Source organism: Enterobacter sichuanensis (genome assembly GCF_009036245.1).
GTDB lineage: Bacteria > Pseudomonadota > Gammaproteobacteria > Enterobacterales > Enterobacteriaceae > Enterobacter > Enterobacter sichuanensis.
Map to the genome: position 1 here is coordinate 402,864 of NZ_CP027986.1, position 55,498 is coordinate 458,361.

Sequence of the window (55,498 nt, forward strand, 5' to 3'; positions counted from 1 at the left end):
GAGCTGTCGGCAGCGGGCCAGGGTGTTCGCTTTGTAGAAGATAAGCCGGGCAACGAATGCCAGCTGTTAGGCACGGCAACCGGTGAGCAAAGTAACTGGATGTCAGGCCAGCATGGCGAAGAGGGCGGTTCAATGCGCGGTGCGGCGAATGCCCTGCGTAATCAGGCTGCGGCAATGGGCGGTAACGTGATTTACGGCGTGAGCAGCCCAACGCAGGGAATGCTGTCCAGCTTCGTGCCCACGGCCAGCCAGATGAGCGGCCAGGTCTACAAGTGCCCGAACTGATCGCCTTCTACTCTCTCCCTTAGCACCTGTAGGGCAGGTAAGCGTAGCGCCCCTGCCTTTTTAGCTCTGCCTTAGCTGCAAATCCAGCGGCGTCTTGCTCGGCTCACCGCCAATCTCACGTGCCAGCTTCGGCACCATATAGCCTGACACCAGCGTTAGCAGTTCACGCACGATCTGCCGGGCCTCTTCATCCGTCACCATGAAATGGGCTGCGCCCTGAACGCGATCAAGCACGTGCAGGTAATAGGGCAACACGCCTGCATCAAACAGGGCATTGCTCAGGTCAGCCAGCACGCGGGCGCTATCATTCACGCCACGCAGCAGAACGCTCTGGTTCAACAGCGTTACCCCCGCCTTACGCAGACGCGACATCGCCGCGCGAAATGCATCGTCAATTTCATTGGCGTGGTTAATATGATTTACCAGCAGCACCTGCAACCGGGACTGCTCCAGTCGCGCCACCAGAGCGTCAGTGACACGTGCCGGAATGACAATCGGTAAACGGCTGTGAATGCGCAGACGCTTAATGTGCGGGATGGCTTCAAGCTGAGTCAGTAGCCAGTCCAGCTCATGATCTTTCGCCATCAGCGGGTCGCCACCGGAAAAAATAATCTCATCCAGCTCCGGATGGGCGGTGATATAGTCCAGCGCGACCTGCCAGTTGCGTTTATTGCCCTGGTTTTCGGCATACGGGAAGTGCCGACGGAAGCAATAACGACAATTTACCGCACAGCCGCCTTTTACCAGCAGCAGGGCGCGGTTGAGGTATTTGTGCAATAAACCTGGCACCACGCTGTTCTGTTCTTCCAGCGGATCGGTACTGTAGCCCGGCGCGGTAATGAACTCATCCTGAGAAGTAAGCGTCTGTTTTAACAAAGGATCGTCTGGGTTGCCTTTCTCCATTCTGGCAACAAACGCGCGGGGAACGCGCAGGGCAAAGAGGCGCTTAGCCTCCCGGCCTGCAAGCAACTCTGGGTGCTGATCGAGGTCTAAAAGACGCAGCAATTCATCAGGACTGGTGATTACATCGGCAAGTTGCGATAACCAATCTTCTCTGGACGGGGTGTTTAGGGTTACAATATGCGCCATTTTGTGGCTTAGCTACCAGTTAACAAATTTAGAGGGCCTTATGGCAACGTACTATAGCAACGATTTTCGTGCTGGTCTTAAAATCATGATGGACGGCGAACCGTACGCGGTTGAAGCCAGCGAATTCGTTAAACCAGGTAAAGGCCAGGCATTCGCACGCGTTAAGCTGCGCCGCCTGCTGACCGGTACCCGTGTTGAGAAAACCTTCAAGTCTACTGACTCCGCAGAAGGCGCTGATGTTGTTGATATGAACCTGACTTACCTGTACAACGACGGTGAGTTCTGGCACTTCATGAACAACGAAACCTTCGAGCAGCTGTCTGCTGACGCGAAAGCCATTGGCGACAATGCCAAATGGCTGCTGGATCAGGCTGAGTGCATCGTTACCCTGTGGAACGGCCAGCCTATCGCAGTGACTCCACCTAACTTTGTTGAGCTGGAAATCGTTGAAACCGATCCAGGCCTGAAAGGTGACACCGCAGGTACCGGCGGTAAACCAGCAACGCTGTCTACCGGCGCTGTGGTTAAGGTTCCTCTGTTCGTACAGACTGGCGAAGTGATCAAAGTGGATACCCGCTCCGGCGAATACGTATCACGCGTGAAGTAATCATAAGGGCGCAGCGCCCGCTGCGCCTGTTTTTTGCAGGCAGGGATGATGAAACGTACCGTTAAAATTCTGCTTCTGTTAGCGCTCTCCGCTGTATTGCTTTCCGGCTGCAACACCACGCGTGGCATGGGACAAGACATCCAGGATCTCGGTCATATCATTTCGCACGCCGCCAGCTAAGTTCGTCTAATTTTCCTAAAAATGCTTCCTTTTCCGTCAAGTGGCGGGATCTTGTCTATTCTTAAGTTGCTATACACAAAACAACTTTGGCTATAAAAGGAAGATATTATGGTTAAGAAGACAATTGCAGCGATCTTTTCAGTCCTGGTACTTTCTTCAGTATTAACAGCCTGTAATACCACGCGCGGCGTCGGTCAGGATATTTCTGAAGGTGGTAGCGCAATCTCTGGTGCGGCAACAAAAGCTCAGCAGTAATGCATAAACGGTACGGGACCACACGGGTTTCGTACCGTCAGCTTTCCGATTCCTGCAGGGATAAAAACGGTGAAAAACGCGTATCCATATGCAACTTCATACGAATATTGCGTTTATAGGTATAGACCGTTTTGCCGTTGATACTCAGGTGAGCGGCAATCTTCTGATTGCTGGCGCCATCCATCCATAATGTCAGTACTTTCTCTTCCTGTCGGGTCAGCAAGGGCGCCGCCATCGTTGGTCTTTCGGCGCTTGCGCGCGAGATTAATGCATCGTTGATGGCCGTAGCCACTTCTTCGAGACTGGCATTTTTCAGCAACGACGACCATACCGGGAACTGCCCGAGCCAGTCTGTCATGCCGCTGTCCTCGCCCGATTGCAGCAAAATAAACGGTAACCGTTCGCTGGCGTTAAGCAAAGAAGAGAGCTGCTGAAAATGGTGAATCTCCTGCCGGAAGCCGTACAGATCAGCGATAACCAGCGTGGGTTTCCATTGCAGAATATGCTCCCTGGCCAGGAAAAGATTATTCAGGCCGGTCACAACATAGTGTCCCGGGAACAAACCGGAATGATTGAGCCATGCTTCAAACCCCGCGCGGGTGAAGTGACAACGGTCAATCAAAAGAATTTTGAACATATTTAATTCGCAGTCGGCTAGTGGTTTGGCTTCCTGCCATCAGAAAGCATATCATCATAGAGAAGTCGGATGAGTGCTAAATGCCGGAACTACGCGCCATACTGCGGCTATTTCTTGCCTTAACGTGTTCAGCAAAAAGGGATTGAAAAAAAATCGCTCGCTAACCACAATAGGGGGCGTAATCTCTGCCTTACGGGACGACCCGTAAGCGTTTCTTTCACCGGGGACGGCCCCAACTTGCATTAAGTTAAGGAGCCTGAAATGTCCTGGATCATTCTTTTCATTGCCGGTCTGCTCGAAGTGGTATGGGCGATTGGCCTCAAATACACCCACGGCTTTACCCGCCTGACGCCCAGCGTCATTACCGTGACCGCGATGATAGTGAGCATTGTATTGTTGTCCTGGGCGATGCGATCGCTTCCTGTGGGGACCGCGTATGCCGTCTGGACGGGCATTGGTGCGGTGGGCGCTGCCATCACGGGGATCCTGCTGCTCGGTGAGTCAGCGAGTCTGGCACGCATTGCCAGCCTCGCGCTGATTGTTGCCGGGATCATTGGGCTGAAACTCAGCACCCATTAATGGGGTTGTTTTACCCAGATGAGTTTTGACACATCAAACCCTTGCCGGGTCGCGACGTCCAGCATCTGCTGTTTCATCTCCGATGAAAGCGTTGGCGTGCGGGAGAGTATCCACAGGTAGTTGCGATCCGGCCCGCAGACCAGGGCATGGCGATACTCTCTGTCGAGGGCGATCACGTTATACCCGCCATAGAAGGGGCCAAAGAACGAGACTTTGAGCGCGGCTCTTCGCGGGTCGCCGGTGAAGTACGCTTTCCCAACCGACTGTTGCCAAATTTCCCTGTCGGGATTATATCCACGGTTGATCACCTGAATACCGCCATCATCCAGCGGGCTGTAATGCGCCGTAACCTTCTCTAAGCCCTGCTCAAACCGATGGTCGAGACGCGCGATTTCATACCATGTTCCGAGGAAGCGTTGCGCATCAAAAGGCGTGACGACGGTTACGCCAGGCGGTGGGGTAGGGGAACTGCAGGCAACCACTAAAAACGCGGCTGTCACCGCGGCGATAACAGGCAGAATGCGCATAGGAGTTTCCTTACTGTTTTTTGTTAAGTGTAGATGACAGCAGGAAAAATGCGGCGGATTGTGCGGTGTGTTTCACCGGGTGGCGAAGCCGCCACCCGGCAATGTTTTACTGCAGCGCGTCGAGGATACGGTATGCTGTCTCAACGCGTGCCGGATTCGGATAGCTTTTATTCGCCAGCATCACAATGCCGAGCTGTTTTTCAGGAATAAATGCCACGTAGCTCCCAAACCCACCGGTTGAACCCGTTTTGTGTACCCAGGAGGCCTTAACCGGCGGTACCGGGGGATTGACTTCTCTGGCAGGCAACGGTGCCAGCGCCACCTTATTGTCGCTGCCCCCGACCACGGTTTTGGCATCGACCGGCCAGTTCAGCATTTCCCAGCCTAACCCCTGATACATGGCACCCACGCGCCAGTAGCGGGACTGTGCCAGGGTAATCCCTTGTTTGAGAGAGCTATCCTGAAGGGCGTCGGGGGCCATGTTTGCCATCACCCAGCTCGCCATATCTTTCACGTTGGTTTTAATGCCATAGGCTTCAGCGTCCAGCATCCCCGGTGAAACGTGTACTGCTTTACCGTCACGGTAACCCCAGGCGTAATGCGCCTCTTCCGCTTTTGGTACGTTAATCCACGTATGGTCGAGCCTGAGCGGCTTAAAGACCCGCTTCGTCATGGCCTCTTCAAAACTCATGCCGGAGGGTTTAACCGCGAGGGCACCAAAAAGACCGATGCTGGCGTTGGCATAAAGACGCGTGGTGCCCGGCTTCCACTGCGGCTGCCAGTTTTGATAAAAGCGCAGCAGAGAGGCGTTATCAGTGACGTCATCCGGTACCTGTAACGGCAACCCCCCTGCGGTATAGGTTGCCAGATCCAGCATGCGAATGTCCTGCCACTGTTTTCCTGTCAGCTCAGGCCAGTATCTTGTCACTGGATCGCCCAGTGAGATTTCATCGCGGGCAATCGCATCGCCACCCAATACGCCGGTGAAGGTTTTACTTATAGAGCCCAGCTCGAACAAGGTTAGAGGCGTAACAGGTTTATTCGCCGCGACATCCGCTTTACCAAAGGTAAAGTAGTGCGGCTGACCCTGATAAATTACCGCCACCGCCATACCCGGAATAGCCTGCGCGTTCATCAGCGGCGTAACGGCACGCTCCACCACTTTAGCCAGCTGTTTTTCTGTCATGGGGGCGGCGAAGGCAGAGCAGGCAACGCTGAGCAGCAGGGCACAACTTAGGGATTTTTTCATCATCAGTTATCTTCCATAATCGCAGTTCAGGGGAGTGTCCGGGCCCGTCAGACCACTGTAGTCTGTTGGATTTGACTGTGGCTGACAAACGGTTAAATTTAGCATTAGCTGTTAATTTATCTAACGGACGAGACCATGACACGCAGCTATCTTCCCCTTAATTCGCTTCGGGCGTTCGAAGCTGCCGCCAGGCACCTTAGTTTTACGCATGCCGCTATCGAACTGAATGTCACCCATTCCGCGATCAGCCAGCATGTGAAGGCGCTGGAGCAGCACCTGAACTGCCAGCTGTTTGTCCGCGTGTCGCGCGGGCTGATGTTGACCACAGAAGGCGAGAACCTGCTGCCGGTACTGAATGATTCGTTCGACCGCATCGCCGGTATGCTGGATCGTTTTGCCAGCCATCGGGCGCAGGAGAAGCTGAAAATTGGCGTGGTGGGGACGTTTGCCACCGGAATGTTATTGTCGCAGCTGGATGATTTTCGCCGCTGCTATCCACATATTGATCTTCAACTTTCGACTCACAATAATCGCGTCGATCCGGCCGCCGAAGGGCTTGATTACACCATCCGTTATGGCGGGGGAGCGTGGCACGGTACGGAAGCGACGTTTCTTTGTTCTGCGCCGCTGGCGCCGCTTTGCACGCCTGACATCGCTGCCGCGTTGCAGACCCCGGCCGATATCCTGAAGTTTACCCTGCTGCGCTCTTACCGGCGCGATGAGTGGAGCGCCTGGATGCAGGCGGCAGGAGAAAACGCTCCTTCACCAACGCACCGTGTAATGGTATTTGATTCGTCTGTGACCATGCTGGAAGCCGCGCAGGCAGGCACCGGTATTGCTATCGCCCCCGTTAATATGTTTACCCATCTGCTGAACAGCGAGCGCATTGTGCAACCTTTTACGACGCAGATTGACCTCGGCAGTTACTGGCTCACGAGACTACAGTCACGAGCCGAAACCCCGGCAATGTGTGAGTTTACCCAGTGGCTGGTGGGGAAAATGCAGAAATAACAGGCCCGCCGGACGGCGGGCCAGAGGAGTCAGATCGTGACCACGGCAATCAGCGTCACCACGGTCAGGATGGTCGCCAGACCGTAGAACACCCATTTGCCGCTCGGGACATGGATTTTCAGGTCATGCATCGCATGGTGAATACGGTGCAGTCCACACCACAGCGGCAGGACGATCATCAGGAAGATGAACACGCGACCGATAAAGCTGCTCGCGAACGCCAGGACGCGTTCGTAGCTCAGCGCATCGCCCGGAAACAGCCCCAGTGGCAGCATAATGCCCACCAGCAGGATGATGACGGGAGCGATGATGGCACTCCACATGCCGCCTGCGCCAAACAGACCCCAGAAAACCGGCTCGTCAGAACGTTTTGGATTTGGATTGATCACAGTAGTCTCCTTACCAGAACAGTGCGACAAACAGAATGACCACAGTGACGAGAACGGTCACTGCCCAGAGCCCTTTAATGACGGGTTCTGGCCCCATTTTCTCGTCTTTAATGATGATATTCGCCGCTTTTGGCGCCAGTTCAAACCAGGTTTTGGTATGAAGCAGCGCAGCCGCGAGCACAATCAGGTTCAGCACGACAATGATTGGGTTTTGCAGGAAGCCAACAAAATTCGCCCAGGCTTCCGGGCCATGCTTGAGGGCAAATACCCCATACATCAGCTCCAGGCTGAACCAGACCGCCGGTACTGCCGTGCCTTCACGCAGCATGTAGAAGCGATAAAACGGCAGGTTTTTCCACCAGGTGGACGGCACTGGCCGCACATAGGCTTTGCGTTTAGTCGTCATCATGCACTCCTTAGCGTGGTTTCAGGGTAGCGATAAGAAAGTCTTTCGAGCTTTCCACTTTACCCTGCTGAATGGCGGCGGCCGGGTCGACATGCTTCGGACAGACTTCGGAGCAATAACCCACAAATGTACAGCTCCAGACACCGTTCTGGCTGTTAAGCTGCGCCATACGTTCTTTTTTGCCGTGGTCGCGGCTGTCTTCGTTATAGCGGTGCGCCAGGGTAATGGCGGCCGGGCCGATGAACTCAGGGTTCAGGCCAAACTGTGGACAGGCGGCGTAGCACAGACCGCAGTTGATGCAGCCGGAGAACTGATGGTATTTCGCCATCTGGGCCGGCGTCTGGGTGTTGGGACCCTGATCCGGCGTGCGCGGATTGCCAATAATGTACGGCTTGATGGCTTCCAGACTTTCGATAAAGTGGGTCATATCGACCACCAGATCGCGCTCAATCGGGAAGTTGCCCAGCGCTTCCACCTTGATGCCTTTGGTATAGTCACGCAGGAAGGTCTTACACGCCAGCTTCGGCACTTTGTTGACCATCATGCCGCAGGAGCCGCAGATTGCCATGCGGCAGGACCAGCGGTAGCTCAGGTCCGGCGCCAGGTTATCTTTGATATAGCCGAGCGCATCCAGCAGGGAGGTTTGCTCGTCATAAGGCACTTCGTAGAAAGCGCTATGCGGCGCGGTGTCCACCTCCGGGTTGTAGCGCACCACTTCAACTTTCAGTTTTTGCATCTCAGCCATTCGCCTTCTCCTTCTTCTCGGCGGCTTCTGCTTCTGCACCGTACACGCGTTTTGCCGGTGGCAGCGTGGTGATTTTCACGTCGCTGTAGTCCAGACGTGTGGTGCCATCTGCATCGCGCCAGGCGAGCGTGTGTTTCAGGAAATTGACGTCGTCACGTTCGGTACAGCCTTCATCGAGACGCTGGTGTGCCCCGCGTGACTCTTTACGCGCCAGTGCAGAGTGCGCCATACATTCCGCCACGTTCAGGCCGTGACCTAACTCGATGGTATAGAGCAGGTCGGTGTTGAAGACGCTGGAGGTATCGGTGATGCGAACGCGCTTGAAGCGCTCCTGCAGTTCCGCCAGCTTATCGACGGTTTTTTGCATCAGCTCAGGGGTACGGTAGATACCGCAGCCCTCTTCCATCGACAGACCCATTTCATCACGAATTTTAGACCAGTTTTCGTTACCCTCCTGGTTCACCAGGTCTTTCAGCCGTTTTTCAACGTCGGCGACCTGCGCGTCCAGCGCGGCACTGTTGGCTTCGCCTGCGGTAGCCGCTCGCTCCATCGCGCGCTCACCCGCCATGCGGCCAAAGACGACCAGCTCCGCCAGCGAGTTAGAGCCAAGGCGGTTGGCGCCGTGCAGACCCACAGAGGAACACTCGCCCACGGCGAACAGACCTTTGATGCGGGTTTCACACTGCTGGTCGGTTTCGATCCCGCCCATGGTGTAGTGCGCCGTTGGGCGGACCGGAATCGGCTCTTTCACCGGGTCGACACCCACGTAGGCTTTCGCCAGCTCACAGATGAACGGCAGACGTTCCAGCAGTTTCTTCTCGCCGAGGTGGCGCAGGTCAAGATGGACCACATCGCCGCGCGGCGTGGAGATGGTGTTGCCTTTACGCCACTCGTGCCAGAAGGCCTGAGAAACTTTGTCGCGTGGACCGAGCTCCATGTATTTGTTCTTCGGCTCACCGAGGGGCGTTTCCGGACCCATACCGTAATCCTGCAGATAGCGGTAGCCGTTTTTGTTGACCAGGATACCGCCTTCACCGCGGCAGCCTTCCGTCATCAGAATGCCGGAGCCGGGCAGACCGGTAGGGTGATACTGCACAAACTCCATATCGCGCAGCGGTACGCCGTGGCTGAGCGCCATGCCCATGCCGTCGCCGGTGACGATGCCGCCGTTGGTGTTATAACGATAGACGCGTCCCGCACCGCCCGTTGCCATTACCACCGCATTGGCGCGGATCTGGACGAGCGTGCCTTCCATCATGTTCATCGCTACCAGGCCGCGCGCATGGCCGTCATCGACCAGAATGTCGAGGACGAAATGTTCGTCAAAGCGCTGAATTTGTGGGAACTGAAGAGAAGTCTGGAACAGGGTGTGCAGCATGTGGAAGCCGGTTTTATCGGCGGCGAACCAGGTGCGTTCTATCTTCATACCGCCGAAGCGGCGAACGTTGACGCTGCCGTCCGGACGGCGGCTCCACGGGCATCCCCACTGCTCAAGCTGGGTCATCTCCGTTGGACAGTGATGGACAAAGTAGTCAACGACATCCTGTTCGCAAAGCCAGTCGCCCCCTGCAACCGTGTCGTGGAAATGGTATTCAAAGCTGTCATGATCCTGCGCAACGGCGGCGGACCCTCCTTCTGCGGCCACCGTGTGGCTGCGCATAGGGTAGACTTTAGAAATCAATGCGATTTTAGCGTTGGGATTAGCCTGCGCTGCAGCAATCGCAGCACGTAATCCAGCCCCGCCAGCGCCTATTACGGCAAGATCGGCCTGAAAAGTTTGCACGACATTCCTCCAGATTTTTGTTATTTCGCAACGCGACAAACTAAAGGTAGTTCACCCGTCCAAATGGACGATTGCGAAAGCGTTTCCACTGCTCCTTTATGGGTAAAACAGTATAACCGCGTAGATGTCAGGGAAATTTGACGTGTTCGATTTTTTTGCTGTTCTCTTCGGTGATTTATCATGGAGATTGATGAATTGCGTCACGCAATTGCTCACGTAAATGAAATCCGCTTTTTTACTGCGCAAAATTTGTCTCTGTCCCTGCTAACGAGTAGACTTCGTGCCCTTGTCTGAAATCGGAGAAATATCCATGAGCGAAACGGCCACCTGGCAGCCGAGCGCATCCATCCCTAATCTGCTAAAACGCGCTGCAATTATGACGGAGATCCGCCGTTTCTTTGCCGACCGTGGAGTCCTTGAGGTGGAAACGCCGTGCATGAGTCAGGCAACGGTAACGGATATTCATCTGGTCCCGTTTGAAACCCGTTTTGTTGGTCCTGGCCACTCTCAGGGCATGAATTTGTATCTGATGACCAGCCCGGAGTATCACATGAAGCGCCTGCTGGCGGCAGGATGTGGTCCGGTGTATCAGCTGTGCCGCAGCTTCCGTAATGAAGAGATGGGGCGCCACCACAATCCGGAATTCACCATGCTGGAGTGGTACCGCCCGCATTATGATATGTACCGCCTGATGAACGAGGTGGACGATCTGCTGCAGCAGGTGCTGGACTGTTCCGAGGCGGAAACGCTCTCTTATCAGCAGGCTTTCCAGCGTTATCTGGAAATCGATCCGTTATCGGCGGACAAAACTCAGCTGCGCGAAGTGGCGGCAAAGCTCGATCTGAGCAACGTGGCAGATACCGAAGAAGATCGCGATACGCTGCTGCAGCTGTTGTTCACCTTTGGTGTGGAACCTCAGATTGGCAAAGATCGTCCAACGTTTGTCTATCACTTCCCGGCAAGCCAGGCCTCGCTGGCGCAGATCAGCACCGAAGATCACCGCGTGGCAGAGCGTTTTGAGGTCTATTACAAAGGCATTGAACTGGCGAATGGTTTCCACGAACTGACTGACGCACGCGAGCAGCAGCAGCGTTTCGAGCAGGATAACCGCAAGCGTGCCGCGCGCGGCCTGCCGCAGCAGCCCATCGATACTCACCTGCTGGAGGCGTTAAAAGCAGGCCTGCCGGATTGCTCCGGCGTGGCGCTGGGGGTGGATCGTCTGGTAATGCTGGCGCTGGGCGCGGAGCAGCTTGGCGATGTGATTGCGTTTACCGTCGATCGCGCCTGACGGCATTTAACCCTCTCCTATGGGAGAGGGTTGCTCCGCTTATCTTACACACTCCCCGCCGGGCGTTTACGCGCCGCAGAGGTTAAGGTTCTTCCCGTTTTCCGCCCGTCCAGGCTTTCCAGTCGCATCTGGAATGGTGGGAACGGCATATCAATACCGTGTTCGCGGAAGCCTGCCAGAATCAGCTGGTGGATCTCATGGCGCAGCGGCATACGGTGCCCCATTTCGGCGGCGTAAATACGCAGCTCGAAAATCTGGATCCCCTGCTGAAGATCGACCAGGAACACTTCCGGCGCCGGGTTATCGAGCACCAGGGTGCAGCGTTCAGCGGCGGTGTAAAGAAGCTGGGTCACTTCTTCACTGTTGGCATCCGACGGGGCCGGCACGGTCAGCACCACGCGCGTGACGGAATCTGACAGCGACCAGTTGATGAACTGCTCAGTGATAAACGCCTTGTTTGGCACGATGATCTCTTTCCGATCCCAGTCGCTGATTGTCGTGGCGCGGGTATTGATCTTCGTTACGCTACCGGTCAGGTCACGGATCGTGACCGTATCGCCAATACGAATCGGTTTTTCAAACAGGATGATCAGGCCGGAAACAAAGTTTGCGAAAATCTCCTGCATACCAAAGCCAAGCCCAAACGTCAGCGCGGCGACCAGCCATTGCAATTTAGACCACTCAATACCAATCATCGAGAACCCAACCATCCCGCCAAAGAGCAGAATCAGGTATTTCGTGATGGTGGTAATGGCGTAACCCGTGCCCGGGGTTAAATCCAGATGCTGCAATAGCGCCAGCTCCAGCAGCGCCGGGAAGTTACGTACCAGCTGGGTCGTGATGATCAGCACCAGAATGGCGATCAGCACCGCCCCTAAGGTAATGGGCTCCAGGCTCTCTACGCCCTGCACCGTAGAGGTCACGTCCCACAGCGAGATGTTCTCCAGGAAGCCAAACGCGGAGTGGATCTCCGACCACAGGAAGATCACCGACAGGAGGGCAACCAGCATCAGGATGGAGCGCACCAGACGAAGAGACTGGGTGCTGATGGCATCCAGATCCAGTTCAACCTCGTCCGCATCCATCGTGCCTTCGGTGCTGTTGACATGGTTGGGCTCGTCTTCACCCCGCGCTCGCTGGGCGAGGATCTCTGCCCGGCGGTGCTTGGCGCGGTCAAATGCCAGGCGGCGGCGCTGGATCAGCATCCCGCGGCGGATCACGTGATAAACCACCAGCAGCAGGAACCAGATGGCGACCGAGGTTTCCAGTCGCGCCAGCAGCGCCTGCGAGGTCGCCAGGTAGCCCACGGCCGCTGCCAGCATGGCAATCAGAGGCGCACAAAGAAGCAGGTTCCACAGCATGCGGTTGAACATGTTGTCGCCGCTGCCGGTTTTATCCAGATAAAGCGGTATACCGGCGCGTTTCAGACTGAGCGTGACAATGGCCAGCGCCCCACAGATCAGCATAAAGCAGAGGCGTCCCAACGAGCCCGAGAACTCCCGGTCGTTGAGATTATCGAACATGATGAGCGCCATAATCAGCGGCACAATCAACCCAATGCTCATCAGGTAGTAGCGCATGGCGCGCGCCACGCGGTTACGCGGCCAGCCAAAGTGAGCGATGAACAGACCATTGGGCCGCGCAAATGTGGCACAAATCATCACCACCCACAGCAGAGGGACGGTGGCGGTCACGCCGTCGCCAATCGCGACCGCGAGCGGGTAGGGCCAGGCTTCCCGCAGGCCGTATCCGAGCGTCATCCACAGCACCGGCAGCGGTGAGGCAACGAGTATTGACCAGAACACGGTGCGCAACGTCAGCCAGAAGTGATCCTGGGTCACCTTACCTACCCGGGCGCTGGAGCGTTCCAGGAAGCGGGTAAAGTGCCTGCGTGAGTATATGCTGAAGCCCACCAGAATTAATGCGCCCAGCAGCGGGAAGATGGTCTCTTTGCTGGTGAGCATCATCACGCTGGCTTTTCCAAGCTGGCTGAAGGTATCCAGCGAGATCAGACGGCGCAGATCCTGGACAACTTCAATGGGCCACGAGAAGGTCATCGGGCGTACGTCAGAGGTCCAGAAGAGATAACGGTGCGTGGCCTCGTTCACCTCTTTCAGCGCATCTTCCAGCTGACTGTTGGAGACTTTCAGCTTGGTCAGTTCCAGAATCAGCGTATCCCCACCCTGCAGCAGGGAGTTCAGCAACTCGCGCTGGGTCCGCAACTGGGCTTCCAGAATGCGGTTTTGCTCGCTGGTGAGCGGCTGTCCATCAGCCTGACGGATCTGGCGGATTTGCGGCTGTTTATTGAGAAGATCTTCAAAATGCAGACGCTGAACGCGCAGCTGAGCCATCTCGGTATCCAGCTGCTGCGGCTTCGGCATCTCCGGCAGGCGCGCGACCTGGGCGCGTAACGCCTCGCCCAGCAGATTTGATGACCCCAGCCACTGAGACTGCTCGCGCAGGGTGTTGAGCGCCTGGCGCACCTGAAGCGTTTGATTGGTGGCCTGGCGCTGTTGGGAAGCCACCAGATCCATACGCTGCGCCTGTTGATTCAGTGCGGCAGAAAGCTCGCGGTTGACCTTAAACTGTTGAACGATGCCGGCAGGAAGATTATCGCTGTTTTCCGCCAGCAGTTCGGTGCTCTCCAGCGCGCGCTCTGCTTCACGCTGGCGCTGGCTGTTAAGCTGATTGCGCAGGGCCTGCAGATACGCATCCAACTGCTCGCTCTGCTTCTGAGCGAGTTCTGAGCGCATCCGCGACAGCTCCTGACGGTTATTGGCGGAGAGTTGCGCCAGCTCCAGCTCATCGACAAGGGCCTTCAGACGGGCTGATTCAGCCTGCAGGCCCAGATTTTGGGCCTGAGCTTGTGGCGTATTGCCGCTTTGCGTACCAATGCGACGCTCAACTTCATTAAGCTGGCGGCGGGCGTCGGTTTGCTGTTGCGGAAGCTGGCTGAGGGAGTCGGCAATTTCACGCGCTCGCTCCTGTTCCTGCTGGGCAAGGCGGCTCTTCTCCAGAAGCTGGCTGCTGACCTGCAGGATCTCCTGGTTCAGGGCATCGGAGGTCATGCCGGCGGGTACATCGCGCGGTTCATCACGCATGTTCGCGAGCTGCGCGCGCAGCGTCTGCGAGAGTTTGGGGAAGTTGTCAATAACCTGCTGATACTGCTGAGCGCGCTCAAGAGAGCCTTTCCGCTCTTCAAGCGCGTTCAGTGCGGACTGGAGTGACTCAACGGTCTCAGGCTGAGCGGGTTTTGCCGCTTTTGCCTGCTCCAGCTCCTGGGTTATCTGTTTGGCGTCGGGGGCTGTCGCTGCGTACGCCCCCATGCTGAGGCACCAGGCCATCAGTAGAACGATAATCGGGCGCACGTCAGCGATCCTTCTGTTGTTAGCCTTCGTCTTTTTTGTCGTCAACCAGCGGGCTGGCGTCATGTTCGGCCTTGATCTCTGCTTCCGGCAGCGGTGCAGGCTCTGCATCCGGCGTCACGAAGGTTTCAGTAGAGATGGCCAGCGGCTGGCCCAGTTTAGTGACCGACAGGCTTTCGAGCTGTTCAGCCAGTTTCACTTTACCCGGCGCAAACAGGTTGATAACGGTTGAGCCCAGCTTAAAGCGGCCCATCTCCTGGCCTTTCAGCAGTGCCACGGAGCCTTCTTCTTCACCGGCAGGCCAGGTCCAGCGCTTGATGACGCCTTCACGTGGCGGCGTAATGGTGCCGGCCCAGACGGTTTCGATGCTGCCGACAATGGTCGCGCCCACCAGAATCTGCGCCATCGGACCAAATTCAGTATCGAACAGGCAGATGACGCGCTCGTTACGGGCAAACAGGTTCGGGACGTTTTGCGCGGTCAGGTGGTTTACAGAGAACAGGTCGCCCGGAACGTAAATCATTTCACGCAGGATACCGTTACACGGCATATGCACGCGGTGGTAGTCGCGCGGTGACAGATAGGTGGTGGCAAACGTACCGTTACGGAACAGATCCGCCATCAGGTAGTTACCCGCCAGCAGCGCTTCCAGGCTGTAATTATGGCCCTTCGCCTGCAGAATTTTGTCGTCTTCGATATCACCCAGCTGGCTAATCACGCCGTCTGCTGGCATCACCAGGACGTTAGGGTCGGTGTTTACCGGGCGTACATCGTCACGCAGCGGGCGCACGAAAAACTCGTTAAAGGTGCGGTAGCTGGCAGTATCCGGCTTCTGCGCCTCTTTCATATCAACCTTGTAATATTTTACGAAAAGGTCGATGACCAGTTTGGTCAGCCAGCCTGCGCGTTTGCTTGCGCCCCAGCCCGCCAGGCGAGTGAGCCACAGTTTTGGCAGAATGTATTGAAGCGAAAGTTTAAATGCGTTTAACAAGGTAGCCTCCAGGCCATTGTTTTGTCGTTCCTGATCCGGCGTTATACCGCCGGAACCTGAAAAAGGGGGACGATTTTAGCGATGCTTAGCTTAGTTGTCAGTTATCAGAATCAGAAAAGTTTTTACGCGTTTTTACCTGATCCATGCTCTCAAGAATACGGTGGTAGTTCTCGAAGCGGGTCTGGGCGATTTCACCGTTCTCAACCGCTTCACGGATAGCGCAGCCCGGGTCGTTATCGTGTTTACAGTCGCGGTACTTGCAAGCACCTAAATAATCATGGAATTCGACAAATCCGTTGAAGATTTGTTCCGGCTCAAGGTGCCATAAGCCGAACTCACGTACGCCCGGGGAGTCGATGACATCACCACCGTGCGGGAAATGATACAGGCGCGACGCGGTGGTGGTGTGCTGGCCCAGGCCCGAGACGTCTGACACATCGTTGGTGAGGATCTCTTGCTGGAGGCCAAGCAGGTTATTCAGCAGGCTCGATTTGCCCACGCCGGACTGGCCCGCAAAGATGCTGATGCGATCGGTAAGCGCCTCTTCCAGCGGTTTCAGGCCATCTTTGGTATAGCTGGAGACCATCAGGACGCGGTAGCCAATCTTGCGATAGATATCCATCTGTTCGTTGACGAACGCCATGCCTTCGTCGTCCAGCAGATCGATTTTGTTCAGCACGATGATCGGTTCAACCTGCAGCGTTTCACAGGCAACGAGGTAACGGTCGATTATATTGAGCGAAAGTTCGGGCAAAATCGCCGATACGATAACGATCTGGTTAATATTGGCGGCAATTGGTTTCACCCCGTCGTAGAAATCGGGACGGGTTAATACGGACGTGCGCTCATGGACCGCTTCAACGATACCTTTTACCGTCACGCCTTCCGCGGCCTCTTTACCCGGCCGCCAGACCACGCGATCGCCGGTCACCAGAGAACGAATGGTCCGGCGGATGTTGCAGCGGTGGATCTCACCATCGGCGGATTCCACGTCGGCGTGCATACCGAAACGGCTGATGACTACGCCTTCCGTCGGGTCGCCAAACAGGTTGTCGTCGTAATCGACCTTCTCCGAAGTGGTTTTAAGACGGCGCTGGTGATTGGCATTCACACGACGCTGCTGCCCTTTGGAGAGTTTATTTTTACTCAATCGCACTGGCTCCTGGTCGCCCGTAAGGGGCAAAACCTCTATGATACACTCTAATTAATACTAGTTAACCTGCTACTGCCGGTTATGCGAGAAGGGTGGAAAATAACATGAGCGCGGATGAAAACAACCTGATTTGGATCGACCTTGAAATGACCGGGCTGGATCCCGAGCGCGATCGCATCATTGAGATTGCAACCCTGGTGACTGACGCCAACCTCAATATCCTGGCGGAAGGGCCAACGATTGCGGTGCATCAGTCAGACGATCAGCTTGCGTTGATGGATGAGTGGAACGTGCGTACCCATACCGGCAGTGGTCTGGTAGAACGCGTGAAGGCGAGCACCCTGGGTGACCGCGAGGCGGAGCTGGCGACGCTTGAGTTCCTGAAACAGTGGGTTCCGGCAGGCAAATCGCCTATCTGCGGGAACAGCATCGGCCAGGATCGCCGTTTCCTGTTTAAGTACATGCCGGAGCTGGAGTCGTACTTCCACTACCGTTATCTGGATGTCAGCACCCTGAAAGAGCTGGCGCGTCGCTGGAAACCTGAAATCCTCGATGGCTTTAAAAAGCAGGGGACGCACCAGGCGATGGACGATATCCGCGAGTCCGTGGCGGAGCTTGCTTACTATCGCGAAAACTTTATTAAGCTGTGATTTTGAGAACCGGCGCCTTGCGTGGCCGGCTTTTTGCCGTTAAATTGTTCAGCTTGCCGATTAAATAAGCATTTGAACTGAATTTCAAAAAAATCGCTTTCTGGGGGGTTGCAGCTAAAAGGATTTCTCGTATAATGCGCCTCCCGTAACGACAGAGAATTACGCGTTACGACAGCAACAAAAGCAGTACAGATTTGCGGGAATAGCTCAGTTGGTAGAGCACGACCTTGCCAAGGTCGGGGTCGCGAGTTCGAGTCTCGTTTCCCGCTCCAAAATTTGAAAAGTGCTTCCACAGCACGCACTGCCCAAGCGGGAATAGCTCAGTTGGTAGAGCACGACCTTGCCAAGGTCGGGGTCGCGAGTTCGAGTCTCGTTTCCCGCTCCAAAATTTGAAAGTGCTTCCACAGCACGGACCACCCAAGCGGGAATAGCTCAGTTGGTAGAGCACGACCTTGCCAAGGTCGGGGTCGCGAGTTCGAGTCTCGTTTCCCGCTCCAAATTCTTCTTCATCTCTAAAATATCCACAGCGAATAACCTCGTTGAGGACGTTTTCTGTTGCATCTGAAATACTCTTGTAAACAGAGTTATCCACAGAAACTGCGCTTTAGCGGAACCGGCTTAAAAGTTAGCAGGGTGAATAGTATCTTCTTAATTCATTGTATTTTAAGAATAAATTTTCATTTCAAAATGTTATCGAGATCACTTGATCTCTTCTCAAGCCCAGATGGCGCTTGCGTTTTTATTTTTATTCACAGGCTGTGAATATATCACGCATCCCGCGTAAGCCCTTTTTCGATTACCCTCACCAGCCGCTGTTTCTGAGGAAGCTGCACCTCGACCACGCAGGCATTACGCTTCTCAATTTGCTGCGCAATCGCCCAGTCTATGTGTTCATCAAGAAGTGGGTGCTCACCTCTACGGCTTTCCAGCGCCCGGATATTCGCTTCATCCCACGGGGCATTGCCCAGCGCCACGGCAACATTTCGCAGCCAGCGCAGATGGCCGATACGGCGAATGGCCGACCCTTCCGTCACTTTCAGGAACCAGGCCTCGGTCCAGGCGAACAGTTCAATGAGCTGCGGGGCATGGAGCGCCTTACGCGGGCTGAAATCCTCTTCATCCGTGAGCTGCGAATAGCGGTTCCACGGGCAAATGAGCTGGCAGTCGTCACAGCCGTAGATCCGGTTTCCGATAAGCGGTCGAAATTCTTCCGGGATCGCCCCTTCCAGTTCGATGGTGAGGTAGGAGATACAGCGGCGTGCATCAACGGTATAAGGCTCGACGATGGCACCTGTCGGGCAGATGGTCATACAGGCCACGCAGCGCCCACAGGCCTCCTCGACCGGACCGTCTACCGGCAGCGGTAAATCAATCAGCAGTTCTCCCAGGAAGAAGAACGAACCGGCGTCGCGGCTAAGGATAAGTGAGTGCTTACCTGTCCAGCCAAGCCCGGCTTTTTCAGCGATCGGGCGCTCAAGAATGGGCGCAGAATCGACAAAGGGTCTAAAATTCAGCGAAACACAGTGCTGCTGAATAGTCTCCCCGAGTTTTTTTAAGCGGTTACGCAAGAGCTTGTGGTAATCACGCCCAAGGGCGTACCGGCTGACGTAACCCAGAGAGGGGTTTTTTAGCGTGCGCGCAAAGGCCGCGTTGGCGGGCAGGTAGTTCATGCGCACGCTGATGACCCGTAACGTGCCCGGCAAAAGCTCATGTGGGCGGGCGCGCATCATGCCATGACGCGCCATCCATTCCATTTCGCCGTGGTATTGTTTATCCAGCCAGGCCTGCAGTTTCGGCTCGCTGGCGGAGAGGTCGGTATCGGTAATACCTACCTTCTGGAAGCCGAGCTCAGCACCCCACTGTTTAATTTTTTGCGCTAACTGATTGAGATCGAGGGGCTGTGACATGACGGACCATACGGTGAAGAAAAACCCCGCAAGTATACCACATTCCATCTGGCATGCGGACGCGCTCCGGCATGCCGAAAAAGAGGCGGCTGACAGTCTCGGTATCACCCTTTATGAACTGATGCAGCGGGCAGGCGAGGCGGCGTTTAACGTTGCCCGCAGCGCGTACCCGCAGGCAGCACACTGGCTGATAATGTGCGGGCACGGCAATAACGGCGGTGACGGTTACGTGGTTGCCCGTCTTGCGGTGGCTGCGGGGATCCGCGTGACGTTGCTGGCACTCGAAAGTGATAAACCGTTGCCGGAAGAGGCCAGCACGGCGCGGGAGGCATGGCTGAACGCAGGCGGTGTGATTCATGCGCCGGATATCGTCTGGCCAGAGGATGTTGATCTGATTGTTGATGGTCTGCTGGGCACCGGCCTGCGTAGCGCGCCTCGCGAGAACATTGCTGCGCTCATTACACACGCCAATCGGCACGCCGCGCCGGTGGTCGCGCTGGATATTCCGTCGGGTCTGCTCGCACAAACAGGAGCGACGCCGGGGGCGGTGATTCAGGCTGCGCACACGGTGACGTTCATCGCCCTGAAACCGGGTTTGCTGACCGGCAAAGCACGGGACGTGGTCGGCGTGTTGCACCACCATGCGCTGGGGCTGGAGAGTTGGCTGGCAGGACAGGAAGTGCGCATCGCGCGTTTTGATGCGTCTCACCTTGCTGCGTGGCTTCCGCCCCGACGTCCGACGTCCCATAAAGGCGATCACGGCAAGCTGGTGATAGTGGGGGGCGATCACGGTACGGCGGGCGCTATCCGCATGGCCGGTGAAGCGGCATTACGAAGCGGTGCAGGTTTAGTGCGAGTGCTCACTCGCGTTGAGAATATTGCGCCGATAATCACCGCCCGACCGGAGCTGATGGTCCATGAGCTTACGCTCCAGACCCTTGAAGAAAGCCTGGAATGGGCGGATGTGGTCGTCATTGGACCCGGTCTTGGACAGCAGGCGTGGGGTAAACAGGCCCTGCAAAAGGTCGAGAATTTTCGTAAACCGATGCTGTGGGATGCCGACGCGCTGAACCTTCTGGCAATCAATCCGGATAAGCGTCACAATCGCATTCTGACGCCACACCCCGGCGAAGCCGCGCGCCTGCTTAACTGCAGCGTGGCAGAAATTGAAAGCGATCGCTTACTTTCTGCTCAGCGTCTGGTAAAACGTTACGGAGGTGTTGCCGTTTTGAAAGGGGCAGGAACCGTTGTCGCCAGTGATGAGGCTCAGAGCATTATCGATACCGGAAACGCGGGCATGGCGAGCGGCGGCATGGGCGATGTGCTTTCCGGTATCATTGGCGCATTGCTTGGACAGAAACTTCCCCTTTATGATGCAGCCTGCGCGGGCTGCGTGGCCCACGGTGCCGCGGCAGATAAACTGGCTGCGCGTTACGGTACACGCGGTATGCTGGCCACCGATCTCTTTTGCACGCTGCGGCGTGTGGTTAACCCGGATGTGATTGACGTAGAAAATGACTAATCGAGCGATTCCTTTACCTGATGAACAAGCCACTTTAGATCTCGGCAAGCGCGTGGCGCAGGCCTGTCAGGGGGCAACTGTCATTTATCTGTATGGTGATTTAGGGGCGGGTAAAACCACCTTCAGCCGGGGTTTCTTGCAGGCGTTAGGGCATAACGGGAATGTGAAAAGCCCAACCTACACGCTGGTAGAGCCGTACACCCTTGAAAATCTCATGGTGTACCACTTCGATTTATACCGCCTTGCGGATCCTGAGGAGCTGGAATTTATGGGGATCCGTGATTATTTTGCCAATGATGCCATCTGCCTGGTGGAGTGGCCGCAACAAGGTGCGGGTGTCCTGCCTGACCCGGATGTCGAAATTCACTTAGATTACCAGGCACAAGGGCGTGAGGCTCGCATCAGTGCGGTTTCCTCATCAGGCAGTTCCTTACTGGCGCGTCTGGCCGGTTAAGCGTAGGGATGACGGGATGATAAATCGCGTTAAAAATTGGTTGCTGGCTGCCACGGTGCTGCTGTGCGCGCAGGCCGGGGCGGCAAACCTCTCCGATATTCAGGTCTCGAACGGCGAAAGCCAGGCCCGGATCACATTCAGCTTTATGGGCGATCCTGAATATGCATTTTCACAGCCAGACAGCCACAGCGTGGCGCTGGATATCAAACAGACCGGCGTGATCCAGGGATTACCGCTGCAGTTCAGCGGTAACAATTTGGTGAAAAGTATTCGCTCGGGCACGCCAAAAGATAGTCAGTCATTGCGCCTGGTGGTCGATTTGACCGAAAAGGGCAAAACGAAGGCGGTGAAGCAGCAAAACGGTGCGAACTATACGGTGGTATTTACCATCAATGCAGACATGCCGCCGCCTCCACCGCCGCCGGTTGTCGCGAAACGCGTGGAAGCGCCGGTGTATACCCCGCGTCCTTCAGAACCGGCGCGTAATCCCTTCAAAACAGACAGCGACCGCATAACCAGCGTCACCAGCAGCAATACCGTTACGCGTCCTGCGGCCAGCGCACGCCGCGTGGTCAGCGGTGACAAAGTGATTATTGCCATTGATGCGGGGCACGGCGGTCAGGATCCTGGCGCGATTGGCCCGGGCGGTACGCAGGAGAAAAACGTCACAATCGCGGTTGCCCGCAAGCTCAGGGCGCTGTTAAACGACGACCCGATGTTTAAAGGCGTGCTCACCCGTGACGGCGACTATTTTATCTCCGTGATGGGCCGCTCAGACGTGGCGCGCAAGCAGAATGCCAATTTCCTGGTCTCCATTCACGCCGATGCCGCACCTAACCGTAATGCGACCGGCGCATCGGTATGGGTGCTGTCAAACCGCCGGGCAAACAGTGAAATGGCCAACTGGCTTGAAGAGCATGAGAAACAGTCTGAACTGTTAGGCGGTGCCGGGGATGTGCTGGCTAACAGCCAGTCTGACCCGTATCTCAGCCAGGCGGTACTGGATTTACAGTTCGGTCATTCCCAGCGCGTCGGGTATGATGTCGCCACTAACGTACTGAACCAGCTGCAGGGCATCGGGGCATTGCACAAGCGCCGTCCGGAGCATGCGAGCCTCGGGGTTCTGCGTTCGCCGGATATTCCTTCGATCCTCGTGGAAACCGGCTTTATCAGCAATAACAGTGAAGAACGCTTGCTGGGCAGCGACAGCTATCAGCAACAGCTTGCCGAAGCGATTTATAACGGTCTGCGTAAATACTTCGAGGCTCATCCGCTGCAGTCCGCGCCGCAGGGCGGAGCTGCCCAGACGGCAAGTGCCGCGCTGCCGGGTGAGATGACCGCGACAAACTAAGGAGCATTCATGCCGATTCAGGTTCTACCGCCGCAGCTTGCGAACCAAATCGCCGCCGGTGAGGTGGTGGAGCGCCCTGCGTCGGTGGTGAAGGAGCTGGTGGAAAACAGCCTCGATGCGGGCGCGACCCGCATTGATATTGATATCGAACGCGGTGGCGCAAAGCTGATTCGCATTCGTGACAACGGCTGCGGCATTAAAAAAGACGAGCTGGCGCTGGCGCTGGCCCGTCACGCCACCAGTAAAATAGCCTCTCTGGATGACCTGGAAGCGATTATCAGCCTCGGGTTTCGCGGCGAAGCGCTGGCCAGTATCAGCTCGGTTTCGCGTTTAACGCTCACTTCCCGCACCGCGGACCAGCAGGAGGCCTGGCAGGCATACGCCGAAGGGCGCGATATGGACGTGACGGTCAAACCCGCGGCGCACCCTGTCGGTACGACGCTTGAAGTATTAGATCTGTTCTATAACACGCCTGCCCGCCGCAAGTTTATGCGTACCGAAAAAACCGAGTTCGGGCATATCGACGAGATCATTCGGCGTATCGCGCTGGCCCGTTTCGATGTCACCATCAACCTCAGCCATAACGGTAAGGTGATGCGCCAGTATCGCGCGGTGGCAGAGGGGGGGCAGAAAGAGCGCCGTCTGGGGGCAATCTGCGGTACACCATTTCTGGAACAGGCGCTGGCTATTGAGTGGCAGCATGGCGATCTGGCGCTGCGCGGTTGGGTGGCTGACCCGAATGCCAGCAGCGCGGCGTTTGCGGAGATCCAGTATTGCTACGTGAACGGCCGCATGATGCGCGACCGTCTCATCAATCACGCCATTCGTCAGGCCTGCGAAGACAAGCTCGGGGCCGATCAGCAGCCCGCTTTCGTGCTTTATCTGGAGATTGACCCACATCAGGTGGATGTGAACGTGCATCCTGCCAAGCATGAAGTGCGGTTCCACCAGTCGCGACTGGTGCATGATTTTATCTATCAGGGCGTGCTCAGCGTGCTGCAGCAGCAGGTTGAATCGACATTGCCGCTGGAACAGGCAGAACCTGCGCCGCGCCCGATCCCGGAAAACCGTGTTGCTGCGGGCCGTAACCATTTTGCGGAGCCTGCCGTTGCACGGGAACCGGAAGCCCCGCGTTTCTCCTCAGCAGGAACTGCACCGCGCCCGACGGGCGCGAACTACCCGCATGCCCAGCCTGGCTATCAAAAGCAGCAGGGGGCGTTGTACCGTAAACTGCTGGAAACGCCGGCTGTGGAGCGTAAAGAATCCCTTCCGGCTCCTCAGCCTTCTCTGGACGGCCATAGCCAGAGTTTTGGCCGGGTGCTGACGATCATCGCGCCGGATATGGCACTGCTTGAACGTGACGGCAAATTGATGCTTCTGGCATTGCCGGTCGCTGAACGCTGGCTCAAACAGGTCCAGCTGACGCCGGGCGAAAATGCGGCCTGTGCGCAGCCGTTATTGATCCCGGTTCGCCTGAAAATATCCCCCGAAGAAACAAGGGTATTGCAGCGTGCGGAGCCGCAACTGGCGCAGATGGGGATTGAAATCGTGCTCGAACCACAACATGTGACAATTCGTGCAGTGCCTTTACCCTTACGCCAACAAAATTTACAAAACTTGATTCCTGAACTGATAGGCTACCTGGCGCAGCAAACATCGTTTGATGCCGCTAACACCGCGCAGTGGATCGCCCGCCATCTGGCCAGCGAACACGCGCCGTGGAGCATGGCACAGGCCATTAGCGTGCTGGCGGAGGTTGAACGCCTCTGTCCGCATCTGGTGAAAGCGCCGCCGGGTGGGTTATTGCAACCTGTTGATTTACAAACGGCGATGAACGCCCTGAAACATGATTGATGTCAGTAAGGCGAGCCTGCCTAAGGCAATTTTTTTAATGGGCCCAACGGCCTCCGGCAAAACGGCGCTCGCCATCGAGTTGCGTAAAGTTTTGCCTGTAGAGTTGATTAGCGTCGACTCCGCCCTCATCTATCGGGGGATGGATATCGGCACGGCGAAGCCTGACGCAGAAGAGCTGCGTGCGGCACCGCACCGTTTGCTGGATATTCTCGATCCGGCTCAGGCCTACTCCGCAGCGGATTTTCGCCGGGATGCCTTAGCCGAGATGGCCGAGATAACCGCGGCGGGACGTATACCGCTGTTGGTTGGCGGAACCATGCTCTATTTCAAGGCGTTGCTGGAGGGGCTCTCTCCTCTGCCATCAGCGGACCCGGAAATACGAGCAAAGATTGAGCAGCAGGCGGCAGAGCAGGGGTGGGACGTTTTGCATCAGCAACTGGCGGAGATTGACCCGGTAGCGGCAGCGCGAATCCATCCAAATGATCCGCAAAGGCTTTCCCGGGCACTGGAAGTTTTTTTCATTTCGGGTAAAACTTTAACGGAACTGACGCAAACGTCAGGAGACGCTCTGCCGTATCAGGTGCATCAGTTCGCCATCGCCCCGGCGAGCCGTGAACTGCTCCATCAACGAATTGAGCAGCGTTTTCATCAGATGTTAGCTTCAGATTTTGAAGCAGAAGTGCGGGCGCTATTTGCCCGTGGAGATTTGCATACGGACATGCCTTCCATTCGTTGTGTGGGATATCGCCAGATGTGGTCGTATCTTGAAGGTGAGATTTCATACGATGAAATGGTTTATCGAGGTGTTTGCGCCACGAGACAGTTAGCGAAGCGCCAGATCACCTGGTTGCGCGGTTGGGAGGGGGTTCACTGGCTAGACAGTGAAAAACCACAACAGGCGTTAAACGAAGTGATTGAGGTTGTTGGTGATATCGCTCACTGAATGTGTACAATTGAGTCGTATCGTGCGCAATTTTTCAGAATCGCAAGGTTCTAAGTACAAAACAAGCATATAAGGAAAAGATAGAATGGCTAAGGGGCAATCTTTACAAGATCCGTTCCTGAACGCATTGCGTCGGGAACGTGTTCCAGTTTCTATTTATTTGGTGAATGGTATTAAGCTGCAAGGTCAGATTGAGTCTTTCGATCAGTTCGTGATCCTGTTGAAAAACACGGTCAGCCAGATGGTCTACAAGCACGCTATCTCTACTGTTGTTCCGTCTCGTCCGGTCTCTCATCACAGCAATAACGCGGGCGGCGGCACGGGCAGTAACTACCATCATGGCAGTAACGCGCAGGGCTCTTCAGCGCCAGCGCAGGACAGCGAAGACACCGAATAAGGTTTCGCGCTGTTATCCACACGGGGAGCCAGCGATCCTGCGTTCCCCGCTGATCTTTTTTGAGGATTTTACGCTTGTTTGACCGTTATGATGCCGGTGAGCAGGCGGTGCTGGTACACATCTATTTTACGCAAGACAAAGATATGGAAGACCTCCAGGAGTTTGAATCTCTGGTCTCTTCCGCCGGTGTCGAAGCATTGCAGGTGATTACCGGTAGCCGTAAAGCGCCGCACCCAAAGTATTTTGTTGGTGAAGGTAAAGCAGTAGAAATTGCGGATGCCGTAAAAGCAACCGGCGCGTCAGTCGTGCTGTTTGACCATGCGTTGTCTCCGGCTCAGGAACGTAACCTGGAACGTCTTTGCGAATGCCGTGTTATCGATCGCACAGGGTTGATTTTAGATATTTTTGCTCAGCGTGCACGTACCCACGAAGGTAAGCTGCAGGTTGAGCTGGCGCAGTTGCGCCATCTGGCGACGCGGCTTGTGCGTGGCTGGACCCACCTTGAAAGACAGAAAGGCGGGATTGGTTTGCGCGGTCCGGGTGAGACCCAGCTCGAAACCGACCGTCGTTTACTGCGTGGCCGTATTACCCAGATCCTCTCACGTCTGGAACGCGTTGAGAAACAGCGTGAGCAAGGGCGCCGCGCGCGCTCAAAAGCCGACATCCCGACGGTGTCGCTGGTGGGGTATACCAACGCCGGTAAATCCACCCTGTTTAACCAGATTACCGAGGCCCAGGTGTATGCCGCAGACCAGCTGTTTGCGACCCTGGACCCCACATTGCGTCGTATCGACGTAGCCGACGTCGGCGAGACGGTGCTGGCGGATACCGTTGGGTTTATCCGTCATCTGCCGCATGACCTGGTGGCGGCGTTTAAAGCCACCCTGCAGGAGACGCGACAGGCGACACTGCTGGTGCACGTGATTGACGCGGCAGACGTCCGCGTGCAGGAGAACATCGACGCGGTAAACGTGGTGCTCGAAGAGATCGACGCCCACGAGATCCCAACCCTGTTGGTGATGAACAAGATCGATATGCTGGAGGATTTCGAGCCGCGTATCGACCGAGATGAAGAGAACAAACCGATTCGGGTCTGGCTTTCTGCCCAGTCCGGTATTGGTGTGCCACTGCTTTTCCAGGCTTTGACAGAACGTCTTTCCGGTGAGGTAGCCCAGCACACGCTGCGATTGCCGCCACAGGAAGGCAGGCTGCGCAGCCGGTTTTATCAGCTTCAGGCGATAGAAAAAGAGTGGATGGAGGATGACGGCAGCGTGGGGATGCAGGTGCGTATGCCGATCGTTGACTGGCGTCGCCTCTGTAAACAAGAACCTGCGCTGGCGGACTATATCGTCTGATCAGAAAGGGGATGCCTGAATAATTCGCCCTTGCATAACAAATATGGAGCATATACATGGCGTGGAATCAGCCCGGTAATAACGGACAGGACCGCGACCCGTGGGGAAGCAGCAATAATCAAGGCGGCAACTCTGGGGGAAATGGCAACAAAGGTGGTCGCGAGCAGGGGCCGCCAGATCTGGATGATATCTTCCGCAAGCTAAGCAAGAAGCTTGGTGGTCTTGGCGGAGGTAAAGGTTCTGGCTCAGGTGGGAATTCCACCCAGGGGCCGCGCCCGCAAATGGGTGGTCGCGTAGTGGGTATTGTTGCCGCTGCCGTGGTAATCATCTGGGCTGCTACCGGGTTCTACACCATTAAAGAAGCGGAACGCGGTGTGGTTACGCGTTTTGGTAAGTTCAGCCATCTGGTTGAGCCGGGTCTGAACTGGAAGCCGACCTTCATTGACGACGTGACCGCGGTCAACGTGGAATCTGTCCGTGAACTGGCGGCGTCTGGTGTGATGCTGACGTCTGATGAGAACGTGGTGCGCGTTGAGATGAACGTCCAGTACCGCGTCACCGATCCTGAACGTTATCTGTTTAGCGTGACCAGCGCCGATGACAGTCTGCGCCAGGCGACCGATAGCGCCCTGCGCGGGGTGATCGGTAAATACACCATGGACCGTATTCTGACTGAAGGTCGTACCGTTATTCGTAGCGATACCCAGCGTGAGCTGGAAGAGACCATTCGTCCGTACAACATGGGTATCACTCTGCTGGACGTCAACTTCCAGGCCGCTCGCCCGCCGGAAGAGGTGAAGGCCGCGTTTGATGACGCCATCGCCGCCCGTGAAAACGAACAGCAGTACATCCGTGAAGCGGAAGCGTACACCAACGAAGTTCAGCCGCGTGCTAACGGTCAGGCGCAGCGTATTCTTGAAGAAGCGCGTGCGTACAAGACCCAGACCATCCTGGAAGCCCAGGGGGAAGTGGCGCGCTTCGCGAAAATCCTGCCGGAATACAAAGCGGCTCCGGAAATTACCCGTGAGCGTCTCTATATCGAGACCATGGAAAAAGTGCTTAGCCACACGCGTAAAGTGCTGGTTAATGACAACAAAGGCGGAAACCTGATGGTGCTGCCACTGGATCAGATGCTTAAGGGCGGTTCAGCGCCGGCAGCGAAGGCTGACACCAGCGGTGCCAACAACCTGCTGCGTCTGCCACCGGCGTCATCCGGTAGCACAAGCGCAACAACCACGTCTTCTTCGAACGATGGTGACATTATGGACCAACGCCGTGCTAACGCGCAGCGTAACGACTACCAGCGTCAGGGGGAATAAGGATGCGTAAGTCAGTTATTGCGATCATCATCATCGTACTGGTCGTGCTTTATACCTCTATCTTCGTCGTGAAAGAGGGTGAACGTGGGATTAAGTTCCAGTTCAGCAGCGTCGTGCGTGACAGTGACAAACGTCCGGTGATCTATGAGCCGGGCCTGCACTTCAAGGTTCCGTTCATTCAGTCGGTGAAAACGCTTGATGCGCGTATTCAGACCATGGATAACCAGGCCGACCGTTTCGTCACGAAAGAGAAGAAAGACCTGATCGTTGATTCCTATATCAAATGGCGCATCAGTGATTTCAGCCGTTACTTCCTGGCGACAGGCGGCGGCGACGTTTCTCAGGCGGAAGTGCTGTTGAAACGTAAGTTCTCTGACCGTCTGCGTTCTGAGATTGGTCGTCTGGATGTGAAGGATATCGTGACCGACTCCCGCGGTCGTCTGACCCTGGAAGTGCGTGATGCGCTGAACTCCGGTACAGCGGGCACGGAAGACGAAGTGGAAACGCCAGCGGCGGACGATGCGATCGCTAAAGCGGCAGAACGTGTTCAGGCTGAAACCAACGGCAAAGTGCCGGTGATCAACCCGAACAGTATGGCCGCGCTGGGTATCGAAGTGGTCGACGTGCGTATCAAGCAGATCAACCTGCCTGTGGAAGTGTCGGAGGCGATTTACAACCGTATGCGCGCTGAGCGTGAAGCGGTCGCCCGTCGTCACCGTTCACAGGGTCAGGAAGAGGCTGAGAAACTGCGTGCGGCAGCGGACTATGAAGTGACCAAGACGCTGGCGGAGTCTGAGCGTCAGGGCCGTATTCTGCGCGGTGAAGGTGATGCGGAAGCCGCGAAGCTGTTCGCCGATGCGTTCAGCCAGGATCCAGACTTCTACGCCTTTATCCGTAGCCTGCGTGCTTACGAGAATAGCTTCCAGAGCAACCAGGATGTGATGGTGCTCAGCCCGGACAGCGATTTCTTCCGTTATATGAAGACGCCGACTAACGCAACGCGATAAACTCAGGCTCGTTTGAGTATTCAAACCACCGCTTCCCATGGAGCGGTGGTTTTCTTTTATAAGGAATAAAAATGAATTCAACCATTTGGCTCGCGCTGGCGTTGGTGTTAGTGCTGGAAGGCCTTGGCCCGATGCTTTATCCGCGCGCGTGGCGTCGCATGATCGCGACGATGAGCCAACTTCCCGATAATATTTTGCGTCGTTTTGGCGGCGGTCTTGTGGTTGCTGGCATCGTGATCTACTACATGTTGAGGAAAACGATTGGCTGATCAAAAAGTGGTCGGATTTGGGATATTCTGAGGTCAAAAAGTGCTGTATATCTGAAAAAGCGATGGTAGAATCCATTTTTAAGCAAACGGTGATTTTGAAAAAAATGGGTAACAACGTCGTCGTACTGGGCACCCAATGGGGTGACGAAGGTAAAGGGAAGATTGTTGATCTTCTGACTGAACGGGCTAAATATGTTGTACGCTACCAGGGCGGTCACAACGCAGGCCATACTCTCGTAATCAACGGTGAAAAAACCGTCCTCCATCTTATTCCATCAGGCATTCTTCGCGAAAACGTCACCAGCATCATCGGTAACGGTGTTGTGCTGTCTCCAGCTGCGCTGATGAAAGAGATGAAAGGTCTGGAAGACCGTGGTATCCCTGTTCGCGAGCGCCTGCTGCTCTCCGAAGCCTGCCCGCTGATCCTGGATTATCACGTGGCGCTGGACGTTGCGCGTGAAAAAGCGCGCGGCGCGAAAGCGATCGGTACCACCGGTCGTGGTATCGGCCCGGCGTATGAAGATAAAGTGGCACGTCGCGGTCTGCGCGTAGGCGACCTCTTCGACAAAGCAACCTTCGCTGAAAAACTGAAAGAAGTGATGGAATATCACAACTTCCAGCTGGTGAACTTCTACAAAGCTGACGCTGTTGACTACCAGAAAGTGCTGGATGACGTCATGGCGATTGCAGACATTCTGACCGGTATGGTTGTTGATGTGTCCGATCTGCTGGACCAGGCGCGCAAGCGTGGCGATTTCGTCATGTTTGAAGGTGCGCAGGGTACGCTGCTGGACATCGACCACGGTACCTATCCGTACGTTACCTCCTCTAACACCACCGCAGGTGGCGTGGCGACCGGCTCTGGCCTGGGTCCACGTTATGTCGATTACGTACTGGGCATCATCAAAGCGTACTCCACTCGCGTGGGTGCGGGTCCATTCCCGACCGAACTGTTTGATGAAACCGGCGAGTTCCTGTGCAAGCAGGGTAACGAGTTTGGCGCGACCACCGGTCGTCGTCGTCGTACCGGCTGGCTGGATGCGGTTGCGGTGCGTCGTGCCGTGCAGATCAACTCCCTGTCTGGCTTCTGCCTGACCAAACTGGACGTCCTGGACGGCCTGAAAGAAGTGAAAATCTGCGTAGGCTACCGTATGCCAGATGGCCGCGAAGTGACCACCACTCCGCTGGCTGCTGACGACTGGGAAGGCATCGAGCCAATCTACGAAACCATGCCGGGCTGGTCTGAGACCACCTTCGGTGTGAAAGAGCGTAGCGGCCTGCCTCAGGCGGCGCTGAATTACATCAAGCGCATTGAAGAACTGACCGAAGTGCCGATTGACATTATCTCTACCGGCCCGGATCGTACTGAAACGATGATCCTGCGCGACCCGTTCGACGCATAATCTTCGTGACTGCTGGCCTGCGGGGAGACCCGTAGGCCAGATAAGCGTAGCGCCATCCGGCGACCGCTCCTGGATCTCCGCTTTTTCGCCCCGTCTGTCAAATAAATTAGCCCCTAACTATCTGGCTGGTTTATCATCATTAATGAATATCTGTGCGGTTTGTCCGCGATTTCCCTTTTTCCTGAGGTTGATGTGCAGTTAACAAGTTTCACCGATTACGGCTTACGTGCGCTGATTTACATGGCGTCGTTACCCGATGGGAAAATGACCAGCATCTCTGAAGTTACAGAGGTCTACGGCGTATCCCGTAATCATATGGTCAAAATAATCAATCAACTTAGTCGTGCCGGATACGTTGCTGCCGTCCGCGGGAAGAATGGTGGGATCCGTCTCGGTAAACCGGCACAGAGCATTCGTGTTGGCGATGTGGTACGTGAACTGGAACCGCTCTCTCTGGTGAACTGCAGCAGTGAGTTCTGCCACATTACGCCCGCTTGCCGCCTGAAACAGGCGCTTTCTCAGGCCGTGCAACGTTTTCTCAAGGAACTGGATAACTACACGCTGGCCGATTTGGTTGAAGAGAATCAACCGCTTTATAAATTATTGCTGGTGGAATGAAGAAAATTTCCACCGGAGCTGACAACGGAGGAACCGACATGTCACACGATCCTTTCCAGGAACGCGAAGCCGAAAAATACGCGAATCCTATCCCCAGCCGCGAGTTCATCATTGAACACTTAACAAAACGCGAAAAACCCGCCAACCGTGAAGAACTTGCCGTTGAATTAAACATTGAAGGTGAAGAGCAAACTGAAGCGCTTCGCCGTCGCCTGCGCGCCATGGAGCGCGACGGGCAACTGGTCTTTACTCGCCGCCAGTGCTACGCGCTGCCGGAACGCCTCGATCTGCTGAAAGGGACCGTCATTGGTCACCGCGATGGCTTCGGCTTCCTGCGCGTTGAGGGGCGTAAAGACGATCTGTACCTCTCATCTGAACAGATGAAAATGTGCATCCACGGCGATCAGATCCTGGCGCAGCCGCTGGGCGCCGACCGTAAAGGTCGCCGCGAAGCGCGTGTCGTACGCGTTCTGGTGCCAAAAACCAGCCAGATTGTTGGCCGCTACTTTACCGACGCGGGTGTGGGCTTCGTGGTGCCGGACGACAGCCGTTTGAGCTTCGACATTCTGATCCCACCTGAAGAGGTGATGGGCGCGCGCATGGGCTTCGTGGTGGTCGTGGAACTCACCCAGCGCCCAACCCGTCGTACCAAAGCGGTGGGTAAAATCGTCGAAGTGCTCGGTGACAACATGGGGACTACCATGGCCGTTGATATGGCGCTGCGTACCCATGAAATTCCGTATATCTGGCCGAAAGCGGTTGAAGAGCAGATCGAGAGCCTGCGTGAAGAAGTCCCGGAAGAGTCCAAAGTGGGCCGCGTGGATCTCCGCTCCCTGCCACTGGTCACGATCGACGGTGAAGACGCGCGCGACTTCGATGACGCCGTCTACTGTGAGAAAAAGCGCGGCGGCGGCTGGCGTCTGTGGGTGGCAATTGCCGACGTAAGCTACTATGTTCGTCCGCATACCCCGCTGGATAACGAAGCGCGCAGCCGTGGTACCTCGGTCTACTTCCCGTCTCAGGTTGTGCCGATGCTGCCGGAAGTGCTGTCTAACGGCCTCTGCTCCCTGAACCCGCAGGTTGATCGCCTCTGTATGGTGTGTGAGATGACCATCTCCAACAAAGGGCGCTTAACCGGCTACAAGTTCTACGAAGCGGTAATGAGCTCGCATGCGCGCCTGACCTATACCAAGGTCTGGCATATGCTGCAGGGCGACCAGGATCTGCGCGAACAGTATGCGCCACTGGTCAAACACATCGAAGAGTTGCATAACCTCTACAAAACGCTGGATCAGGCGCGCGAGGAGCGCGGCGGGATCTCCTTTGAGAGCGAAGAGGCGAAGTTTATATTCAACGCCGAACGTCGTATTGAGCGTATTGAACAGACCCAGCGTAACGACGCGCACAAGCTGATCGAAGAGTGTATGATCCTGGCGAACATCTCGGCGGCACGTTTCGTCGAAAAAGCCAAAGAGCCGGCGCTGTTCCGTATTCACGATAAGCCGTCGACGGAAGCCATCACCGCGTTCCGCTCCGTGCTGGCCGAACTGGGTCTGGAGCTGCCGGGTGGTAACAAACCTGAGCCGCGTGATTACGCTGAACTGCTGGAGTCCATTGGCGACCGTCCGGATGTAGAAATGCTGCAGACGATGCTGTTGCGCTCAATGAAGCAGGCGATTTACGATCCGGAAAACCGTGGTCACTTCGGCCTGGCGCTGCAGTCTTACGCCCACTTTACGTCGCCGATCCGTCGTTATCCTGACCTCTCTCTGCACCGTGCGATCAAGTATCTGCTGGCGCAGGAGCAAGGCCATAAAGGAAACACTACTGAAACCGGTGGCTACCACTATTCGATGGAAGAGATGCTGCAGCTGGGTCAGCACTGCTCCATGACCGAGCGTCGGGCCGACGAAGCCACGCGTGACGTGGCGGACTGGCTGAAGTGTGACTTTATGCTGGACCAGGTGGGTAACATCTTCAAAGGCGTGATTGCCAGCGTGACCGGCTTTGGCTTCTTCGTTCGTCTGGATGAGCTGTTTATCGACGGTCTGGTGCACGTCTCCAGCCTGGATAACGACTATTACCGCTTTGACCAGGTCGGCCAGCGTCTGATTGGCGAATCGGGCGGTCAGACCTATCGTCTGGGCGACCGTGTGGAAGTGAAGGTCGAGGCCGTGAATATGGACGACCGTAAGATCGACTTCAGCCTGATCTCCAGCGAACGCGCGCCGCGTAACGTCGGTAAAACCGAGCGTGAAAGGGCGAAAAAAGGCGGCAACGGTAAAGCGAGCGGCAAGCGCCGTCAGGCCGGGAAGAAGGTGAACTTCGAGCCGGACAGCGCGTTCCGCGGCGAGAAAAAGCAGAAGCCGAAGGCGGCGAAGAAAGAAGCTCGCTCAGCGAAAAAGCCTTCCGCGAAGACGCAGAAAATAGCGGCTGCCACCAAAGCGAAGCGCGCTGCGAAGAAAAAGCAGGCGGAGTAAAATTCCCCTCACCCTGACCCTCTCCCCGAAGGGGAGAGGGAAAAGAACAGTCATAATGAGAACCATCAATGAGTGAAATGATTTACGGCATCCACGCGGTGCAGGCCCTTCTCGAGCGCGCGCCGGAGCGTTTTCAGGAAGTCTTTATTCTGAAAGGGCGTGAAGACAAACGTCTGATGCCGCTGATTCATGCCCTGGAAGCACAGGGTGTGGTGATCCAGCTGGCAAACCGCCAGTTCCTGGATGAGAAAAGTGAAGGCGCGGTTCACCAGGGGATCATCGCCCGCGTGAAGCCGGGTCGTCAGTATCAGGAAAACGATCTGCCGGATCTGATCGCTGAGCTGGAGAATCCATTCTTCCTGATCCTCGATGGCGTAACCGATCCGCACAACCTCGGCGCGTGTCTGCGCAGCGCGGATGCGGCGGGTGTGCACGCGGTGATCGTGCCGAAAGACCGTTCTGCACAGCTGAACGCGACGGCGAAGAAAGTGGCCTGCGGCGCGGCGGAAAACGTTCCGCTTATCCGCGTGACCAACCTGGCACGCACCATGCGTATGCTGCAGGAAGAGAACATCTGGATCGTCGGTACCGCCGGTGAAGCGGATCATACCCTGTACCAGAGTAAAATGACCGGCAGTCTGGCGCTGGTGATGGGGGCGGAAGGCGAAGGTATGCGTCGTCTGACCCGCGAGCACTGTGACGAGCTGATCAGCATCCCGATGGCGGGCAGCGTGTCCTCCCTGAACGTTTCTGTTGCAACGGGCATCTGTCTGTTTGAAGCTGTGCGTCAGCGTAGCTGATTTTCGCCCGGTGGCGCTTCGCTTACCGGGCCTACGGTTTTGTAGGCCGGGTAAGGCGAAGCCGCCACCCGGCAAAACAACCTCACTCCTCTAACGACCGCAAATGGTCATCCTTCCTCAGCGTCATCAGCGCGACAATACTCACTACCGCCGTCGCCATCACGTAATACGCCGGAATATTCAGGTTGCCCGTTTCTTTAATCAGGCCGGTGATAATCAGCCCCGCACAGCCCGAGAAAATCGCATTCGACAGGGAGTAAGCCAGCCCAAGCCCGGTATAGCGCACGCGCGTCGGGAACATCTCAGAGAGCATTGCCGGCCCCGGCCCTGCCAGCATGCCTACCAGACCGCCTGCAATCAGGACCACGACTGTCTTCACCGCCAGGGTGCTGGACTCCGCCTGCAGAATTTTCAGCAGCGGCAGGGCGAGGATCAGCAGCAAAACAGTGGAGATAATCATCACCGTGCGGCGGCCAATTCTGTCACTCAGGATCCCTGACGGAATAATCGTCAGCGCAAAACCGATATTCGAAATTACCGCGATCAGCAGCGCCTGGTTAAACCCGGTATGCAGGGCTGACTGCAGATAGGTCGGCATAATCACCAGATAGGTGTACCCCGCTGCGGACCACACCATTACCCGGCCAATTCCCAACATGATGGCTTTCAGCGTGGCGACGGTATCCGCCTGAGCGGCAACCGGTTTTCCCTGCTGCTGCACAAAGCCTGGCGTCTCTTCCATACTGACACGTAGCCACAGCGCCACGATACCCATAGGCAACGCCAGGAAGAATGGAATGCGCCAGCCCCAGTCGTGCAGGGCTTCCGGCGTGAGGAGGGCGGAGAGCAGCGCCACAATGCCTGCGCCCGCTAACAAGCCCAGCGCCACGGTGAAGGACTGCCACGCGCCGTACAGGCCGCGTTTGCCGCGCGGGGCGAACTCGGTCATCAGTGAGACCGCACCGCCGTACTCGCCGCCCGCGAACAACCCCTGCAGGATGCGCAGGAGCGTGATAATGAGCGGCGCGGCAATGCCAATGCTGGCATAGACCGGCACCATACCGATGGCGGCGGTGGCGAGCGTCATCAACACCAGCACAATAATCAGCGTCGGCTTTCGGCCAATCCGGTCGCCGATGCGACCAAACACCACCGCCCCCAGCGGACGGAAGAAGAAAGCGATGGCAAACGAGGCGTAGGTGAGGATCAGGCTGGTCAGCCCCGCTTCGCCTTCAAGCTGGAAGAAATTCTTCGCAATGACGGTTGCGAGAAAACCATAGACCGCAAACTCATACCACTCGATAAAATTACCAATGGAGCCTGCAATTAATGCTCGCTTGTGCGCATCCGGTTGCATAACTTTCCTCACTGAAAGGGGTGAGAATAAATTATTCAACAAAGAAGAGGTGGTGAAATAGTTTATTCTTATGTTCTGTGAGCTATTTCACGAATGATATCAGCGGGATCGCTACTGTGTGACCGTACTCCCATGCAGCGTTATCGGGGTCTGTCCATACTTACCTTCATTGCCACTGAAGGAGGGAAACAGCATGCACTGGCAGACCCATACCGTTTTTAATCAACCTTCACCACTCTCTAACAGCAACCTTTTCCTTTCTGATTGTGCCCTGCGTGACGCGGTGACCCGCGAAGGTGCTGAGTGGGATATCGAGCTTCTCGCCAGCATCGGCCAGCAGTTAGGTACTGCGGAATCGCTGGAGCTGGGCAGGCTGGCGAACGTGAATCCGCCGGAGTTATTGCGCTATGACCCCACCGGGGAACGGCTGGATGACGTCCGCTTTCACCCGGCGTGGCACTTGCTGATGCAGGGACTGTGTGCCAACCGCGTACATAACCTCGCATGGGAAGAGGAGGCGCGTAAAGGCTCCTTTGTTGCCAGGGCCGCGCGGTTTGTGCTGCATGCGCAGGTGGAAGCCGGAACGCTGTGCCCCGTCACCATGACGTTTGCCGCCACACCGCTGCTGCAGCAGGCGCTACCTGAACCTTTCCGGCACTGGCTGACGCCATTACTGAGCGATCGCTACGATCCCCATCTGGCCCCGGCGGGGCAAAAACGCGGGCTGCTGATCGGCATGGGGATGACGGAAAAACAGGGCGGCTCAGACGTGCTCAGCAACACCACCAAAGCGGAGAAATGTAGCGACGGCAGCTACCGGCTGGTGGGGCATAAATGGTTTTTCTCCGTCCCGCAAAGCGATGCCCATCTGGTGCTGGCGCAGGCGAAAGGCGGGCTATCCTGCTTTTTTGTTCCGCGCTTTTTGCCTGACGGACAGCGCAATGCCGTGCGGCTGGAGCGCCTTAAGGACAAGCTCGGCAACCGCTCGAATGCCAGCAGCGAGGCAGAGTTTCTCGACGCCTCCGGCTGGCTACTGGGGGAAGAGGGCGAAGGGGTTCGGCAGATACTGAAAATGGGCGGGCTGACGCGCTTTGACTGCGCGCTGGGGAGTCACGGACTGATGCGTCGGGCGCTCTCGGTGGCGTTATATCACGCCCATCAGCGGCAGACGTTCGGCAAAAACCTCATCGACCAGCCGTTAATGCGCGAGGTATTAAGCCGAATGGCGCTGATGCTGGAGGGGCAAACGGCGCTGCTGTTCCGTCTGGCCCGGGCGTGGGATAAACGAGCCGATCCGCAGGAGGCTGCCTGGGCGCGGCTGTTTACCCCGGCGGCAAAATTTAGCGTGTGTAAAGCGGGCATTCCGTTTGTGGCGGAAGCGATGGAGGTGCTGGGGGGCGTCGGATATTGCGAGGAGAGTGAACTTCCCCGTCTGTACCGCGAGATGCCGGTGAACAGCATCTGGGAAGGGTCAGGCAATATCATGTGTCTGGACGTGCTGCGGGTGCTGGCGAAGCAGCCGGGTATTCACGACCTGCTTGCCGATGAGTTTGCGCAGGTAAAAGGGCAGGACAGACACTTCGACCGCAGCTGGCGACAGCTTCAGCAAAAACTGCGTAAGCCGCAGGAGGCACAGGGCAGGGAGATTGCTCAACAGCTCTTTTTACTGGGCGCCGGTAGCCAAATGCTGCGGCACGCGTCGCCCCCGATGGCGCAGGCGTGGTGCCGCATGATGCTGGATACCCGCGGCGGTACGCTGATGAGCGAGCAGGTACAAAGTGACCTGCTGCTGCGCGCCACGGGCAGGGTTGGCTAGTTTTTAAGCTGGAACAGACTCACCAGTTCGGTCAGATGCGAGCCCTTCTCGCGCAGCGTTTGTGCGGTTTGTTCGCTGCGTGAGATGCGATCGGCATTGATATGCGACGCTTCGCCAATATGGGTCATGGCGAGATTCACCTGGCCTATGCCTGCGGATTGCTCGCGTGAGGCATGGTTAATCTCGGTGACCAGCTGGCTGATGTTATCGATATGAACGATGATGGCATCCATCGCCAGGCGCGTCTGTTCAGACAGCGCGTGACCCTCGCTCACTTTTCTGAGGGTATCGCCAATCAGTTGTTCAATCTCCTTCACTGCATTCGCACTACGCCCCGCCAGGGCACGAACTTCCTGCGCGACGACCGCAAACCCTTTACCGTGTTCGCCAGCGCGGGCCGCTTCCACTGCCGCATTCAGCGCCAGAATATTGGTCTGAAAAGCGATGGACTCGATCACGCGGGTGATGTCTTCAATGCGTTTTGACGCTTCGCGTATGTCATCCATGGTCGACACGGCGTGGGCGACGGTTTCGCCACCCTGATGGACCGCGAGCGAGGTTTCACCCACCAGTTGCTGCGTTTGTTCCATGTTGGCGGCATTTTGCTGTACGGTCGCGGCCAGTTGCTCCATGCTGGCGGAGGTCTCTTCCACGCTGCTCGCCTGCTTGTTGATCTGCTCTGAAATCTCTCCGGTATCGGAGGCCAGCGCGTTGGTGCCCAAATGGATCTCACCTGCGGCTTCGCGAACCTGCAGCACAATTTTTTGCAGGCCGCCGCCGATGCCGTTGATGGCATCGATCAACTGCCCGACCTCGTCCTGGCGCGCCACGGGCAGGCTGGAGCGGAGATCGCCCGCGGCATATTGCCGGGCTAGATGGATCACGTTGCGCAGCGGCCGGGTTAGCATCCGGCGAATAAGCACCACGAACAGGGCTGCAAAGAGAATGGATAAGACCACGCCAGCCAGCAGGAAACGGTCGCGCATGGCGTTGACGCTTGCGAGCAGCACCGATTTATCTACTTCGCCCACGATAGTCCAGTTCCAGCCTGGCAGCGGGGTGTACGCCATTTTCAGCGTGCGTCCGTCGTCGCTTGTGCGTTCCAGCGTGCCAGGTTTGTCACCCAGCAGCTGTTGCTGTGTCGCGACGTCCCACCTGGGCAATTGCCCCTCTTCCGTGGTGTGGAACAGATATTGCCCGCGGGTTTTGCCGTTGCTGCGATCCAGCACAAAGAAATGACCGCTCTCGCCCAGGCGGCGGTTCAGGATTTTCTCGCGCATGACGTTCCAGGAGTGAGAGATGTCCACCCCGACAAAGACAATCGCAATGACCTGCCCTTCGGCATTTTTAACCGGCTGGTACTGAGTGATGTAACGCTTGCCAAATAACAGGGCCAGGCCGCGGTAGACTTCACCTTTGTTGACGGCGGCAAAGGCCGGACTGGAGGCATCCAGAACGGTACCCATCGCCCGATCGCCATTCTCTTTGCGCAGGGAAGTGGCGACGCGGACAAAGTCATTACCGCTGCGTACAAACAGCGTGGAAATAGCGCCTGTACGGTTCAGGAAATCGTCCGACAGGGTGTTGTTTTCATGCAGCCCGGTTTCTCCCCCTTTCAGCAGTGGAACGCTGAGCCCATTAATCGTCTGGGGTTGAGAAGCATCAATGCTCAGAGGCTGCGGTAAAAAGGTGGTAAACAGCCGGGTATAGCTCTCCACCTCTTCACTCAGGCTGGTGTTAAACATCTGCACCATGTCGACCATACCGGTGGACTGATTATGCAGATCCTCTACCGCAAGGGCTTCAAGCTGCTGGCTGGCTTTTTGGCTGAGCAGAAAAGTGAACAGCAGAAATAGCGTGGCGACACTGACGCCTGTAAGTAGCGATAGCTTCGCCCCCAGGCCTGCACGGCGAAAAACAGTGATCATAAATTGCTCATTTTTGAAAAGGTATGGTTCTTCAACGGCAGAGCAGAGATTACGTTTACTAAATTAGTGTAACAAAATGTTATTATATTGTTGTTAATTGGTTTTATCGGAGATAAAAAATTTGCAAAAACGAAAAGCCACTAAAAATAAGTGGCTTTTATCAGGAGGGGATTATACGTAGAGAATGGCCTGTACCCGCCAGTGGTCAATATGGTTATCTTCCTGCATCTGGATGATGCGATACCAGGAAGCACCCTGCTCATCGGCCTTTAATGCCACGACACGTTCAACGTCCTGCGGGCTCCCCGAGATATTATTCACGGAGATCTGGCCAATTTCATTCAGGCCAGTCACACAATCAGCACTGGCGAATTCTGCCGACTGCGCGGTTGTGCTCACCAGGCCTGCTGAGAGCAACAGAGAGGTCAAAGCAAGAGTTCGTTTCATCGTCAGCTCCATTTCACATATCTCCGGTATCCGCCGGGCAATCCTTCGCGAATAAACTCCCTTCCATTGACGCGGTCGTGGAGTTTATTGTGGACAGGAAAATGTCTATGGACGCAAAGCAGTGTAAATGTCGTTCAAAGGAAAACCATTATTTACGGTACAAAATAGCCTGTGAGTACCACTGTCCCGTTATGATGGTTTCGTCGATCATAATGATGACGTAGTAATCTGCTTTGGCGGCGACGGCTTGTGCTTTTATTGCCTCTTCTGCGTCATCCGGAGAACCGCGAACCAGCGCGGAGACGGTGCCCATTCGTTGTAATCCTTCCGTCTGATTACGACGAATCTCCTGTGGATGATCGGCGACCGGTGGAGCGGGTTGCGGCGTACCCTGCAGCGCGCTACAGCCACTGAGCAGAAACACCAGCAATAAAGCAGCAAACCTGCGCATAACCATATCTCGTTTCCTGATAGCCATAGTGTAGTTGTCTGTGAATTGAGTTTGCGGGGGAATGTTCCCGAAGTGTTAGCTGGGACGTATATTTCGAATGAAAATGACGTGAAAGCGTAACCCAGTTCTCAACATTATGAATCATACATTCGCAGAGGGTCGACAATGATTGAAATTGAAATACGCCACCTCGGCGACCATGAGATTTTACACGCCACGCCCGCGGGCAAACGTGATAAACCGCTACCGGTTGTCGTTTTCTATCACGGGTTTACGTCATCAAAACTGGTTTACAGTTATTTTGCAGTGGCGCTGGCGCAGGCGGGGTTTCGGGTAGTGATGCCGGATGCTCCCGACCACGGCGCACGCTTCACGGGCGATGAACAGGCGCGGCTTGGGCGGTTCTGGCACATTCTGCACGGCAGTTTGACCGAGTTTGCCGGGTTGCGTGATGCGCTTTATGCGGCCGGGTTGGTGGCCGACAATCGACTGGCCGTGGCCGGGGCGTCGATGGGGGGGATGGCTGCGCTGGGGATTATGACGCATCATCCTGACGTGACGTCCGTCGCCTGTCTGATGGGCTCGGGTTATTTTACGTCGCTGGCGAAGACCCTTTTCCCCCCTCAGGATGTCGCGGAAGTGACGGCGACGCTGGCAGAGTGGGAGGTGACCCGGGCATTGCCACGTCTGGCCGATCGCCCGCTGCTGCTGTGGCACGGTGATGCGGATGATGTGGTACCACCCGAAGGCACTTTCCGTCTACAGCAGGCGTTAAAGCATGAAGGACGGGACGGTAATCTGACGTGCCTGTGGGAAGCGGGCGTCCGTCACCGCATCACGCCAACGGCGCTGGACGCCACGGTAGCGTTTTTCCGCCAGCACCTTTAAACGCGCAGGATTTTTACGCCCTGATCCTCCAGCTTCTGGAGGATTTCCGGGTTGGCGCCTTTGCCGGTGATCACCATGTCGATCTGTTCGGCGCGGCTGAATAACATCCCTGCGCGCTCGCCCACTTTGCTGCTGTCGACCAGCACCACGAGCTTGCCCACGACGTTGAGCATGTTTTGTTCCGCCATGGCGGTCAACATATCGGTTTTATACAGGCCATCCGCGGTCAGGCCTTTGCCGCTGGTAAACATCCAGTGTCCGGCATAGAGACTGTTTTCGCTGTCCTGCGGGCTGAGCGTAATGGACTGACTCTTGTTGTACTGGCCGCCCATGATCACCACGCTCTCGTGCTCCTGATCGATCAGATAGTTAGCGAGCGGTAAGTAGTTAGTGATGATTTGCACCGGTTTGCCGCACATTTCGCGACCCAGCAGAAACGCCGTGGAGCCGCAGTTGATGACCACACTCTCGCCGGGATTCACCAGCTGTGACGCGGCTCTGGCAATTCGCACTTTTTCATCATGATTTTGTGCCTGATGGATATTCATTGGGGTCCAGCGAGGGCGCTGCTGGCTGATGGCTTCTGCCCCGTTGCGGACTTTTTTCAGTTTGCCGCTTTCGTCCAGCTTATTGATATCCCGCCGCGCCGTTGCCGGGGAGATCCCTAAACGTTCGATCACTTTCTCGACGGTGACGAACCCTGTTTGCGCCAGGAGTTCCAGGAGAATTTGATGCCGTTGCGCTTCCGTCATGAGCTATTCCGATAAGAATTGATTTGAAAAGATAATATTTGAAATAGCCTGAAAATACTAAAAGAAATATGGCCTCGCCAGGCATCCTGTCTGGCGAGGCGGCTGCACAATCAGAGGAAGGACTTGAATGGCAGGTCAGGCTCAATGGTGAAGCAATCATCGAAACCACGCGGGTAGTGATATTCGAGATTATCTTTGTCCAGCGGCCAGGTGAATTTGCCGCCGACCTGCCAGATGAACGGCTTGAAGCCATACTTCAGGCGATCTTTCTTCATCTCCCACAATACGCGGATTTCCTGCGGATCGGCCTGGAAATTCGACCAGATATCATGGTGGAACGGGATCACCACTTTGGTGTTCAGTGCTTCCGCCATGCGCAGCATATCGGCGCTGGTCATCTTGTCAGTAATACCGCGCGGGTTCTCGCCGTAGGAGCCCAGCGCCACATCAATCTGATGTTCGTTACCGTGCTTCGCATAGTAATTAGAGTAGTGAGAGTCACCGCTGTGGTAGAGGGAACCGCCAGGGGTTTTAAACAGATAGTTGACTGCACGCTCATCCATACCGTCTGGCAAAACGCCCGCGGCCTTTTGATCGGCTGGCAGGGTAATCAATGCGGTACGGTCAAAGGCATCCAGCGCATGGATTTCAATGTCTTTGATTTTCACCACGTCGCCTGGCTTCATCACGATGCAACGCTCTTTTGGCACTCCCCAGCCGACCCATAAATCCACGCAGGTCTGCGGCCCGATAAACGGCACGTTGCCAGGGCAGTTTTGCATCACAGCCGCCGCCACGTTGACGTCGATATGATCGTTATGATCGTGAGTGGAGAGCACAGCATCGATCTGGCGAATCGCAAAGGGATCAAGCACAAACGGTGTCGTACGCAGGTTCGGCTGTAGTTTTTCGACACCCGCCATACGCTGCATCTGATGCCCTTTTTTCATCAGTGGGTTGCCGTGGCTCTGTTTGCCCGTGCCGCACCAGAAATCAACACAGATATTCGCGCCACCCTCTGACTTCAGCCAGATGCCGGTGCAACCCAACCACCACATTGCAAAAGTACCTGGAGCCACGTTTTCCTGTTCGATCTCTTCATTCAGCCAGCTACCCCATTCCGGGAAGGTGCTCAGAATCCATGATTCACGGGTGATGGTGTTCACTTTACTCATCGTTTTCACTCCTGCTTTAATCAAAAGTAATCACATTGTGATTTGTTGTGATTAATGCTGGCATCCTTTAACGCACTTTGCAATGGTAAAAATGCGGAATTTTATCTGTTCTACTTCACGGTTTTGCCGCTTTTACCTTGTTAAACGAGTTGGAAATAAACATTAATTGTATGAATTATATGGGTTAATTTTATTCTTTAGTGCGAATGAGAAAGCCATTACTTACTGCAGGGAAATAATTTGCGGGATACGTCACAAATAATCAAATTCAATCTTGTGGTGATTATTTGTGATTAATAGAGTGATGACACCAACCTCACAGGGATTGCCCCTTGTGTTCTCATTGCTGGAGAGAGTTATGGAGATCCTCTACAACGTCTTTACCGTTTTCTTTAATCAGGTAATGACTAACGCCCCGCTGCTGCTGGGGATTGTGACGTGCCTGGGTTATATCCTGCTGCGTAAAAGCGTGAGCGTGATTATCAAAGGCACGATTAAGACCATTATCGGCTTCATGCTATTGCAGGCAGGGTCTGGCATCCTGACCAGCACCTTTAAGCCGGTCGTGGCGAAAATGTCGGAAGTGTATGGTATCAACGGCGCGATCTCTGATACCTACGCCTCAATGATGGCCACCATCGATCGTATGGGGGATGCCTACAGCTGGGTGGGTTACGCGGTTCTGCTCGCGCTGGCGCTGAATATCCTTTACGTTCTGCTGCGCCGCATTACCGGTATTCGCACCATCATGCTGACGGGGCACATCATGTTCCAGCAGGCAGGGCTGATCGCGGTGTCTCTCTTTATCTTCGGTTACCCCATGTGGACCACGATTATCTGCACGGCCGTGCTGGTATCGCTCTACTGGGGGATCACCTCCAACATGATGTACAAGCCGACGCAAGACGTCACTGACGGCTGTGGCTTCTCCATCGGCCATCAGCAGCAGTTTGCCTCCTGGATTGCTTACAAAGTTGCTCCGTACCTGGGTAAAAAAGAGGACAGCGTTGAAGATCTTAAGCTGCCGGGCTGGCTGAATATCTTCCACGACAACATCGTCTCAACCGCCATTGTGATGACCATTTTCTTCGGGGCCATTCTGCTCTCCTTCGGTATTGACGTGGTGCAGGCGATGGCGGGGAAAACCCACTGGACGGTCTATATCCTGCAGACCGGTTTCTCCTTCGCGGTGGCGATTTTCATCATTACTCAGGGCGTCCGTATGTTCGTTGCTGAGCTCTCGGAAGCCTTCAACGGGATCTCCCAGCGCCTGATTCCCGGCGCGGTGCTGGCCATCGACTGCGCCGCTATCTACAGCTTCGCGCCGAACGCGGTGGTCTGGGGCTTTATGTGGGGCACCATCGGCCAGCTGATTGCGGTGGGCATCCTGGTGGGCTGCGGCTCGTCCATTCTGATCATTCCTGGCTTTATCCCGATGTTCTTCTCCAACGCCACCATCGGTGTCTTTGCGAACCACTTTGGCGGCTGGCGCGCAGCGCTCAAGATCTGCCTGGTGATGGGCATGGTGGAAATCTTCGGTTGCGTGTGGGCGGTCAAGCTCACCGGTATGAGCGCCTGGATGGGCATGGCGGACTGGTCAATTCTGGCCCCACCGATGATGCAGGGCTTCGCCTCCGTCGGACTGGTCTTTATGGCCGTCATCATCCTGATTGCACTGGCTTATATGTTCTTCGCGGGTCGCGCGCTGCGCGCAGAAGAAGATGCGGAAAAACAAACAGCAGAAGTTTCTGCTCATTAAGGAGTTTCGATTATGACCGTACGTATTCTGGCTGTCTGTGGCAATGGGCAAGGTAGCTCCATGATCATGAAGATGAAAGTGGACCAGTTTTTAACCCAGTCAAACATTGACCACACGGTAAACAGCTGCGCGGTGGGCGAATACAAAAGCGAGCTGAACGGCGCGGATATCATCATCGCCTCTACTCATATCGCCGGTGAAATCACCGTGACGGGCAATAAATATGTGGTGGGTGTACGCAACATGCTGTCGCCTGCGGATTTCGGCCCCAAGCTGCTGGAAGTGATCAAAGAACACTTCCCACAAGACGTGAAGTAAGGACGCCCTATGAAACTACGTGATTCGCTGGCAGAGAATAACTCCATCCTTTTACAGGCTGAGGCCAGCACCTGGCAGGAAGCGGTCAAGCTGAGCGTGGACTTACTGGTTAAGGCTGACGTGGTCGAGCCGCGTTATTACCAGGCCATTCTTGATGGCGTGGAACAGCACGGCCCTTACTTTGTCATTGCGCCAGGTCTGGCCATGCCGCATGGCCGCCCGGAAGAGGGCGTGAAGAAAACCGGCTTCGCGCTGGTGACGCTGAAAACGCCGCTGGTGTTTAACCATGAAGATAACGACCCGGTCGACATTCTGATCACCATGGCGGCCGTTGATGCCAACACCCATCAGGAGGTCGGCATCATGCAGATCGTCAACCTGTTTGATGACGAAGCTAATTTTGACCGTTTACGTGCCTGCCGCACCGCGCAGGAAGTGCTGGATTTAATTGATAACGCCACAGCGGCGGCCGTTTAAGAGGAATTGAAAATGTCATTACCTATGTTGCAGGTTGCGCTGGATAACCAGACGTTGTCCCACGCTTACGAAACTACCCGTCTGATCGCCGAAGAAGTGGACATCATCGAAGTGGGCACCATTCTGTGCGTCGGCGAGGGCGTTCGCACCGTTCGCGACCTGAAAGCGCTCTATCCACACAAAATCGTGCTGGCGGATGCCAAAATTGCTGACGCAGGAAAAATTCTCTCCCGCATGTGCTTCGAAGCTAACGCTGACTGGGTCACCGTGATCTGCTGTGCGGATATCAACACCGCGAAAGGTGCGCTGGATGTGGCAAAAGAGTTCAACGGCGATGTGCAGATCGAACTGACCGGTTTCTGGACCTGGGAGCAGGCACAGGCGTGGCGCGAGGCTGGCATTCAGCAGGTGGTTTATCACCGCAGCCGTGATGCCCAGGCCGCGGGCGTGGCGTGGAGCGATGCGGATATCAGCGCGATTAAACGCCTGGCGGATATGGGCTTTAAAGTGACCGTTACCGGTGGTCTGGCGCTGGAAGATCTGCCGCTGTTCAAGGGCATCCCGATTCACGTCTTTATTGCGGGGCGTAGCATTCGTGATGCGGCCTCTCCGGTAGAAGCTGCGCGTCAGTTCAAACGCTCAATCGCTCAGCTTTGGGGCTAAGGAGCGGGTATGTTGTCAAAACAGGTCCCGCTTGGCATCTATGAAAAGGCACTCCCTGCGGGGGAGTGCTGGCTGGAGCGGTTGCAGCTGGCAAAACAGCTGGATTTCGATTTTGTCGAAATGTCAGTGGATGAGACGGATGCGCGTCTCTCTCGCCTCGACTGGAGCCGCGAACAGCGTCTGGCGCTGGTGAGCGCTATCGCGGAAACGGGCGTGCGCGTGCCTTCCATGTGCCTCAGCGCCCACCGTCGTTTTCCGCTTGGCAGCGAAGATGATGCCGTGCGTGCGCAGGGGCTGGCGATCATGCGTAAAGCCATTCGTTTTGCGCAGGACGTTGGCATTCGCGTGATTCAGCTCGCCGGGTATGACGTTTACTACCAGGAAGCTAATGATGAAACGCGCCGTCGTTTTCGTGACGGCCTGAAAGAGAGCGTCGAGATGGCCAGCCGCGCGCAGGTGACGCTGGCGATGGAGATCATGGATTATCCGTTGATGAACTCCATCAGTAAGGCGCTGGGCTACGCGCACTACCTGAACAACCCGTGGTTTCAGCTCTATCCTGATATCGGCAATCTGTCGGCGTGGGATAACGACGTACAAATGGAGCTGCAGGCGGGTATCGGGCATATCGTGGCGGTTCACGTCAAAGATACCCGTCCTGGCGTATTCAAAAATGTTCCGTTCGGCACCGGGGTGGTGGATTTTGAACGGTGCTTCCAGACGCTCAGGCAGACCGGCTACTGCGGGCCGTACCTGATTGAGATGTGGAGTGAAACGTCGGACGACCCGGCCGCGGAAGTGGCAAAAGCCCGGGACTGGGTACGCGAGCGCATGGCGCAGGCGGGGTTACTGGAGGCTGAATATGCTTAAGCTCAAACAGCAGGTCTTTGAGGCCAATATGGATCTCCCGCGTTACGGACTGGTTACGTTCACCTGGGGCAACGTCAGCGCTATCGATCGCGAGAAGGGGCGGGTGGTAATCAAACCGAGTGGCGTAGCGTATGACACCATGACCGTTGACGATATGGTGGTGGTGGATCTCGACGGACAGGTTGTGGAGGGAAAATGGCGTCCCTCTTCAGATACGGCCACGCATCTGGCGCTGTACCGACGCTATCCATCACTGGGCGGCGTCGTGCATACCCACTCGACCCATGCCACGGCCTGGGCGCAGGCGGGGCTGGCCATTCCGGCGCTGGGTACGACCCATGCGGACTACTTCTTTGGCGACATACCCTGCACCCGCGCGTTAACGCAGGCTGAAGTGGAAGGGGAGTACGAACTCAATACCGGGAAGGTGATTATCGATACGCTGGGTGAAACTGAACCGTTGCATACGCCGGGCATTGTGGTCTATCAGCACGGTCCGTTCGCCTGGGGAAAAGATGCTCACGACGCGGTACATAATGCTGTCGTGATGGAGGAAGTGGCACGCATGGCGTGGATTGCCCGCGGCATCAACCCACAGCTTCAGGGCATTGATGATTACCTGATGAACAAGCATTTCATGCGCAAGCACGGCCCGAATGCCTATTACGGGCAGAAGTGAATACGTGCTCTGGAATACCGAAAACGGTTGTAACCGGTGGTATTTCAGAGCCATTCACAAAAAAAAGCCCCCGGGCAGGGGGCAACGTAAACTATGGCTATGTTCTCGTTGTTGGCTTTCCTGGTGCTAGCGTTAAAGCGTTATCGGTAAATATCTGCACTGGCGTGCATATTGCCGTTGCTGCCGGGCTCACGCGTCAGAACGACGTGATAGTAGGTTGCGCCCTGCGCATCGGTTTCTTCATTAAGCGCCTGATCTGCTTCACTTTCAGTGGCGAAATTATGATTAATGTAGATTACGCCCAAGCTTTGCACATCATCCATGTTCCTGGCCTGCCGGCCGTCTATTTTGATGGCTGCCATCGCGTTTGCACTGAGCAAAAGCGCCGCCATAATGGCTAATGCGATTTTTTTCATGATTTGCGCTCCACGACTGCGTGCTGTGAGAGGGAGGGGCTCCTTCTTTAATTCAGGTGGTCTCTGATTAAAGTGTAATCACTCATCCGGCGGGGATGCGTGACCATTTCTGATGCAGTTGTTCAAAAAAACACCGCTTCCAGGTGCGATTAATTTTAAATCACCCACTTAGACCAGCTTTACGCTTTGTGCGAATTATTTGTGCAATCAGCTTGAGTTTCCGGGGGCGCGCAAGTATTATGACGCGTCAATTTTTCAGCCGACCTTTAACACGTTCCTTGCCTCCCCGGGCCTCGGCTGACCCAGACAGGAGGCTGAATAATCCGTAAGGAGCAATTCGATGCGTCATTACGAAATCGTTTTTATGGTCCATCCTGACCAGAGCGAACAGGTTCCGGGTATGATCGAGCGCTACACTGGTGCAATCACTGCAGCAGCGGGCACGATCCACCGTCTGGAAGACTGGGGCCGCCGTCAGCTGGCTTACCCGATCAACAAACTGCACAAAGCTCACTACGTTCTGATGAACGTTGAAGCGCCGCAGGAAGTGATCGATGAGCTGGAAACTAACTTCCGCTTCAACGATGCCGTTATCCGCAGCATGGTTATGCGTACTAAACACGCAGTTACCGAAGCATCTCCGATGGTTAAAGCGAAAGACGAGCGCCGTGAGCGTCGCGATGATTTCGCAAACGAAACCGCAGATGATTCTGATGCTGGGGATTCTGAAGAGTAATTTCTGATGACCAACCGTCTGGCGTTGTCCGGCATCGTATGCAGGGCTCCCCTTCGAAAGGTCAGTCCATCAGGAATTCCGCATTGCCAGTTCGTGCTTGAGCATCGTTCTGTGCAAGAGGAAGCCGGGTTTCACCGGCAGGCGTGGTGCCAAATGCCCGTTATTGTTAGCGGACACGAAAACCAGGCCATTACTCACAGTTTAACGGTCGGTAGTGCAGTAATCGTTCAGGGGTTCATTTCTTGCCACAAGGCAAAGAACGGTCTGAGCAAAATGGTTCTGCATGCCGAGCAGATTGATTTGATAGATTCTGGAGACTAGCCATATGGCACGTTATTTCCGTCGTCGCAAGTTCTGCCGTTTCACCGCGGAAGGCGTTCAAGAGATCGACTATAAAGATATCGCAACGCTGAAAAACTACATCACCGAAAGCGGTAAGATTGTCCCAAGCCGTATCACCGGTACTCGTGCAAAATATCAGCGTCAGCTGGCTCGCGCTATCAAACGCGCTCGCTACCTGTCCCTGCTGCCGTACACTGATCGTCATCAGTAATCGGGCACGGTCCATTAATACGACTTTAAGAGGATAAGGTAATGCAAGTTATTCTGCTTGATAAAGTAGCAAACCTGGGCAGCCTGGGTGATCAGGTAAACGTTAAAGCGGGCTACGCTCGTAACTTCCTGGTTCCACAGGGTAAAGCTGTTCCAGCTACCAAGAAAAACGTAGAGTTTTTCGAAGCACGTCGCGCTGAACTGGAAGCCAAACTGGCTGACGTTCTGGCGGCTGCTAATGCTCGCGCTGAAGCAATCAACGCACTGGGCACTGTTACCATCGCTTCCAAAGCTGGCGACGAAGGTAAACTGTTCGGTTCCATCGGTACCCGCGATATCGCTGATGCAGTTACTGCAGCAGGCGTTAAAGTGGCTAAGAGCGAAGTTCGTCTGCCGAACGGCGTTCTGCGTACCACTGGTGAGCACGAAGTTGACTTCCAGGTTCACAGCGAAGTGTTCGCTAAACTGGTTGTTAACGTTGTAGCTGAGTAATTTTTTACTCTGCTCACGTTGAAACGCCGGCCTTGCGCCGGCGTTTTGCTTTTTAAAGAAACCGGTTTTTAACGCGCCCGGATAAAACTGCCGTCAGGCTGGCGAGTAAACAGCACCTGCTGACCATTGCCGGTATCAATCGTTAATCCTGTCACCACACCGCTGGCATTCTGGCGAATCTGCACCATCTGCCCGTTCTGCAGGTTACTGAGCGGCTTACCCGCGCCTTCCACTTGCGCCATGGCATAGACGTCGGTCGGCGGCAGGTTGTGGTCGCGGAACAGCTGCGCCAGGGTTTTGCCCGGCTCCACGCGATAGGAACGCCACTGCTGTTCAATACCGGTGGGTTGTTGTGCCGGTGGCGCAGACGGGGTGGCGGCCTGCTCCTGCGGCTGTTCATCCTGAATGGGCTCCGGCTCAACCGGCGCGACCTGACCCGGATCGTTCGACGGGGTGACGAGTTGCGTCTGCATGGGTTGTGCGTCAGGCTTCGGTCGCGTTTGCGACTGAATGTCCAACTGAGCGTTGCGGGTGACGGGCGCGGTATCGACATCATCGCCACCGGAAGGAAGCAGGAAGCCCACGATCACCATCAACGCGCCAATGATGATCCCTCTGCGATGCAGAGGCGGCAGCGGATCCATGATGCGAAAATTGTCCGGCGCCTGCCAGATTTTCGCCAGGGTAGGTTTCAGTTCAAATCGCCCGGGCATGGCACTCCTCCTGCTCCGCGTCTTTTTATCCTGTGCTCCGAAGTATAGTTTGCTAACTGCCTGAACGACGTAGCAAACCCGACATCCGTGACATCAGTTCGGGATTAATCCTGGTTCTCTCTATTGTTTCTGTTTCGTCGCGGTTTGTCACCTTAACTTCAGACAAAGTTTTACCCATAAGGGCATGGCTGATATGCTGCCCGCTACTTTAAATGTGATGGAAGGAAAACCCATGACCACCCCGACTTTTGACACTATCGAAGCGCAGGCAAGTTACGGTATCGGCTTGCAGGTAGGACAGCAACTGAGCGAATCCGGCCTGGAAGGTCTGTTACCAGAAGCGCTGGTGGCGGGTATTGCTGACGCGCTGGAAGGCAAACAGCCTGCCGTTCCGGTCGATGTCGTACACCGTGCGCTGCGTGAAATCCACGAACGTGCTGACGCCGTGCGTCGTGCGCGCTTTGAAGAGATGGCAGCCGAAGGTGTGAAATATCTCGAAGAGAACCGTGAGCGTGAAGGCGTGAACAGCACCGAGTCCGGTCTGCAGTTCCGCGTGATCAATCAGGGCGACGGCGCAATCCCGGCGCGTACCGACCACGTTCGCGTCCACTACACCGGTAAACTGATCGACGGTACCGTTTTCGACAGCTCCGTCGCGCGCGGCGAACCGGCTGAGTTCCCGGTGAACGGCGTTATCGCGGGCTGGATCGAAGCGCTGACCCTGATGCCAGTCGGTTCCAAATGGGAACTGACTATCCCGCATAACCTGGCTTACGGTGAACGTGGCGCTGGCGCGTCCATTCCGCCATTCAGCACCCTGGTATTTGAAGTCGAGCTGCTGGAAATTCTGTAATCGACTTTTCTTATTTCCTCTCCCCGGCTGGGGAGGGGAAAATAGTGTTAAAACCTATAGTTACGACGTAATCAATATTTTATCTTGCAAACGAAACTGTTGCGTGTATTTTTGTGAGCTGTTTCGCGCTGTATGAGTGATATGACACTCACTTTCAACATATTGTTAACATAATATCTAAATCATAGTGTTCATCCCGCCGATTCTTACCTAATATCGATTAGCCCTTACATGGGGAACGTCATTTTTTGACGTATTTAAAGGCCAGAAGAGCCTTAACAACACAGACAGGCATAAACAGGAAAATATCACATGGTAGATCAGGTCAAAGTCGTCGCCGGCGAAGAGGCGTCGTCTGAACAGTCGCTACGGCGCAATCTCACAAATCGTCATATTCAGCTCATTGCCATTGGGGGGGCCATCGGTACCGGGCTGTTTATGGGGTCAGGCAAAACCATCAGTCTCGCCGGACCGTCAATCATATTCGTGTATATGATTATCGGTTTTATGCTGTTCTTCGTGATGCGTGCAATGGGTGAATTGCTGCTCTCGAATCTCGAATACAAATCCTTCAGCGACTTTGCTTCTGACCTGCTTGGCCCGTGGGCAGGCTATTTCACCGGCTGGACCTACTGGTTCTGCTGGGTTGTAACCGGTATGGCGGATGTCGTGGCGATCACGGCTTACGCGCAGTTCTGGTTCCCGGGACTGTCGGACTGGGTGGCCTCGCTGGCGGTCATTGTGCTGCTGCTGAGCCTCAACCTTGCCACCGTTAAAATGTTCGGTGAGATGGAGTTCTGGTTCGCGATGATTAAGATCGTGGCCATTGTCGGACTCATCGTGGTGGGTCTGGTTATGGTGCTGACGCACTTCCAGTCCCCAACCGGTGTTCAGGCATCGTTCACCCACCTGTGGAATGACGGGGGCTGGTTCCCGAAAGGCATCAGTGGCTTCTTTGCGGGCTTCCAGATCGCGGTGTTCGCCTTTGTAGGGATTGAGCTTGTCGGTACGACCGCTGCGGAAACCAAAGATCCGGAGAAATCACTGCCGCGCGCAATCAACTCCATTCCGGTGCGTATCATCATGTTCTACGTGTTCGCGCTGATCGTCATTATGTCGGTGACGCCGTGGAGTTCAGTGGTGCCAAGCAAGAGCCCGTTCGTTGAGCTGTTCGTGCTGGTGGGTCTGCCTGCTGCCGCGAGCCTGATTAACTTCGTGGTGCTGACCTCTGCGGCTTCATCTGCCAACAGCGGCGTGTTCTCAACCAGCCGTATGCTGTTTGGTCTGGCGCAGGAAGGCGTGGCGCCGAGCGCGTTCGCGAAGCTCTCTAAACGTGCCGTACCGGCGAAAGGGCTGACCTTCTCGTGCATGTGCCTGCTGGGTGGCGTGGTAATGCTCTATGTGAACCCAAGCGTGATTGGCGCGTTTACCATGATCACCACGGTCTCTGCGATTCTGTTCATGTTCGTCTGGACCATCATCCTGTGTTCATACCTGGTGTACCGCAAGCAGCGTCCACACCTGCATGAAAAATCGATCTACAAAATGCCGCTGGGCAAGCTGATGTGCTGGGTGTGCATGGCGTTCTTCGTGTTCGTACTGGTTCTGCTGACGCTGGAAGATGACACCCGTCAGGCACTGATCGTCACGCCGCTGTGGTTTATCGCGCTGGGGCTGGGCTGGATGTTTATCGGTAAGAAACGTATGGCAGGCGTACGGTAAAAGTAAAACGGCAACTTCGGTTGCCGTTTTTAGTTTTTGCACCCTCTCCCCGTGGGTGTACGGTCCGGGGACATGGTAGACAGGTGTTCGGGGACATGGTGAACACTTTTTAACATCCTTTACCCATGGTGATCGACTTTTTCTTCAGGTCGATCACCCCCACTTTCGTGCTGTACCACCACACTTCATAGCAGCCATCCTCCTGCGTCTCCTTCAGTCCGACCCGTTCTCCCCTGAACGCTTTACCCGCGCTCAGACTTACCCCTTTCACGCTCAGCTTTCCGCTGATATCCACTTTCCTGACCATCACGCCCTCGTCGTATTCCGGGGGCGTTGTGTTGCCGCTGTACCGTCGCGATGACGGCTGATACCGCGAGCCCGGTACCGCCATATCCAGCGCCTCATGCGGGCGTTCAAGGTTATAGACCGTCCGCCAGTGGTCGAAGGCGCGCTGCAGTTCACCGCTGTCCGCGAACCACTTCCCCTGCAGCACTTCCGCCTTCAGGCTGCGGTGAAAACGCTCCAGCTTGCCCTGCGTCTGCGGATGATACGGCCGGGAGTGCCCCACCCGGATACCCTGGCGCATAAGCCACAGCTCCAGCGCCGTCCAGGTGCCGGTGGTGTCTCCCCACGGTGAGCCGTTATCCATCGTCATCCTGTCCGGCAGGCCGTAGCGTTCAAACACGCTGACCAGCTGCTGCTGCACGGTCTCACGACGTTCATCGTTACAGTGCACCAGGCACAGGGAAAAACGGGAGTGGTCGTCCAGCAAAGTGAGCGGATGGCAGCGGCCACCGCCAAAGGGAAAGTGGCCCTTAAAATCCATCTGCCAGAGCCGGTTGGGCGCATCATGTTCGAACCGTCCCGTGGCGGGAATGCCCGGTGAAGTGCCCGGCAGCAGGCCGTGACGGGCCATCAGGGTATGAACGGTGCTGAAGGCGGGCATGGTGTGCCCCTGGTCTTCCAGCCAGCGTTTAATCTTGCGGGCTCCCCAGCGTTGATGACGGTCATGGGCCATGCGCAGCAGGGCAGTGATGTCGTCAGATGAGCGGTTCGGGGAATGGTGCGGTATGCGCGGGCGGTCCTGAAGGCCGGAGGCCCCTTCCTCCGCCCAGCGACGAAGCCACTTGTAGCCGGTGGCAGGTGAAATGCCGAAGCGACGGCAGAGGGAACGGATGTTCGCCCCGTCCTGCGAGGCGAACAAAACAAACTCGGTACGTAATGACATGGTATCTCTCGCATCCCAGGGCATAAGCGACTCCATAAACGGGTTCTTATGCCTTAGTTGTAAGTGTCTACCATGTCCCCGAACAAGCGTTCACTATGTCCCCGGACCGTACAGTGGGAGAGGGCCGGGGTGAGGGCATCAGGCCGCACCGGGCTTTTTTATTCCCCCGCTAATGCCCGCGGGAACAGAACGTTATTCTCAAGACTGATGTGCTCCATCAGGTCATCGATCATCTCGTTAATGCCGTTATACATCGCTTTCCATGTGGTGCACGCTTCCGGTGGCGGGGTGACGTTGTGGGTGGTGTGCTTGATCACCTCCAGCAGTTCGCCCGCCTC

At 55.8% G+C, this 55,498-nt stretch carries 58 protein-coding genes and 3 tRNA genes (2 of these 61 only partly in view); 39 read left to right on the forward strand and 22 right to left on the reverse strand.

All coding sequences use genetic code 11. The features are described from left to right. Positions 1 to 285, forward strand: the 3' portion of a protein-coding gene (locus C1N69_RS01890) for a DUF4156 domain-containing protein (RefSeq protein ID WP_025758226.1). The gene continues 69 nt to the left of window position 1, outside the view; 285 of the gene's 354 nt are visible here — the last part of the coding sequence; its start codon lies off the left edge, out of view; the stop codon is at positions 283 to 285. Between the two features lie 60 nt (positions 286 to 345). Here C1N69_RS01890 and epmB read toward each other — a convergent pair whose 3' ends face one another. Further along, positions 346 to 1,374 carry an EF-P beta-lysylation protein EpmB gene (gene epmB / locus C1N69_RS01895; RefSeq protein WP_025758227.1) on the reverse strand — a complete coding sequence of 343 codons (1,029 nt, stop codon included), beginning with the start codon at positions 1,372 to 1,374 and terminating at the stop codon, positions 346 to 348. A gap of 40 nt (positions 1,375 to 1,414) precedes the next feature. On the opposite strand from epmB, the gene efp reads away from it, so the two are divergent. The 3 genes from efp (at position 1,415) to ecnB (ending at position 2,416) form a co-directional block, all read left to right on the forward strand. Beyond that, on the forward strand, positions 1,415 to 1,981 hold the full coding sequence (gene efp / locus C1N69_RS01900) for an elongation factor P (protein WP_025758229.1): 567 nt from the start codon (positions 1,415 to 1,417) through the stop codon (positions 1,979 to 1,981). 48 nt (positions 1,982 to 2,029) lie between these two features. Next, positions 2,030 to 2,161, forward strand: coding sequence for an entericidin A/B family lipoprotein (locus C1N69_RS01905; protein WP_045286609.1), 132 nt, complete (start codon positions 2,030 to 2,032; stop codon positions 2,159 to 2,161). Between the two features lie 108 nt (positions 2,162 to 2,269). Then, positions 2,270 to 2,416, forward strand: coding sequence for a lipoprotein toxin entericidin B (ecnB, locus tag C1N69_RS01910; protein ID WP_003025482.1), 147 nt, complete (start codon positions 2,270 to 2,272; stop codon positions 2,414 to 2,416). Positions 2,417 to 2,453: 37 nt separating this feature from the next. Here the strand turns inward: ecnB and C1N69_RS01915 are convergent, their stop codons facing one another. After that, entirely contained in the window at positions 2,454 to 3,053 is a 600-nt protein-coding gene (locus C1N69_RS01915; RefSeq protein WP_059386965.1) for a helix-turn-helix transcriptional regulator, read from the reverse strand. A 261-nt stretch (positions 3,054 to 3,314) separates the two neighbouring features. On the opposite strand from C1N69_RS01915, the gene sugE reads away from it, so the two are divergent. Then, positions 3,315 to 3,632, forward strand: coding sequence for a quaternary ammonium compound efflux SMR transporter SugE (gene sugE, locus C1N69_RS01920; RefSeq protein ID WP_006178944.1), 318 nt, complete (start codon positions 3,315 to 3,317; stop codon positions 3,630 to 3,632). On the opposite strand, the gene C1N69_RS01925 is transcribed toward sugE, so the two are convergent. Beyond that, complete coding sequence (locus C1N69_RS01925; protein ID WP_095442156.1) at positions 3,629 to 4,159, reverse strand: lipocalin family protein; 531 nt, start codon at positions 4,157 to 4,159, stop codon at positions 3,629 to 3,631. The genes sugE and C1N69_RS01925 overlap by 4 nt on opposite strands. A gap of 106 nt (positions 4,160 to 4,265) precedes the next feature. Further along, a complete protein-coding gene (gene blaACT / locus C1N69_RS01930; protein ID WP_155030578.1) occupies positions 4,266 to 5,411 on the reverse strand; it encodes an ACT family cephalosporin-hydrolyzing class C beta-lactamase in 1,146 nt (381 codons plus the stop codon). A gap of 132 nt (positions 5,412 to 5,543) precedes the next feature. On the opposite strand from blaACT, the gene ampR reads away from it, so the two are divergent. After that, positions 5,544 to 6,419, forward strand: coding sequence for a LysR family transcriptional regulator AmpR (gene ampR / locus C1N69_RS01935; protein ID WP_025758237.1), 876 nt, complete (start codon positions 5,544 to 5,546; stop codon positions 6,417 to 6,419). 29 nt (positions 6,420 to 6,448) lie between these two features. Here the strand turns inward: ampR and frdD are convergent, their stop codons facing one another. The 4 genes from frdD to frdA are packed head-to-tail and all read right to left on the reverse strand — an operon-like array spanning position 6,449 to position 9,742. Then, positions 6,449 to 6,808: a fumarate reductase subunit FrdD gene (gene frdD / locus C1N69_RS01940; protein WP_000609653.1), complete on the reverse strand. Its 360-nt coding sequence runs from the start codon at positions 6,806 to 6,808 to the stop codon at positions 6,449 to 6,451. A gap of 10 nt (positions 6,809 to 6,818) precedes the next feature. Then, positions 6,819 to 7,214, reverse strand: a complete 396-nt coding sequence (gene frdC, locus C1N69_RS01945; protein ID WP_025758238.1) for a fumarate reductase subunit FrdC — start codon at positions 7,212 to 7,214, stop codon at positions 6,819 to 6,821. 10 nt (positions 7,215 to 7,224) lie between these two features. After that, a complete protein-coding gene (frdB, locus tag C1N69_RS01950; RefSeq protein WP_028016426.1) occupies positions 7,225 to 7,959 on the reverse strand; it encodes a fumarate reductase iron-sulfur protein in 735 nt (244 codons plus the stop codon). Then, a complete protein-coding gene (gene frdA, locus C1N69_RS01955) occupies positions 7,952 to 9,742 on the reverse strand; it encodes a fumarate reductase (quinol) flavoprotein subunit (protein ID WP_045286606.1) in 1,791 nt (596 codons plus the stop codon). The genes frdB and frdA overlap by 8 nt, the downstream gene beginning before the upstream one ends. 310 nt (positions 9,743 to 10,052) lie before the next feature. On the opposite strand from frdA, the gene epmA reads away from it, so the two are divergent. Then, positions 10,053 to 11,030 carry an elongation factor P--(R)-beta-lysine ligase gene (epmA, locus tag C1N69_RS01960; RefSeq protein WP_025758243.1) on the forward strand — a complete coding sequence of 326 codons (978 nt, stop codon included), beginning with the start codon at positions 10,053 to 10,055 and terminating at the stop codon, positions 11,028 to 11,030. 44 nt (positions 11,031 to 11,074) lie between these two features. On the opposite strand, the gene mscM is transcribed toward epmA, so the two are convergent. The 3 genes from mscM to rsgA form a co-directional block, all read right to left on the reverse strand. Beyond that, complete coding sequence (gene mscM / locus C1N69_RS01965) at positions 11,075 to 14,398, reverse strand: miniconductance mechanosensitive channel MscM (protein ID WP_155030579.1); 3,324 nt, start codon at positions 14,396 to 14,398, stop codon at positions 11,075 to 11,077. A 19-nt stretch (positions 14,399 to 14,417) separates the two neighbouring features. Beyond that, positions 14,418 to 15,386 carry an archaetidylserine decarboxylase gene (gene asd, locus C1N69_RS01970; protein WP_045286605.1) on the reverse strand — a complete coding sequence of 323 codons (969 nt, stop codon included), beginning with the start codon at positions 15,384 to 15,386 and terminating at the stop codon, positions 14,418 to 14,420. Positions 15,387 to 15,483: 97 nt separating this feature from the next. Beyond that, positions 15,484 to 16,536, reverse strand: a complete 1,053-nt coding sequence (gene rsgA / locus C1N69_RS01975; protein WP_045286604.1) for a small ribosomal subunit biogenesis GTPase RsgA — start codon at positions 16,534 to 16,536, stop codon at positions 15,484 to 15,486. 107 nt (positions 16,537 to 16,643) lie between these two features. Between rsgA and orn the strand changes: the two genes are divergently transcribed. From orn to C1N69_RS01995, 4 genes are all read left to right on the forward strand, one after another. After that, entirely contained in the window at positions 16,644 to 17,189 is a 546-nt protein-coding gene (gene orn / locus C1N69_RS01980) for an oligoribonuclease (protein WP_028015247.1), read from the forward strand. Between the two features lie 196 nt (positions 17,190 to 17,385). Beyond that, positions 17,386 to 17,461 (forward strand) — tRNA-Gly (locus tag C1N69_RS01985). Positions 17,462 to 17,498: 37 nt separating this feature from the next. Next, a tRNA-Gly gene (locus tag C1N69_RS01990) sits at positions 17,499 to 17,574 on the forward strand. 36 nt (positions 17,575 to 17,610) lie between these two features. Beyond that, positions 17,611 to 17,686, forward strand: a tRNA-Gly gene (locus C1N69_RS01995). Between the two features lie 270 nt (positions 17,687 to 17,956). On the opposite strand, the gene queG is transcribed toward C1N69_RS01995, so the two are convergent. After that, complete coding sequence (queG, locus tag C1N69_RS02005) at positions 17,957 to 19,096, reverse strand: tRNA epoxyqueuosine(34) reductase QueG (RefSeq protein WP_155030581.1); 1,140 nt, start codon at positions 19,094 to 19,096, stop codon at positions 17,957 to 17,959. On the opposite strand from queG, the gene nnr reads away from it, so the two are divergent. The 14 genes from nnr (at position 19,095) to rlmB (ending at position 34,868) form a co-directional block, all read left to right on the forward strand. Further along, complete coding sequence (gene nnr, locus C1N69_RS02010; RefSeq protein ID WP_155030582.1) at positions 19,095 to 20,618, forward strand: bifunctional ADP-dependent NAD(P)H-hydrate dehydratase/NAD(P)H-hydrate epimerase; 1,524 nt, start codon at positions 19,095 to 19,097, stop codon at positions 20,616 to 20,618. The two genes, queG and nnr, sit on opposite strands and share 2 nt — an antisense overlap. Next, positions 20,611 to 21,072, forward strand: coding sequence for a tRNA (adenosine(37)-N6)-threonylcarbamoyltransferase complex ATPase subunit type 1 TsaE (gene tsaE / locus C1N69_RS02015; protein ID WP_008502923.1), 462 nt, complete (start codon positions 20,611 to 20,613; stop codon positions 21,070 to 21,072). The genes nnr and tsaE overlap by 8 nt, the downstream gene beginning before the upstream one ends. Positions 21,073 to 21,088: 16 nt before the next feature. Further along, positions 21,089 to 22,423, forward strand: a complete 1,335-nt coding sequence (gene amiB / locus C1N69_RS02020) for an N-acetylmuramoyl-L-alanine amidase AmiB (protein ID WP_155030583.1) — start codon at positions 21,089 to 21,091, stop codon at positions 22,421 to 22,423. Positions 22,424 to 22,432: 9 nt separating this feature from the next. Continuing rightward, positions 22,433 to 24,277 carry a DNA mismatch repair endonuclease MutL gene (gene mutL / locus C1N69_RS02025; protein WP_155030584.1) on the forward strand — a complete coding sequence of 615 codons (1,845 nt, stop codon included), beginning with the start codon at positions 22,433 to 22,435 and terminating at the stop codon, positions 24,275 to 24,277. Next, positions 24,270 to 25,220 (forward strand): tRNA (adenosine(37)-N6)-dimethylallyltransferase MiaA, encoded by a 951-nt coding sequence (gene miaA / locus C1N69_RS02030; protein ID WP_025758256.1) that lies wholly within the window; start codon positions 24,270 to 24,272, stop codon positions 25,218 to 25,220. The genes mutL and miaA overlap by 8 nt, the downstream gene beginning before the upstream one ends. Before the next feature lie 85 nt (positions 25,221 to 25,305). Beyond that, positions 25,306 to 25,617 carry an RNA chaperone Hfq gene (gene hfq / locus C1N69_RS02035; RefSeq protein ID WP_045284414.1) on the forward strand — a complete coding sequence of 104 codons (312 nt, stop codon included), beginning with the start codon at positions 25,306 to 25,308 and terminating at the stop codon, positions 25,615 to 25,617. Between the two features lie 74 nt (positions 25,618 to 25,691). Further along, entirely contained in the window at positions 25,692 to 26,972 is a 1,281-nt protein-coding gene (hflX, locus tag C1N69_RS02040; protein WP_045284415.1) for a ribosome rescue GTPase HflX, read from the forward strand. A 56-nt stretch (positions 26,973 to 27,028) separates the two neighbouring features. Then, on the forward strand, positions 27,029 to 28,291 hold the full coding sequence (gene hflK / locus C1N69_RS02045) for an FtsH protease activity modulator HflK (protein ID WP_025758261.1): 1,263 nt from the start codon (positions 27,029 to 27,031) through the stop codon (positions 28,289 to 28,291). 2 nt (positions 28,292 to 28,293) lie between these two features. Further along, positions 28,294 to 29,298, forward strand: coding sequence for a protease modulator HflC (hflC, locus tag C1N69_RS02050; RefSeq protein WP_025758262.1), 1,005 nt, complete (start codon positions 28,294 to 28,296; stop codon positions 29,296 to 29,298). A 71-nt stretch (positions 29,299 to 29,369) separates the two neighbouring features. Continuing rightward, a complete protein-coding gene (locus C1N69_RS02055; protein WP_003855996.1) occupies positions 29,370 to 29,567 on the forward strand; it encodes a DUF2065 domain-containing protein in 198 nt (65 codons plus the stop codon). A gap of 104 nt (positions 29,568 to 29,671) precedes the next feature. Beyond that, positions 29,672 to 30,970, forward strand: coding sequence for an adenylosuccinate synthase (locus tag C1N69_RS02060; RefSeq protein WP_045284473.1), 1,299 nt, complete (start codon positions 29,672 to 29,674; stop codon positions 30,968 to 30,970). A gap of 192 nt (positions 30,971 to 31,162) precedes the next feature. Continuing rightward, positions 31,163 to 31,588 carry a nitric oxide-sensing transcriptional repressor NsrR gene (gene nsrR / locus C1N69_RS02065; RefSeq protein ID WP_025758264.1) on the forward strand — a complete coding sequence of 142 codons (426 nt, stop codon included), beginning with the start codon at positions 31,163 to 31,165 and terminating at the stop codon, positions 31,586 to 31,588. Between the two features lie 38 nt (positions 31,589 to 31,626). After that, positions 31,627 to 34,068, forward strand: a complete 2,442-nt coding sequence (rnr, locus tag C1N69_RS02070) for a ribonuclease R (RefSeq protein WP_155030585.1) — start codon at positions 31,627 to 31,629, stop codon at positions 34,066 to 34,068. Positions 34,069 to 34,136: 68 nt separating this feature from the next. Next, on the forward strand, positions 34,137 to 34,868 hold the full coding sequence (gene rlmB, locus C1N69_RS02075) for a 23S rRNA (guanosine(2251)-2'-O)-methyltransferase RlmB (protein ID WP_047957592.1): 732 nt from the start codon (positions 34,137 to 34,139) through the stop codon (positions 34,866 to 34,868). 82 nt (positions 34,869 to 34,950) lie between these two features. Here the strand turns inward: rlmB and C1N69_RS02080 are convergent, their stop codons facing one another. Next, positions 34,951 to 36,225, reverse strand: a complete 1,275-nt coding sequence (locus C1N69_RS02080; protein WP_155030586.1) for an MFS transporter — start codon at positions 36,223 to 36,225, stop codon at positions 34,951 to 34,953. 193 nt (positions 36,226 to 36,418) lie between these two features. On the opposite strand from C1N69_RS02080, the gene C1N69_RS02085 reads away from it, so the two are divergent. Continuing rightward, positions 36,419 to 38,041 (forward strand): isovaleryl-CoA dehydrogenase, encoded by a 1,623-nt coding sequence (locus tag C1N69_RS02085; protein WP_094919573.1) that lies wholly within the window; start codon positions 36,419 to 36,421, stop codon positions 38,039 to 38,041. Here the strand turns inward: C1N69_RS02085 and C1N69_RS02090 are convergent. From C1N69_RS02090 to bsmA, 3 genes are all read right to left on the reverse strand, one after another. Continuing rightward, positions 38,038 to 39,969 carry a methyl-accepting chemotaxis protein gene (locus tag C1N69_RS02090; RefSeq protein WP_155030587.1) on the reverse strand — a complete coding sequence of 644 codons (1,932 nt, stop codon included), beginning with the start codon at positions 39,967 to 39,969 and terminating at the stop codon, positions 38,038 to 38,040. The genes C1N69_RS02085 and C1N69_RS02090 overlap by 4 nt on opposite strands. Positions 39,970 to 40,140: 171 nt before the next feature. After that, positions 40,141 to 40,428 (reverse strand): DUF1471 family protease activator YjfN, encoded by a 288-nt coding sequence (yjfN, locus tag C1N69_RS02095; protein WP_021240708.1) that lies wholly within the window; start codon positions 40,426 to 40,428, stop codon positions 40,141 to 40,143. A 136-nt stretch (positions 40,429 to 40,564) separates the two neighbouring features. After that, positions 40,565 to 40,894, reverse strand: a complete 330-nt coding sequence (bsmA, locus tag C1N69_RS02100; RefSeq protein WP_025758271.1) for a biofilm peroxide resistance protein BsmA — start codon at positions 40,892 to 40,894, stop codon at positions 40,565 to 40,567. A 138-nt stretch (positions 40,895 to 41,032) separates the two neighbouring features. On the opposite strand from bsmA, the gene yjfP reads away from it, so the two are divergent. Beyond that, positions 41,033 to 41,755: an esterase gene (gene yjfP, locus C1N69_RS02105; RefSeq protein WP_059385654.1), complete on the forward strand. Its 723-nt coding sequence runs from the start codon at positions 41,033 to 41,035 to the stop codon at positions 41,753 to 41,755. On the opposite strand, the gene ulaR is transcribed toward yjfP, so the two are convergent. Further along, positions 41,752 to 42,507, reverse strand: coding sequence for an HTH-type transcriptional regulator UlaR (ulaR, locus tag C1N69_RS02110; protein ID WP_045284422.1), 756 nt, complete (start codon positions 42,505 to 42,507; stop codon positions 41,752 to 41,754). The two genes, yjfP and ulaR, sit on opposite strands and share 4 nt — an antisense overlap. Positions 42,508 to 42,617: 110 nt before the next feature. Continuing rightward, positions 42,618 to 43,682 (reverse strand): L-ascorbate 6-phosphate lactonase, encoded by a 1,065-nt coding sequence (ulaG, locus tag C1N69_RS02115; RefSeq protein WP_155030588.1) that lies wholly within the window; start codon positions 43,680 to 43,682, stop codon positions 42,618 to 42,620. Positions 43,683 to 44,040: 358 nt separating this feature from the next. On the opposite strand from ulaG, the gene ulaA reads away from it, so the two are divergent. From ulaA to C1N69_RS02145, 6 genes are read left to right on the forward strand one after another with little or no spacing between them, the layout of a single operon-like run. Continuing rightward, positions 44,041 to 45,441, forward strand: a complete 1,401-nt coding sequence (ulaA, locus tag C1N69_RS02120) for a PTS ascorbate transporter subunit IIC (protein ID WP_025758275.1) — start codon at positions 44,041 to 44,043, stop codon at positions 45,439 to 45,441. A 12-nt stretch (positions 45,442 to 45,453) separates the two neighbouring features. Then, complete coding sequence (ulaB, locus tag C1N69_RS02125) at positions 45,454 to 45,759, forward strand: PTS ascorbate transporter subunit IIB (RefSeq protein WP_000218355.1); 306 nt, start codon at positions 45,454 to 45,456, stop codon at positions 45,757 to 45,759. 9 nt (positions 45,760 to 45,768) lie between these two features. Continuing rightward, positions 45,769 to 46,236 carry a PTS ascorbate transporter subunit IIA gene (gene ulaC / locus C1N69_RS02130; protein ID WP_155030589.1) on the forward strand — a complete coding sequence of 156 codons (468 nt, stop codon included), beginning with the start codon at positions 45,769 to 45,771 and terminating at the stop codon, positions 46,234 to 46,236. 12 nt (positions 46,237 to 46,248) lie between these two features. Further along, a complete protein-coding gene (gene ulaD / locus C1N69_RS02135; RefSeq protein ID WP_155030590.1) occupies positions 46,249 to 46,899 on the forward strand; it encodes a 3-keto-L-gulonate-6-phosphate decarboxylase UlaD in 651 nt (216 codons plus the stop codon). Positions 46,900 to 46,908: 9 nt separating this feature from the next. Beyond that, positions 46,909 to 47,769 (forward strand): L-ribulose-5-phosphate 3-epimerase, encoded by an 861-nt coding sequence (locus tag C1N69_RS02140; protein ID WP_039265362.1) that lies wholly within the window; start codon positions 46,909 to 46,911, stop codon positions 47,767 to 47,769. Further along, the gene (locus tag C1N69_RS02145; protein WP_155030591.1) at positions 47,762 to 48,448 is read left to right on the forward strand and encodes an L-ribulose-5-phosphate 4-epimerase; all 687 of its coding nucleotides are present in this window, start codon (positions 47,762 to 47,764) and stop codon (positions 48,446 to 48,448) included. The genes C1N69_RS02140 and C1N69_RS02145 overlap by 8 nt, the downstream gene beginning before the upstream one ends. A 140-nt stretch (positions 48,449 to 48,588) precedes the next feature. Here C1N69_RS02145 and yjfY read toward each other — a convergent pair whose 3' ends face one another. After that, positions 48,589 to 48,864, reverse strand: coding sequence for a DUF1471 family protein YjfY (yjfY, locus tag C1N69_RS02150; protein WP_025758282.1), 276 nt, complete (start codon positions 48,862 to 48,864; stop codon positions 48,589 to 48,591). Positions 48,865 to 49,204: 340 nt separating this feature from the next. Between yjfY and rpsF the strand changes: the two genes are divergently transcribed. From rpsF to rplI, 4 genes are read left to right on the forward strand one after another with little or no spacing between them, the layout of a single operon-like run. Beyond that, on the forward strand, positions 49,205 to 49,600 hold the full coding sequence (gene rpsF / locus C1N69_RS02155; RefSeq protein ID WP_025758283.1) for a 30S ribosomal protein S6: 396 nt from the start codon (positions 49,205 to 49,207) through the stop codon (positions 49,598 to 49,600). A gap of 6 nt (positions 49,601 to 49,606) precedes the next feature. Next, positions 49,607 to 49,921, forward strand: a complete 315-nt coding sequence (priB, locus tag C1N69_RS02160) for a primosomal replication protein N (RefSeq protein ID WP_025758284.1) — start codon at positions 49,607 to 49,609, stop codon at positions 49,919 to 49,921. 4 nt (positions 49,922 to 49,925) lie between these two features. Further along, a complete protein-coding gene (gene rpsR / locus C1N69_RS02165; RefSeq protein WP_000135199.1) occupies positions 49,926 to 50,153 on the forward strand; it encodes a 30S ribosomal protein S18 in 228 nt (75 codons plus the stop codon). Between the two features lie 41 nt (positions 50,154 to 50,194). After that, the gene (gene rplI, locus C1N69_RS02170; protein ID WP_003856039.1) at positions 50,195 to 50,644 is read left to right on the forward strand and encodes a 50S ribosomal protein L9; all 450 of its coding nucleotides are present in this window, start codon (positions 50,195 to 50,197) and stop codon (positions 50,642 to 50,644) included. 68 nt (positions 50,645 to 50,712) lie between these two features. Here rplI and C1N69_RS02175 read toward each other — a convergent pair whose 3' ends face one another. Then, a complete protein-coding gene (locus C1N69_RS02175; protein ID WP_155030592.1) occupies positions 50,713 to 51,357 on the reverse strand; it encodes an OapA family protein in 645 nt (214 codons plus the stop codon). Positions 51,358 to 51,589: 232 nt separating this feature from the next. Between C1N69_RS02175 and fklB the strand changes: the two genes are divergently transcribed. Then, positions 51,590 to 52,210, forward strand: a complete 621-nt coding sequence (fklB, locus tag C1N69_RS02180; protein WP_008502892.1) for a BamJ family beta-barrel-assembly machinery protein — start codon at positions 51,590 to 51,592, stop codon at positions 52,208 to 52,210. A gap of 312 nt (positions 52,211 to 52,522) precedes the next feature. Then, complete coding sequence (gene cycA / locus C1N69_RS02185) at positions 52,523 to 53,932, forward strand: D-serine/D-alanine/glycine transporter (protein WP_094919568.1); 1,410 nt, start codon at positions 52,523 to 52,525, stop codon at positions 53,930 to 53,932. A gap of 109 nt (positions 53,933 to 54,041) precedes the next feature. Here cycA and C1N69_RS02190 read toward each other — a convergent pair whose 3' ends face one another. Together C1N69_RS02190 and ytfE are read right to left on the reverse strand one after the other, a co-directional pair. Beyond that, positions 54,042 to 55,184, reverse strand: a complete 1,143-nt coding sequence (locus C1N69_RS02190) for an IS481 family transposase (protein WP_047958346.1) — start codon at positions 55,182 to 55,184, stop codon at positions 54,042 to 54,044. 134 nt (positions 55,185 to 55,318) lie between these two features. After that, positions 55,319 to 55,498 carry the final stretch of an iron-sulfur cluster repair protein YtfE gene (gene ytfE, locus C1N69_RS02195; RefSeq protein WP_155030593.1) on the reverse strand. The gene runs 483 nt beyond the window's last position, so 180 of the gene's 663 nt are visible here — the last part of the coding sequence; its start codon lies beyond the right edge, outside the window; the stop codon is at positions 55,319 to 55,321.

Excerpts from the sequence above, each read along its gene's own strand:
- epmB (WP_025758227.1), bottom strand. The coding sequence starts at position 1,374 with ATGGCGCATATTGTAACCCTAAACACCCCGTCCAGAGAAGATTGGTTA.
- efp (WP_025758229.1), top strand. The coding sequence starts at position 1,415 with ATGGCAACGTACTATAGCAACGATTTTCGTGCTGGTCTTAAAATCATG.
- C1N69_RS01905 (WP_045286609.1), top strand. The coding sequence starts at position 2,030 with ATGAAACGTACCGTTAAAATTCTGCTTCTGTTAGCGCTCTCCGCTGTA.
- ecnB (WP_003025482.1), top strand. The coding sequence starts at position 2,270 with ATGGTTAAGAAGACAATTGCAGCGATCTTTTCAGTCCTGGTACTTTCT.
- C1N69_RS01915 (WP_059386965.1), bottom strand. The coding sequence starts at position 3,053 with ATGTTCAAAATTCTTTTGATTGACCGTTGTCACTTCACCCGCGCGGGG.
- sugE (WP_006178944.1), top strand. The coding sequence starts at position 3,315 with ATGTCCTGGATCATTCTTTTCATTGCCGGTCTGCTCGAAGTGGTATGG.
- C1N69_RS01925 (WP_095442156.1), bottom strand. The coding sequence starts at position 4,159 with ATGCGCATTCTGCCTGTTATCGCCGCGGTGACAGCCGCGTTTTTAGTG.
- blaACT (WP_155030578.1), bottom strand. The coding sequence starts at position 5,411 with ATGATGAAAAAATCCCTAAGTTGTGCCCTGCTGCTCAGCGTTGCCTGC.
- ampR (WP_025758237.1), top strand. The coding sequence starts at position 5,544 with ATGACACGCAGCTATCTTCCCCTTAATTCGCTTCGGGCGTTCGAAGCT.
- frdC (WP_025758238.1), bottom strand. The coding sequence starts at position 7,214 with ATGACGACTAAACGCAAAGCCTATGTGCGGCCAGTGCCGTCCACCTGG.
- frdB (WP_028016426.1), bottom strand. The coding sequence starts at position 7,959 with ATGGCTGAGATGCAAAAACTGAAAGTTGAAGTGGTGCGCTACAACCCG.
- epmA (WP_025758243.1), top strand. The coding sequence starts at position 10,053 with ATGAGCGAAACGGCCACCTGGCAGCCGAGCGCATCCATCCCTAATCTG.
- orn (WP_028015247.1), top strand. The coding sequence starts at position 16,644 with ATGAGCGCGGATGAAAACAACCTGATTTGGATCGACCTTGAAATGACC.
- nnr (WP_155030582.1), top strand. The coding sequence starts at position 19,095 with ATGACGGACCATACGGTGAAGAAAAACCCCGCAAGTATACCACATTCC.
- queG (WP_155030581.1), bottom strand. The coding sequence starts at position 19,096 with ATGTCACAGCCCCTCGATCTCAATCAGTTAGCGCAAAAAATTAAACAG.
- tsaE (WP_008502923.1), top strand. The coding sequence starts at position 20,611 with ATGACTAATCGAGCGATTCCTTTACCTGATGAACAAGCCACTTTAGAT.
- amiB (WP_155030583.1), top strand. The coding sequence starts at position 21,089 with ATGATAAATCGCGTTAAAAATTGGTTGCTGGCTGCCACGGTGCTGCTG.
- mutL (WP_155030584.1), top strand. The coding sequence starts at position 22,433 with ATGCCGATTCAGGTTCTACCGCCGCAGCTTGCGAACCAAATCGCCGCC.
- miaA (WP_025758256.1), top strand. The coding sequence starts at position 24,270 with ATGATTGATGTCAGTAAGGCGAGCCTGCCTAAGGCAATTTTTTTAATG.
- hfq (WP_045284414.1), top strand. The coding sequence starts at position 25,306 with ATGGCTAAGGGGCAATCTTTACAAGATCCGTTCCTGAACGCATTGCGT.
- hflK (WP_025758261.1), top strand. The coding sequence starts at position 27,029 with ATGGCGTGGAATCAGCCCGGTAATAACGGACAGGACCGCGACCCGTGG.
- hflC (WP_025758262.1), top strand. The coding sequence starts at position 28,294 with ATGCGTAAGTCAGTTATTGCGATCATCATCATCGTACTGGTCGTGCTT.
- C1N69_RS02055 (WP_003855996.1), top strand. The coding sequence starts at position 29,370 with ATGAATTCAACCATTTGGCTCGCGCTGGCGTTGGTGTTAGTGCTGGAA.
- C1N69_RS02060 (WP_045284473.1), top strand. The coding sequence starts at position 29,672 with ATGGGTAACAACGTCGTCGTACTGGGCACCCAATGGGGTGACGAAGGT.
- rnr (WP_155030585.1), top strand. The coding sequence starts at position 31,627 with ATGTCACACGATCCTTTCCAGGAACGCGAAGCCGAAAAATACGCGAAT.
- rlmB (WP_047957592.1), top strand. The coding sequence starts at position 34,137 with ATGAGTGAAATGATTTACGGCATCCACGCGGTGCAGGCCCTTCTCGAG.
- C1N69_RS02080 (WP_155030586.1), bottom strand. The coding sequence starts at position 36,225 with ATGCAACCGGATGCGCACAAGCGAGCATTAATTGCAGGCTCCATTGGT.
- C1N69_RS02085 (WP_094919573.1), top strand. The coding sequence starts at position 36,419 with ATGCACTGGCAGACCCATACCGTTTTTAATCAACCTTCACCACTCTCT.
- C1N69_RS02090 (WP_155030587.1), bottom strand. The coding sequence starts at position 39,969 with ATGATCACTGTTTTTCGCCGTGCAGGCCTGGGGGCGAAGCTATCGCTA.
- yjfN (WP_021240708.1), bottom strand. The coding sequence starts at position 40,428 with ATGGAGCTGACGATGAAACGAACTCTTGCTTTGACCTCTCTGTTGCTC.
- bsmA (WP_025758271.1), bottom strand. The coding sequence starts at position 40,894 with ATGGCTATCAGGAAACGAGATATGGTTATGCGCAGGTTTGCTGCTTTA.
- yjfP (WP_059385654.1), top strand. The coding sequence starts at position 41,033 with ATGATTGAAATTGAAATACGCCACCTCGGCGACCATGAGATTTTACAC.
- ulaR (WP_045284422.1), bottom strand. The coding sequence starts at position 42,507 with ATGACGGAAGCGCAACGGCATCAAATTCTCCTGGAACTCCTGGCGCAA.
- ulaG (WP_155030588.1), bottom strand. The coding sequence starts at position 43,682 with ATGAGTAAAGTGAACACCATCACCCGTGAATCATGGATTCTGAGCACC.
- ulaA (WP_025758275.1), top strand. The coding sequence starts at position 44,041 with ATGGAGATCCTCTACAACGTCTTTACCGTTTTCTTTAATCAGGTAATG.
- ulaB (WP_000218355.1), top strand. The coding sequence starts at position 45,454 with ATGACCGTACGTATTCTGGCTGTCTGTGGCAATGGGCAAGGTAGCTCC.
- ulaC (WP_155030589.1), top strand. The coding sequence starts at position 45,769 with ATGAAACTACGTGATTCGCTGGCAGAGAATAACTCCATCCTTTTACAG.
- ulaD (WP_155030590.1), top strand. The coding sequence starts at position 46,249 with ATGTCATTACCTATGTTGCAGGTTGCGCTGGATAACCAGACGTTGTCC.
- C1N69_RS02140 (WP_039265362.1), top strand. The coding sequence starts at position 46,909 with ATGTTGTCAAAACAGGTCCCGCTTGGCATCTATGAAAAGGCACTCCCT.
- C1N69_RS02145 (WP_155030591.1), top strand. The coding sequence starts at position 47,762 with ATGCTTAAGCTCAAACAGCAGGTCTTTGAGGCCAATATGGATCTCCCG.
- yjfY (WP_025758282.1), bottom strand. The coding sequence starts at position 48,864 with ATGAAAAAAATCGCATTAGCCATTATGGCGGCGCTTTTGCTCAGTGCA.
- rpsF (WP_025758283.1), top strand. The coding sequence starts at position 49,205 with ATGCGTCATTACGAAATCGTTTTTATGGTCCATCCTGACCAGAGCGAA.
- priB (WP_025758284.1), top strand. The coding sequence starts at position 49,607 with ATGACCAACCGTCTGGCGTTGTCCGGCATCGTATGCAGGGCTCCCCTT.
- rpsR (WP_000135199.1), top strand. The coding sequence starts at position 49,926 with ATGGCACGTTATTTCCGTCGTCGCAAGTTCTGCCGTTTCACCGCGGAA.
- rplI (WP_003856039.1), top strand. The coding sequence starts at position 50,195 with ATGCAAGTTATTCTGCTTGATAAAGTAGCAAACCTGGGCAGCCTGGGT.
- C1N69_RS02175 (WP_155030592.1), bottom strand. The coding sequence starts at position 51,357 with ATGCCCGGGCGATTTGAACTGAAACCTACCCTGGCGAAAATCTGGCAG.
- fklB (WP_008502892.1), top strand. The coding sequence starts at position 51,590 with ATGACCACCCCGACTTTTGACACTATCGAAGCGCAGGCAAGTTACGGT.
- cycA (WP_094919568.1), top strand. The coding sequence starts at position 52,523 with ATGGTAGATCAGGTCAAAGTCGTCGCCGGCGAAGAGGCGTCGTCTGAA.
- C1N69_RS02190 (WP_047958346.1), bottom strand. The coding sequence starts at position 55,184 with ATGCCCTGGGATGCGAGAGATACCATGTCATTACGTACCGAGTTTGTT.